Origin of the sequence: Seohaeicola sp. 4SK31 (assembly GCF_028802875.1) — a bacterium.
Classification (GTDB): Bacteria; Pseudomonadota; Alphaproteobacteria; order Rhodobacterales; family Rhodobacteraceae; genus Seohaeicola.
This window is the reverse complement of record NZ_JARAMP010000012.1, coordinates 1-57,671: the sequence shown is the minus strand read 5'-3', so window position 1 is coordinate 57,671 and position 57,671 is coordinate 1. Positions and strand designations below refer to the sequence as shown.

General features: G+C 60.9%; 50 protein-coding genes and 1 pseudogene (1 of these 51 running past the window's edge). 28 read left to right on the top strand and 23 right to left on the bottom strand.

Annotated features, from left to right (window positions below; genetic code table 11):
- The 10 genes in view from PVW27_RS11520 to PVW27_RS11475 are tightly spaced (at most 26 nt apart) and all read right to left on the bottom strand, a layout consistent with a single transcriptional unit that may run on beyond the window.
- Positions 1-615, bottom strand: partial view of an acyl-CoA dehydrogenase family protein gene (locus PVW27_RS11520; RefSeq protein WP_073068775.1) — the 5' portion only. It extends 549 nt beyond the left edge of the window; only the first 615 of its 1,164 coding nucleotides appear in the window; the start codon lies at positions 613-615; its stop codon lies beyond the left edge, outside the window.
- Between the two features lie 3 nt (positions 616-618).
- Positions 619-1,413, bottom strand: coding sequence for a citryl-CoA lyase (locus tag PVW27_RS11515; RefSeq protein ID WP_274557862.1), 795 nt, complete (start codon positions 1,411-1,413; stop codon positions 619-621).
- Positions 1,413-2,327, bottom strand: a complete 915-nt coding sequence (locus tag PVW27_RS11510; protein WP_274557861.1) for an SDR family NAD(P)-dependent oxidoreductase — start codon at positions 2,325-2,327, stop codon at positions 1,413-1,415. Before PVW27_RS11510 ends, PVW27_RS11515 begins: the two co-directional genes overlap by 1 nt.
- 12 nt (positions 2,328-2,339) lie before the next feature.
- Positions 2,340-3,314: a hydroxymethylglutaryl-CoA lyase gene (locus tag PVW27_RS11505; RefSeq protein WP_274557859.1), complete on the bottom strand. Its 975-nt coding sequence runs from the start codon at positions 3,312-3,314 to the stop codon at positions 2,340-2,342.
- Position 3,315: 1 nt separating this feature from the next.
- A complete protein-coding gene (locus tag PVW27_RS11500) occupies positions 3,316-5,325 on the bottom strand; it encodes an acetyl/propionyl/methylcrotonyl-CoA carboxylase subunit alpha (RefSeq protein ID WP_274557858.1) in 2,010 nt (669 codons plus the stop codon).
- Positions 5,326-5,335: 10 nt separating this feature from the next.
- Positions 5,336-6,943 carry an acyl-CoA carboxylase subunit beta gene (locus PVW27_RS11495; protein WP_073068768.1) on the bottom strand — a complete coding sequence of 536 codons (1,608 nt, stop codon included), beginning with the start codon at positions 6,941-6,943 and terminating at the stop codon, positions 5,336-5,338.
- On the bottom strand, positions 6,940-8,331 hold the full coding sequence (locus PVW27_RS11490) for a phenylacetate--CoA ligase family protein (protein ID WP_274557854.1): 1,392 nt from the start codon (positions 8,329-8,331) through the stop codon (positions 6,940-6,942). Before PVW27_RS11490 ends, PVW27_RS11495 begins: the two co-directional genes overlap by 4 nt.
- Positions 8,332-8,357: 26 nt before the next feature.
- The gene (locus PVW27_RS11485; RefSeq protein ID WP_047998038.1) at positions 8,358-9,518 is read right to left on the bottom strand and encodes an acyl-CoA dehydrogenase family protein; all 1,161 of its coding nucleotides are present in this window, start codon (positions 9,516-9,518) and stop codon (positions 8,358-8,360) included.
- A 7-nt stretch (positions 9,519-9,525) separates the two neighbouring features.
- Positions 9,526-10,305 carry an enoyl-CoA hydratase/isomerase family protein gene (locus PVW27_RS11480; RefSeq protein WP_047998037.1) on the bottom strand — a complete coding sequence of 260 codons (780 nt, stop codon included), beginning with the start codon at positions 10,303-10,305 and terminating at the stop codon, positions 9,526-9,528.
- On the bottom strand, positions 10,302-11,483 hold the full coding sequence (locus PVW27_RS11475; protein WP_047998036.1) for an acyl-CoA dehydrogenase family protein: 1,182 nt from the start codon (positions 11,481-11,483) through the stop codon (positions 10,302-10,304). Before PVW27_RS11475 ends, PVW27_RS11480 begins: the two co-directional genes overlap by 4 nt.
- Before the next feature lie 94 nt (positions 11,484-11,577).
- On the opposite strand from PVW27_RS11475, the gene PVW27_RS11470 reads away from it, so the two are divergent.
- Both PVW27_RS11470 and PVW27_RS11465 read left to right on the top strand, forming a co-directional pair.
- A complete protein-coding gene (locus tag PVW27_RS11470) occupies positions 11,578-13,611 on the top strand; it encodes an NADPH-dependent 2,4-dienoyl-CoA reductase (RefSeq protein WP_047998140.1) in 2,034 nt (677 codons plus the stop codon).
- 22 nt (positions 13,612-13,633) lie between these two features.
- The gene (locus tag PVW27_RS11465; protein WP_274557845.1) at positions 13,634-15,154 is read left to right on the top strand and encodes a class I adenylate-forming enzyme family protein; all 1,521 of its coding nucleotides are present in this window, start codon (positions 13,634-13,636) and stop codon (positions 15,152-15,154) included.
- 25 nt (positions 15,155-15,179) lie between these two features.
- Here the strand turns inward: PVW27_RS11465 and PVW27_RS11460 are convergent, their stop codons facing one another.
- The 5 genes from PVW27_RS11460 to PVW27_RS11440 form a co-directional block, all read right to left on the bottom strand.
- Positions 15,180-15,563, bottom strand: a complete 384-nt coding sequence (locus tag PVW27_RS11460; protein WP_274557843.1) for a PaaI family thioesterase — start codon at positions 15,561-15,563, stop codon at positions 15,180-15,182.
- A 93-nt stretch (positions 15,564-15,656) separates the two neighbouring features.
- Complete coding sequence (locus PVW27_RS11455) at positions 15,657-16,382, bottom strand: helix-turn-helix domain-containing protein (RefSeq protein ID WP_047998034.1); 726 nt, start codon at positions 16,380-16,382, stop codon at positions 15,657-15,659.
- Positions 16,366-17,220, bottom strand: a complete 855-nt coding sequence (locus tag PVW27_RS11450; RefSeq protein ID WP_274557842.1) for an SDR family oxidoreductase — start codon at positions 17,218-17,220, stop codon at positions 16,366-16,368. The genes PVW27_RS11455 and PVW27_RS11450 overlap by 17 nt, the downstream gene beginning before the upstream one ends.
- Complete coding sequence (locus tag PVW27_RS11445; protein WP_274557840.1) at positions 17,217-19,154, bottom strand: AMP-binding protein; 1,938 nt, start codon at positions 19,152-19,154, stop codon at positions 17,217-17,219. The genes PVW27_RS11450 and PVW27_RS11445 overlap by 4 nt, the downstream gene beginning before the upstream one ends.
- 112 nt (positions 19,155-19,266) lie before the next feature.
- Entirely contained in the window at positions 19,267-20,028 is a 762-nt protein-coding gene (locus PVW27_RS11440) for a glucose 1-dehydrogenase (protein WP_073068781.1), read from the bottom strand.
- A gap of 103 nt (positions 20,029-20,131) precedes the next feature.
- Here PVW27_RS11440 and PVW27_RS11435 point away from each other — a divergent pair, with 103 nt between their 5' ends.
- Entirely contained in the window at positions 20,132-21,475 is a 1,344-nt protein-coding gene (locus PVW27_RS11435) for a TetR/AcrR family transcriptional regulator (RefSeq protein WP_274557838.1), read from the top strand.
- Positions 21,476-21,493: 18 nt separating this feature from the next.
- Here PVW27_RS11435 and PVW27_RS11430 read toward each other — a convergent pair whose 3' ends face one another.
- The 6 genes from PVW27_RS11430 to PVW27_RS11405 are packed head-to-tail and all read right to left on the bottom strand — an operon-like array spanning position 21,494 to position 26,478.
- A complete protein-coding gene (locus tag PVW27_RS11430) occupies positions 21,494-21,898 on the bottom strand; it encodes a PaaI family thioesterase (protein ID WP_255471308.1) in 405 nt (134 codons plus the stop codon).
- A complete protein-coding gene (locus PVW27_RS11425) occupies positions 21,895-22,377 on the bottom strand; it encodes a PaaI family thioesterase (RefSeq protein ID WP_274557832.1) in 483 nt (160 codons plus the stop codon). The genes PVW27_RS11430 and PVW27_RS11425 overlap by 4 nt, the downstream gene beginning before the upstream one ends.
- An 11-nt stretch (positions 22,378-22,388) precedes the next feature.
- Positions 22,389-23,192 (bottom strand): enoyl-CoA hydratase-related protein, encoded by an 804-nt coding sequence (locus PVW27_RS11420; protein ID WP_274557830.1) that lies wholly within the window; start codon positions 23,190-23,192, stop codon positions 22,389-22,391.
- Positions 23,185-24,039: an SDR family NAD(P)-dependent oxidoreductase gene (locus PVW27_RS11415; protein ID WP_274557828.1), complete on the bottom strand. Its 855-nt coding sequence runs from the start codon at positions 24,037-24,039 to the stop codon at positions 23,185-23,187. Before PVW27_RS11415 ends, PVW27_RS11420 begins: the two co-directional genes overlap by 8 nt.
- Positions 24,040-24,050: 11 nt before the next feature.
- On the bottom strand, positions 24,051-25,250 hold the full coding sequence (locus PVW27_RS11410) for an acyl-CoA dehydrogenase family protein (RefSeq protein WP_274557826.1): 1,200 nt from the start codon (positions 25,248-25,250) through the stop codon (positions 24,051-24,053).
- A 13-nt stretch (positions 25,251-25,263) separates the two neighbouring features.
- Positions 25,264-26,478 (bottom strand): acyl-CoA dehydrogenase family protein, encoded by a 1,215-nt coding sequence (locus PVW27_RS11405; RefSeq protein ID WP_274557824.1) that lies wholly within the window; start codon positions 26,476-26,478, stop codon positions 25,264-25,266.
- 112 nt (positions 26,479-26,590) lie between these two features.
- On the opposite strand from PVW27_RS11405, the gene PVW27_RS11400 reads away from it, so the two are divergent.
- The 11 genes from PVW27_RS11400 (at position 26,591) to PVW27_RS11350 (ending at position 39,473) form a co-directional block, all read left to right on the top strand.
- Entirely contained in the window at positions 26,591-28,396 is a 1,806-nt protein-coding gene (locus PVW27_RS11400; RefSeq protein ID WP_274557822.1) for an acyclic terpene utilization AtuA family protein, read from the top strand.
- Positions 28,396-29,187, top strand: coding sequence for an ABC transporter ATP-binding protein (locus tag PVW27_RS11395; protein WP_274557998.1), 792 nt, complete (start codon positions 28,396-28,398; stop codon positions 29,185-29,187). Before PVW27_RS11400 ends, PVW27_RS11395 begins: the two co-directional genes overlap by 1 nt.
- The gene (locus PVW27_RS11390; protein ID WP_274557821.1) at positions 29,184-29,978 is read left to right on the top strand and encodes an ABC transporter ATP-binding protein; all 795 of its coding nucleotides are present in this window, start codon (positions 29,184-29,186) and stop codon (positions 29,976-29,978) included. The genes PVW27_RS11395 and PVW27_RS11390 overlap by 4 nt, the downstream gene beginning before the upstream one ends.
- Entirely contained in the window at positions 29,968-31,818 is a 1,851-nt protein-coding gene (locus PVW27_RS11385; protein WP_274557819.1) for an AMP-dependent synthetase/ligase, read from the top strand. The genes PVW27_RS11390 and PVW27_RS11385 overlap by 11 nt, the downstream gene beginning before the upstream one ends.
- Before the next feature lie 12 nt (positions 31,819-31,830).
- Entirely contained in the window at positions 31,831-32,703 is an 873-nt protein-coding gene (locus PVW27_RS11380; protein WP_274557817.1) for a branched-chain amino acid ABC transporter permease, read from the top strand.
- A gap of 3 nt (positions 32,704-32,706) precedes the next feature.
- Positions 32,707-33,744 carry a branched-chain amino acid ABC transporter permease gene (locus tag PVW27_RS11375; protein ID WP_274557815.1) on the top strand — a complete coding sequence of 346 codons (1,038 nt, stop codon included), beginning with the start codon at positions 32,707-32,709 and terminating at the stop codon, positions 33,742-33,744.
- Positions 33,745-33,762: 18 nt separating this feature from the next.
- Positions 33,763-34,980, top strand: a complete 1,218-nt coding sequence (locus tag PVW27_RS11370; RefSeq protein WP_338019952.1) for an ABC transporter substrate-binding protein — start codon at positions 33,763-33,765, stop codon at positions 34,978-34,980.
- 76 nt (positions 34,981-35,056) lie between these two features.
- On the top strand, positions 35,057-36,529 hold the full coding sequence (locus tag PVW27_RS11365; protein WP_274557814.1) for an acetyl-CoA carboxylase biotin carboxylase subunit: 1,473 nt from the start codon (positions 35,057-35,059) through the stop codon (positions 36,527-36,529).
- A complete protein-coding gene (locus PVW27_RS11360) occupies positions 36,529-37,038 on the top strand; it encodes a biotin/lipoyl-containing protein (RefSeq protein WP_274557813.1) in 510 nt (169 codons plus the stop codon). Before PVW27_RS11365 ends, PVW27_RS11360 begins: the two co-directional genes overlap by 1 nt.
- Positions 37,038-38,633, top strand: a complete 1,596-nt coding sequence (locus PVW27_RS11355) for an acyl-CoA carboxylase subunit beta (protein ID WP_274557812.1) — start codon at positions 37,038-37,040, stop codon at positions 38,631-38,633. Before PVW27_RS11360 ends, PVW27_RS11355 begins: the two co-directional genes overlap by 1 nt.
- 54 nt (positions 38,634-38,687) lie before the next feature.
- Positions 38,688-39,473, top strand: coding sequence for an enoyl-CoA hydratase-related protein (locus PVW27_RS11350; RefSeq protein WP_274557810.1), 786 nt, complete (start codon positions 38,688-38,690; stop codon positions 39,471-39,473).
- A gap of 34 nt (positions 39,474-39,507) precedes the next feature.
- On the opposite strand, the pseudogene PVW27_RS11345 reads toward PVW27_RS11350, so the two are convergent.
- Positions 39,508-40,650: pseudogene (locus tag PVW27_RS11345) on the bottom strand (IS5 family transposase); the annotation flags it as partial.
- Between the two features lie 913 nt (positions 40,651-41,563).
- Between PVW27_RS11345 and PVW27_RS11340 the strand changes: the two are divergent.
- From PVW27_RS11340 to PVW27_RS11330, 3 genes are read left to right on the top strand one after another with little or no spacing between them, the layout of a single operon-like run.
- A complete protein-coding gene (locus PVW27_RS11340; protein ID WP_274557808.1) occupies positions 41,564-43,033 on the top strand; it encodes an acetyl-CoA carboxylase biotin carboxylase subunit in 1,470 nt (489 codons plus the stop codon).
- Positions 43,033-43,536: a biotin/lipoyl-containing protein gene (locus tag PVW27_RS11335; RefSeq protein ID WP_274557807.1), complete on the top strand. Its 504-nt coding sequence runs from the start codon at positions 43,033-43,035 to the stop codon at positions 43,534-43,536. The genes PVW27_RS11340 and PVW27_RS11335 overlap by 1 nt, the downstream gene beginning before the upstream one ends.
- A gap of 2 nt (positions 43,537-43,538) precedes the next feature.
- Entirely contained in the window at positions 43,539-45,146 is a 1,608-nt protein-coding gene (locus PVW27_RS11330) for an acyl-CoA carboxylase subunit beta (RefSeq protein WP_274557804.1), read from the top strand.
- Between the two features lie 107 nt (positions 45,147-45,253).
- Here the strand turns inward: PVW27_RS11330 and PVW27_RS11325 are convergent, their stop codons facing one another.
- The gene (locus PVW27_RS11325) at positions 45,254-45,874 is read right to left on the bottom strand and encodes an acyltransferase (protein ID WP_274557802.1); all 621 of its coding nucleotides are present in this window, start codon (positions 45,872-45,874) and stop codon (positions 45,254-45,256) included.
- Positions 45,875-46,152: 278 nt separating this feature from the next.
- On the opposite strand from PVW27_RS11325, the gene PVW27_RS11320 reads away from it, so the two are divergent.
- From PVW27_RS11320 to PVW27_RS11270, 11 genes are all read left to right on the top strand, one after another.
- Positions 46,153-47,337 (top strand): lipid-transfer protein, encoded by a 1,185-nt coding sequence (locus tag PVW27_RS11320; RefSeq protein ID WP_274557800.1) that lies wholly within the window; start codon positions 46,153-46,155, stop codon positions 47,335-47,337.
- 24 nt (positions 47,338-47,361) lie between these two features.
- On the top strand, positions 47,362-48,192 hold the full coding sequence (locus PVW27_RS11315) for an SDR family NAD(P)-dependent oxidoreductase (protein WP_274557798.1): 831 nt from the start codon (positions 47,362-47,364) through the stop codon (positions 48,190-48,192).
- A gap of 182 nt (positions 48,193-48,374) precedes the next feature.
- Positions 48,375-49,004, top strand: coding sequence for a TetR/AcrR family transcriptional regulator (locus PVW27_RS11310; protein ID WP_274557796.1), 630 nt, complete (start codon positions 48,375-48,377; stop codon positions 49,002-49,004).
- 3 nt (positions 49,005-49,007) lie between these two features.
- Entirely contained in the window at positions 49,008-50,606 is a 1,599-nt protein-coding gene (locus tag PVW27_RS11305; protein ID WP_274557794.1) for an acyl-CoA carboxylase subunit beta, read from the top strand.
- A gap of 10 nt (positions 50,607-50,616) precedes the next feature.
- The gene (locus tag PVW27_RS11300; protein WP_274557792.1) at positions 50,617-51,411 is read left to right on the top strand and encodes a crotonase/enoyl-CoA hydratase family protein; all 795 of its coding nucleotides are present in this window, start codon (positions 50,617-50,619) and stop codon (positions 51,409-51,411) included.
- Positions 51,408-53,414 (top strand): acetyl/propionyl/methylcrotonyl-CoA carboxylase subunit alpha, encoded by a 2,007-nt coding sequence (locus tag PVW27_RS11295; protein ID WP_274557790.1) that lies wholly within the window; start codon positions 51,408-51,410, stop codon positions 53,412-53,414. Before PVW27_RS11300 ends, PVW27_RS11295 begins: the two co-directional genes overlap by 4 nt.
- Positions 53,411-54,577, top strand: coding sequence for an acyl-CoA dehydrogenase family protein (locus PVW27_RS11290; RefSeq protein WP_274557789.1), 1,167 nt, complete (start codon positions 53,411-53,413; stop codon positions 54,575-54,577). Before PVW27_RS11295 ends, PVW27_RS11290 begins: the two co-directional genes overlap by 4 nt.
- 53 nt (positions 54,578-54,630) lie before the next feature.
- Complete coding sequence (locus PVW27_RS11285) at positions 54,631-55,197, top strand: biotin transporter BioY (protein ID WP_047998012.1); 567 nt, start codon at positions 54,631-54,633, stop codon at positions 55,195-55,197.
- Positions 55,198-55,351: 154 nt separating this feature from the next.
- The gene (locus tag PVW27_RS11280; protein WP_274557753.1) at positions 55,352-56,170 is read left to right on the top strand and encodes an MBL fold metallo-hydrolase; all 819 of its coding nucleotides are present in this window, start codon (positions 55,352-55,354) and stop codon (positions 56,168-56,170) included.
- Positions 56,171-56,268: 98 nt separating this feature from the next.
- The gene (locus PVW27_RS11275; protein ID WP_274557752.1) at positions 56,269-57,261 is read left to right on the top strand and encodes an IS30 family transposase; all 993 of its coding nucleotides are present in this window, start codon (positions 56,269-56,271) and stop codon (positions 57,259-57,261) included.
- Positions 57,262-57,358: 97 nt separating this feature from the next.
- The coding region (locus tag PVW27_RS11270) for a helix-turn-helix domain-containing protein (RefSeq protein WP_274557751.1) at positions 57,359-57,671 on the top strand (313 nt) is incomplete at its 3' end.

Here is a 57,671-nt window from a genome sequence, read left to right as displayed (position 1 = left end):
GGCGATGGGGCGCACCTCCATGCCATTGCCGATGGCCTCTTTCAGATCAACCATGAAGATCGACAGGCCCTGGGACTTCTTCTTGACATCTTTCAACGGTGTGGTGCGGGCCAGCAGGATCATCAGGTCCGAATGTTGAATGCGGCTGATCCAGACCTTCTGGCCGTTGATCACATAGCGGTCGCCCTTCCTGACCGCTGTAGTCTTGAGCTTGGTGGTGTCGGTCCCGGTCGTCGGCTCGGTCACGGCCATGGACTGCAGGCGCAGCGCGCCGCTGGCGATGGCGGGTAGGTATTTCTGCTTCTGCTCGTCCGAGCCGTGCCGCAGAAGCGTGCCCATGTTATACATCTGCCCATGGCAGTGGCCCGCGTTGCCACCGCAGCGGTTCACCTCTTCCATGATGATCGAGGCTTCGGTCAGACCCAGGCCCGATCCGCCGTATTCCTCGGGGATCATCGCGGCGAGCCAGCCCTCGCGGGTCAGCGCATCGACAAATTCCTCGGGGTAGGTTTCGTTCTCGCCGAACTTTCGATGATATTGCGGCGGGAACTGTGCACAAAGCGCGCGCAGGGCATCGCGCAGGTCGCCATGGGTGTCGGGGGCTGATGTCTGCATCGTTTATTTCGCTCCCGGTCCCGAGGTTTCAAGGATTTCCTGCTCGGCACGCTGCCACAGCTCATAGGAAATTGGGTTTTCGCTTTCCTCAAGGATATGGCCGACCAGCCCGATGGCCCGCGCCATCACCCCAAAGCCGCGCACGATCTTCCACGGAAAGCCGAATTCGCAGCAGATCGCGCCGATGGCACCGGTAGCGTTGATCGGCAGCATCTTGCCCGATCTCGCCTCGGCCACGCCCTGAATTTTCTGGATCAACTCGATGTATTGACCGGATTTGCCGTTCTCGGCTGCGATCTGGAACAGGCGCGGTGTGCGCGGATCGACCGGCTTGTGAACCGGGTGGCCCAGCCCCGGCACGATGGCCTTGCGGGCGTGGAACTTCTCAACCGTTTCCAGCGCTATGGCATCCAGATCGGCGCCGATGCCGCGCCTGTCCTGCGGCAGCGCCTCGTAGAGCATTTTTGAGGCGCCCTCCATCGAGCCGACAAAAACCGTGCCCAGCCCGCACAGTCCCGCCGCCACCGCCGCCTGAAGCGATTCCGGTGCGCCCATATAAGTCATGCGCGCGGCCAGCGCCGAGGGCGTGATGCCATGCTCCACCAGGGTGATGATGATGGCGTTGAAGACCCGGCTTTCCTCTGGCGTGGCCTTGCGGCCCGTCAGTTGCAGAAAGGCGAGATCGCCTAGGTTCATGTGGCCCAGAATCTCGTTCGGCAGATCAAGGCCCCGCACGCAGATCTTGTCCGGCGTGCTCCAGGCGATGTTCGAGCTAATCTTTTCCTTGCGTTTTCCCATCAGACCGGATCCCACGAAAAGACGTCCGCCGACACTTCGAGCGGTGTGAACTGCGATCTGAGCGTGGGCATGGCGCGCTCGGCGATTTCATCCGCTGTCCAGCCCTCGCCGGAATGAACCGACCGCACCGGGCGGGGCTGGTTGAACAGGAAGATCTCGTTCTTGCGAACCGCAAAGACTTGTCCGGACACGTCAGCCGCGTGGTCGCTCATCAGGAAACAGGCCATCGGCGCAACTTTTGCAGGGGTCATCTGCTTGATCTTCTCGACCCGCGCCACCTGTTCCGGGGTGTCTGTCTTGATAGACGAGATCATCCGGCTCCAGGCGAAGGGCGCGATGCAGTTCGACCGCACGTTCCACCGCTTCAGGTCGAGCGCAATCGATTTCGACAAGGCGGCGATGCCCAATTTGGCAGACGCATAATTGGCCTGCGCCAGATTGCCGATCAGACCCGAGGTCGAGGTCATGTGAACCAGAGCGCCGCCTTCCTGTTCGCGGAAATAATCGGCGGCAGCGCGGCTGGTATTGAAGGCACCATAAAGATGGACCTTCACCACCGCATCGAAATCCTCGTGTGTCATCTTGTGGAAAAACCCGTCGCGCAGGATGCCTGCGTTGTTGACCACCGCGTCAATGCGACCGAATTCCTTGACACCGGCCTCGATCATCGCACGCGCGGCCTCGGGGTCGGTGACCGAACCGCCATCGGCGATCGCATCACCTCCGGCGGCTTTGATCTCTGCGACGACGGCCTGAGCGGCGCTTTCGGTCTGGCCGGTGCCTTTCAGGGACGCCCCCAGATCATTGACTACCACCGCCGCCCCTTCGGACGCCGCCATCAGCGCGATATCGCGGCCGATACCGCCACCCGCGCCGGTGACCAGAACCACTTTTCCGTCAAGCGCCTTCGCCATCTTCATCCCTCCTCAGTTTGCCTTGCGGTACTTGTCGAGCCCGCCGGTATGCATGACCCGGCCCATGAGAGGCACGCCGATGATCTCTTCCGCCTTGACCGCCGCTGCGATCAGCTTGTCCAGATCAATGCCGGTTTCGATGCCAAGCTCGTGGCACAGGAACACCGCATCCTCAGTGCAGACATTTCCTGCGGCGCGGGCGTGGCCGTGGCCCGCGAAAGGACAGCCGCCAAGACCGGCGACCGAACTTTCGAACATGTCCACGCCCATCGACAGGGCGGCATGGAGATTGGCGATGCCAAGCCCGCGCGTGTCATGAATATGCATCCCGATAATATGCATCCCGATGCGGGCACTGGGTGCCAGTTCCCGCAGCGCGCCGATCATTCGTTTGACAGCCTCGGGGTTGCCCCAGCCCATTGTATCGGCGATCACAAGGATCGGTACGGGGATGTCCTCTTCTTCGCACAGCTGAAGAACGAAGCGGAAATCGTCCAAGATGCGCTCTTGCGGGATGGGGCCTTCGAGATTGCAGCCGAAGGCCGTCATCACATAGGCCGCGTCGATCGTATATCCCTCTTCCTTGTAAAGACGAACCCAGTCGCGTTGTTTTTCCCGCATTTCCGCGGAGGAACAATTGTTGTTCGATTGGGCAAACGCCTCGGAAGGATAAAACAGCAGGCGCGGGTCGATATCGACCTCATGCGCCGTCAGGGCCTTGCGAAACCCTTTGTCGTTCAGCCATAGTGACGTGTAATTCACGCCCGGCTTGCGCTTGATACGCTGGAACAACTCCCCGGTGTCCGCCATCTGCGGCACGTATTTCGGGCTGACAAAGCTGCCAACCTGAATGCGCTTCAGACCGGTGTCGCTGAGCATGTCGATCAGTTCGATCCGCTGTTCGATCGGATAGATCTTCTTTTCGATCTGAAAGCCCTCGCGCGGGCCTTCCTCACGAAATTCGACGAATTTGGGAAAGTCGCTCATCTCATTGCTCCTCGGATGGCAGTATCTCGGCGATGACCTGGCCGCGATTGACCATGTCACCATTCGAGACGGATATCTTGCTGGCGGTACCGGCTGCGGCAGCGCGGATCGAGATTTCAAGTTTCATTGATTCCATGACCGCGATCACGTCGCCTGCGGCGACGGGTTGACCGTCGGTCACCTTGATCTCGACGATCATGCCGGTTAGCGGCGAGACCACGGCGCGATCCGCTGCCGCATCGCCGCCGGCAAAGGCCAGCGGCGTGGCCGGGCGAAAGATCAGCCGACCTTCGGGCGTGTCCATCTCAATCACCCCGGCGTGGAGCCGCGCGTCGATCAAAAGGACGGTATCGCCCTCGCTCAGGCGCCATCGACCCGGCGTGATTTCACGCGCGGTCAACATGGTAGCATCGCCGTTTTCCGAAATAACGGTGTATTTGTCACCCGGTTTGACAGGGCCGACGCGCAATTCCTCCGATGCACCGGCGGAATCGGTGAGCGTCACGCGCTGTTCCGCCTCAACCGCATCTCCACCCAGGCCAAGCCGCCAGCCGGTGAAGGTATCGCGGTTGCTCCAGGGATCCACGTCCGCATCGCGGCGCGACGTTGCCACGAACAGAATCGCGGCTGCCGCCTTCCACCGCTCGGGGCGGGTAAGGGGGGCCGGCTGTGTCAGCGCGTCAAGCCGGCCGTCGATCCAGCGCGTATGAACCTGCATCTGCCCGAATTCGGGGTTTCGCGCTAGCGCCGTCAGAAAGGCACGGTTAGTTTCCACGCCCTCCACCGCGATATGGTCCAGCGCCGTCGCCAGCCGCGCCAAGGCGGTTTCCCGGTCGGGCGCGTGAACGATCAGCTTAGCGATCATCGGGTCGTAATAGGGCGTCACCGCGTCGCCTTCTTCGACACCGCTGTCGATCCGCAGGCCGCCGGGCAGGCTGAGCGTGGTCAGCGTGCCCGTCGAGGGGGCGAATTGCATGGCCGGGTCTTCGGCATAAAGCCGCGCCTCGACGGCGTGGCCGTTGATCCGCAGATCCTCCTGAACAAGCCCCAAGCCCGCGCCCTCCGCAAGGCGCAGGTGCAACGCGACCAGGTCCAGCCCGGTGATCGCCTCTGTGACGGGGTGTTCCACCTGGATGCGCGGGTTCACCTCCAGAAAGAAATACTTGTCCCCCGCGACCAGAAATTCGACCGTGCCCAGGCCGCGATAATTGAGCGTTTCGCCCAGGCGCACCGCGTCATGCGCGATCTCGTCAAGAAGCGCGCGAGGCAAGCCCCAAGCCGGGGCCTCTTCGATGACCTTCTGGTGGCGGCGCTGAAGCGTGCAGTCGCGCTCGAACAGGTGCAGCACATGGCCCTTGCCGTCGCCCGCGATCTGCACCTCGACATGGCGTGCCTCGGGCAGGAAGCGTTCCAGCAGAAGGCCCTCGGAGCCAAAGGTGGACTTTGCTTCGCGCAGCGCGCCCTCGATGTCCTCCACAAGCGTGGCTTCAACCGTCACGAGCCGCTGCCCGCGCCCGCCGCCGCCGCCGACCGCCTTGAGCAGCACCGGTAGGCCCATCTTGCGCACTTCCTGTGCGATTTCCTGCGGGTTGGAGCGCGCGCCCTGGGCGCCCGAGACAACCGGAATGCCGGCAGCAACCGCCGCGTCCTTGGCGCTGGCCTTGTCGCCGAAGCGTTCCAGCGTTTCCGGTGTCGGCCCCATGAAGATCATGCCTGCGGCTTCGACCGCGCGGGCGAAATCTGCGTTCTCTGCCAGAAAGCCGTAACCGGGATGGATCGCATCGGCGCCGACGGATCTGGCGGCGGCGATGACTGCGTCGATCTTCAGATAGCTCTCGGATGCGGGACCGGCGCCGATGCAGACAGATTTGCCGATCTCACGGACGTGAAGGGCGTTGGCGTCGGCCTGCGAATGCACGCCAACAGGGGTGATGCCGCTGGCCCGCGCGGTGCGTGCGATTCGGCAGGCGATTTCGCCGCGATTGGCGATAAGAAGCGTTTTGATTTTCATGGTTTGCGCCTCACATCCTGAACACGCCGAAATGCGTTTCGACCTTGGGCCTGCGCGAAGCGATGTCCAGCATCAGCGCCATGACGTCCCGGGTCTCGGCAGGCTCGATCACGCTGTCGATCCAGAGGTTGGAGGCGAAATTGTAGGCCCCCTGGAAATCTTCGTATTCCTTGCGGATTGGTGCCTTGAAGGTTTCCTCCTCCTCGGGTGTCCATTTCTTGCCTTCGCGTTCGTTGATCTGGGCGCGCACCTGCGCTAGCACGCTGGCGGCCTGTTCCGGCCCCATGATCGCGGACCGGCCCGTGGGCCAGGCGAACATCGCGTCCGGCTGGAACGGGCGGCCAAGCATGGCCAGGTAACCCGCCCCGTAAGAGCCGCCGGTGATGATGGTGAACTTCGGCACCCGCGCCGAAGACATGGCGGTGATCATCTTGGCGCCCGCCTTGGCAATGCCCATCTGCTCGACGTCGCGGCCGACCATGAAGCCGTTCACATCCGCGAGGAACAGCAGCGGGATATCGCGCTGGACGCAGAGATTGATGAAATGCGTAGCCTTCAGCGCGGCCTCGACAAAGAGCACGCCGGTGTTGGCCAGGATGCCGACCTCGTGGCCATGGATTCGGCCCCAGCCGGTCATGAGGGTGTCGCCGAAAAGTGGCTTGAACTCGTGAAAATCGCTGTCATCGACAAGGCGCGCAACAATCTCGCGGTTGTCGGTCGGCACCCTTGGGTCTCGGCTGACGACGCCATAGATCTCCTCGACCGGATAGGCGGGGGGGCGCGGCGACGTCGGCGTCTTGCGCGGCTGCGGTTTTTCGCCCAGGTGGCTGACGATTTCGCGGGTGATGGCCAGCGCGTGCGCGTCATCCTCGGCAAGATGGTCTGTCACGCCGGAAACGGACGAATGCATCTTGCCGCCGCCCAGCGTTTCGGCATCGACCTTTTCGCCGGTCGCAGCAAAGGTCAATTCTGGCCCGCCCAGATACATGAAGCCCTGACCGCGCACGATCACCACCTCGTCGCAAAGCGCCGGGATATAGGCGCCGCCCGCGGTGCAGGGCCCCATGACCACGGCGATCTGCGGTACGCCATCGCCCGACATGCCGATCTGTTGATGGAAGATTGAGCCGAACTGCCCCTCATCGGGAAAGATACTCGCCTGCTCCGGCAGAAACGCCCCGCCGGAATCGACCAGGGTGATCACCGGAAGACGGTTTTTCCAGGCGATTTTCTGCGCCCGGACGTGTTTGCGGCAGGTCATGCCGAAATAGGTGCCGCCCTTCACGGTAGCGTCATTGGCGATTATCATGCACTGACGTCCCTCGATCACGCCGATGCCGGTGATGATCCCTGCACCGGGTGGCACGCCTTCATATTTGTTCAGCCCGGCGAGTTCTCCGATTTCGAGAAAGGGCGTTCCCGGATCGATCAGCCGCTCGACCCGTTCGCGCGGCAGGATCTTGCCTTTGCTGACATGCCGTTCCCGCGCATTTTCCGGGCCGCCGACGCGTTGTAGCAGCCGAAGCGCATGCAGTTCGCCGACCTTTTCCCGGTAAAGCGCATCGTTTTTCCGGAAGTCGTCGGACCCGGTGTCGAGAAGGGATTTCATTTTCGTCATGGCAGGTCCGGGTACTTTCTGAGGACAAAGGCGACCTTAGCTGCGCCGGGTTTTTCAAACGTATCAGGCGCGACCAGGCGAATGTCGGCCCTGAAAACGAGGGCATCGCGCAAGCGCTGCTCAATCTTATTCTTGAGGGCGTTGTCATCAGATGGATCGCGACCGGGACCGCGTTCGACGATCACTTTCAGCGCGCCCTGAGTAGTGTGGCCTTCGAAATCTGCCACGATCCGCATGACACCATTGGTTTCGGGCACCATTTCTGTGATCACGCTGTTGATCGCCGAAGGAAACACATTGGCCCCGCGCACAATCAGCATGTCGTCGGTCCGACCGGTGCAACGGATCTTGGGGCCGGTGCGGCCGCAGGAGCACTCGGTGTCGATGACCTCAATATAATCGCCCGACCGGAACCGCACCAGCGGGCTTGCCCGCCGGCCGATCGCGGTATAGATCATCTCGCCCTCGGCGCCTTTTTTCCAAGGAATGATCTCGCCACTTTCGGGATTGAGCAGTTCGGTGATGATGTAGTCCATGTTGACCATATGCATGCCCGATTGCGCGTCGCATTCGGCCCAATAGGTCACGCCCAGATCGGTGCCCCCCAGCATCTCGGTGCATTTGGCACCCCAGGCCGCTTCGATCTTGGCGCGGATCGCCGGGATGCCGCCGCCCGGTTCGCCGCCCACTATCACCCGCTCGACGCCCAGCTCGCTGGCCTTGCAGCCAAGCACTTCCGGAGCCTTTTCGGCCAGATGCAGAACGAAGTTAGGTGCGCCGACGATACAGCGCGGGCGCGTGTCCGCACAAGCGCGCAGCAACCTTTCCGCGCCGCCATCAGCCCCCACCGGCACGTCGATCGCACCCATGTATTGCAGTCCCTGCATCACCGGGATGCCGCCGACAAAGCCCTTGGCCAGCGAAAACGCATGCAGCACCATGTCGCCGGGCCGCACGCCGTTGGCAAAGAAACAGCGCGCCGTCATCTCGTGCCACATCTCGGCGTCGGATTCGGTCAGGGCCACATATGCGGGGCTGCCGGTTGTCCCCGACGAGGCCTGCATCTGGATGATGTCGGCCATCGGCGCGGCGCGGTGCTTGCCGAAGGGCGGCTCTGCCGCGAGGCTTTCGCGAATCTCGGTCTTGTATGTGTAGGGCAGCTTTTGCAGGTCTTCGATGGTGCGGATATCGCCGAATTCCGCACCGGCGTCGGCGAACTTCTCCTGATAGAAGGTCGAGTTCGCCTTGAGATAGGCCATTTGATCGCGCAGCCGCTCTTCCTGAATGCGGCGCACCTCCTCTAGCGGCGTGCCCTCGACTGGGTGCCAGAAGTGATCGTTTACCTTGTCGGCGGCATCCTCCCGCCGGAAGCGCATTCCAAATTGCATATTATCCTCCATTCCCGGCCCGTCGATCAATAGGACCGCGGCAGACCCATGACCTTTTCGCCGATGAAGCTGAGGCACAGCTCGCGGTTCACGGGTGCCGTACGCAACAGGCGCACCAGCGGATACATCTCGTAGAGTCCGGTATCCTCGGTGAAACCCGATCCGCCATGCGCCTGCAGTGCGGCGTCCACCGCTTCGATCCCGGCTTCGGCGGCGAAGTATTTGGCCATGTTCGACGAGGCCCCCGCCGGCAGCTTGTTGTCGAACTCCCACGCGGCGCGACGGGTCATCAGGCTGGCCATTTCAATGGCGGTGTAGGCCTTGGCCATCGGGTGCTGCACACCCTGGTGCGCCCCGATGGGTTGACCGAAGACATTGCGTTCGGACGCATAGGCCACACCTTTGTTCAGGGCGAAGCGGCCGATGCCGCAGCATAGTGCGGCCAGGATGATGCGCTCGGGGTTGAGGCTGTCGAACAGGATGGAAAACCCTTCGTCCACTTCGCCGACCACGTCCTCGGGACCCAGATCCACCTCGTCGAAAAACAGGGTCCACTGTTCTTCGGGCAAGGGGATCGAGATCTTCACCCGTTGTTGCGCGACGCCCTTCTTTTTCAGGTCCACGGCAAAAAGGGTGAACCCGTCGGTCTTGCGGCTGACCTCGGTGTGCGGCTTGGTCCGCGCCACAACCAGGCAATAGTCGGACACATCGGCCCCGGTGATGAAGGTCTTTTCCCCCGTCAGGCTGAACCGGTTGCCCCGGCGCTTGGCCAGCGTGGTGGACTTCATCGTGTTCGACCCGGCCCCCGGTTCGGTGATCGCGAAACAGAACTGGATTTCGCCCCGGCAGGCGGCTGGAAGCAGCTCTTTCTTGTGGAACTCGGTGCCGTGGCTGGCGATATGGGCCAGCGACATGGTCGGGCCGACCACCATCATCAGCAGCGGAATGCCGTGATTGGCCGTGCCTTCCATGAACAGGGCCATCTCGGTCATGCCAAGCCCGGCACCGCCGTATTCTTCGGGAACCATGATGCCCAGAAAGCCGTCATCGGCAATCTTTTGGAACATGTCCCTGGGAAATTCATGTTTCCGGGCATGCCGCAGCCAATAATCGTTGTCGAATTCTTGCGCCAACTGACCGCCGTATTCGTAGATCTGGCGTTGTTCGTCGTTCAAAGTGAATTCCATGTTTTCCTCAAGTCTTGAATTCGGGGGCGCGCCGGTTCTCGAATGCGTCGAGCCCCTCGGCCACGTCATCACTGGGCAGCGCGCGCACGGCGGCGTCACGCTCCAGCCGCATTTGCTGGTCGATGCCCAGGTCCGCACCTTCCCGTGCCAGCCGCTTCATCTCGGCGATACCGGGACGCGACCGGGTCGCGATCTTTTGGCAGTATTCCAGCGCGGACTTGTGCAGATCCGCTTCCGGCACGATGTAATTGACCAAACCCGCCTCTTTGGCCTCCTCGGCCTTCAGCCAGCGAGCCGAAAACATCAAGTCAAGCGCCCGGCGTTGTCCCATCAGCCGCGTCAGCCGCTGCGAACCGCCCCAACCGGGTATCAGACCAAATTGCGCATGCTGATCGCCGAACTGCGCCGTTTCGGCTCCGAAACACACGTCACATGCTAGCATTAGTTCGACCCCGCCGGCCAAACACAAGCCCTGCACTGCCACTACGACAGGGAGGGAGGAGGATTCGAGTGCGCGCAGGTTGTTCATGCCAAAGGCGATGAAATGGTCCAGCGCGGCGGGATCGTTCAGTTTGCCCTTCACCTCAGTCAGATCGGCTCCGGTGCAAAAATGTTTGCCCTGTGCCCGGATCAGGATCGACCGAACATTCCGTTCGGCCTCGAACCTGGCGCGCGCGTTCGAAATGCATTCATGCACCTTGAGCGACAAGCAATTGAACTTCTCTGGTCGAGCCAGCTCGATGATGCCGACGCTACCTTCGATGGTTACGGCGACGGGAGCGCTCATTTCGCTACTCCCTTCGCCTTCTTGTCATACTGCAGCGCCAGCCGCCCGACCTTCTCGCGGGCAATCACCAGCTTCTGGATCTGCGCGGTGCCGTCGCCAATCTGCAGACCGAGCACGTCGTTGTAACGCTGATGATGGGGCAGGTCGGTGGTGTATCCGTAATGCCCGTGCAGGATCAGACACTGGTGAATGATCTCGCAGGCGGTCTTGGGCAGATACCACTTGCACATCGCCGCCTCGGAGGTATGGGGCAGGCCGCGGTCGCGCAGATCCAGCGTGTAATAACAAAGCTGCCGCATCATGGTAAGTTGCGTCTCGGCCTCTGCCAGCGGGAAGCTGACGCCCTGATATTGCACGATGGGGGCGCCGAACGCCTCGCGTTCCCGGACATAGGCCCAGGTTTCGTCCACCGATGCCTGTGCCGCGCCCAGACATTCCAGTCCTATCAGCGCGCGGGAATAGTCGAACCCCGCCATGATCGTGCCGAAAGCGCGGTCCTGTTCGGCCATCATGCTTTCGGCCGGCACAAACACATCGTCGAAAAACACTGATCCGCGTCCGACCGGCTTGGTGCCGATGTCGTCGAAATGGGTACGCTTGATGCCCTCCTGGTTCAGATCGACAAAAAACGCGCTGACCCCGCGTGAGCCGCCGTCCGGATCGCCGGTACGCGCAAAGACTACCGCCGCATCGGCTTGGGATGCAAAGCTCATCGAGGTCTTCTCGCCGTTCAGCCGCCAGCCGTTGCCGGACTTCGTGGCCTTGAGGATCAGGTTCGCCGCGTCCGAACCGCCGCGCGGTTCGGTCAGGCCCAAGCCAATGACGGCCTCCCCCGAGACTACCTTGGGCACCCATTCCGAAGCGATCTCCTGGGAAGCATGCTTGGCCACCATCCCCCCCATGAGAGAGCCGAGGAGCTGAACATAGCTTGCGTTGAAATCGGCATAGGCGATTTCCTCGACGATCAGCCCGGAAGTAACCGAACTTTCGCCAAGTCCGCCGAATTCCTCCGGCAGATCGGCACCAATTAGCCCAAGCGCGCCCATGTCGCGGATCAGCGCTCGGTCAAATGTGTGGCCGCTTGCGCGCTCCTGATAGCTGGGCGCCAGTTTTTCAGTGGCGAATCGCTTGGCGGTTTCGCGAAACGCCTTTTGATCCTCTGTTGGCTGGAATTGCATCGGCGCTCCTCCCCGTGACCGAAATATACTCTTCCCAAAAATCTAACGAATGTTAGAATATAGTTCAAGCAAAGATTTGAGGAGGATGTTCACAATGGGAAACACGCAAAGGGAAAGCTTCGGAAACCTGCTTTCGCCCATCCGCGCAGGCACACACATGGTGCGAAACCGGATCATCATGGGGTCGATGCACACACGGCTGGAAACCGAGCCCGATGGCATTTCCAAACAGATCGCGTTCTACGCTGAACGGGCCCGGGGGGAGGCGGCGATTCTGGTCACCGGAGGGTTTTCTCCCAATGCCGAGGGGCTGTTCGATCCGGAAGGTCCGCGAATCGACGACCCGGACGAGGCCATGCACCTGCGTCCGATCTGCGAGGCGGTCCAAGCCGAAGGCAGCCTGTTCTGCGCGCAATTGCTTCATGCCGGACGCTACGCAAAGATCGAGGGCTGCGTGGCGCCATCACCGATTCGCGCGCCGATCAACCGTTTCATCCCGCGTGAGATGACCGACGCCGATATTCGCCGCACCATTGCGGATTTCGCCAAAGCCGCAGCCAACGCCCAGGCCGCGGGGTTCGATGGCGTCGAGATCATGGGTTCCGAAGGATACCTCATCAACGAATTCACTGTCACGCATACCAACAAGCGTGAAGACGACTGGGGCGGCAGCGCCGAGAACCGACACCGCTTTCCGGTCGAGATCGTGCGCGCCGTGCGAGACCAATGCGGGCCGGATTTCCTTGTCATCTACCGAATTTCGGCGGCTGATCTGGTCGAGGGCGGCGCGCCCGCCGATGAAATTGCGGCACTGGCGCGCAAGATCGAGGCGGCGGGGGCGGATATTCTGAACACCGGCATCGGTTGGCACGAAGCGCGCGTGCCGACGATTGCTTATCCGGTTCCGCGAGGTGCCTGGCGGCAGGCGGCGGCCAATGTGAAGGCCGCAGTGTCCATTCCTGTGGTCGCCTCGAACCGGATCAACACGCCCGCAATGGCCGAGGACATCCTTGCCTCTGGCGAGGCAGACATGATCTCGATGGCCCGGCCCTTTCTGGCCGACCCGCATTTCGTCAAGAAGGTGCGCGAGGGCCGCGCGGACGAGATCAACACCTGCATCGCCTGCAACCAAGCCTGTCTGGATTTTATCTTTTCCGACCGGCCGGTGAGCTGTCTGGTCAACCCTCGGGCAGGCCGCGAAACCGAATTCCGGGACACGCCGACAGATTCACCCCGGAAGGTGGCGGTTGTCGGCGGCGGCGCCGCGGGCATGGCCACGGCGGCCGAGGCGGCACGGCTGGGCCATGTCGTCACCTTGTTCGAAGCCCATGACAGGCTGGGCGGTCAATTGAACCTGGCGCGTGCGGCGCCGGGCAAGGACGAGTTCGACGAAACCCTGCGCTATTATTCCGGCCAGATGCACAAACACGGCGTCACGCTGCGCCTGGGGCAGCGGGCCGGTCTGGATGATCTGACCGGTTTCGACCATGTAGTGATCGCCACAGGGGTCACGCCGCGCATTCCCGATCTGCCGGGCGTGGACCATCCGAGCGTTGCCACCTATGCCGAGATCCTGTCCGGCGAACGTGCTGCGGGTGACAACGTCGTGGTGATGGGGGCAGGCGGCATCGGCCATGACGTGGCCGAATTCCTCGTGACCGGATCGGCAGAGGTCCACAGCACCAACGCATTCTGCGAGACATGGGGCGTAGACCCGACATTCGCCGCGTCGGGCGGTCTTGCGGGCGATCCGCTGGCACCGAAACCTTCGCGTCGCAAGGTGGTCATGCTTCAGCGAAAAACCTCGAAACCGGGGGCAGGGCTTGGCGTCTCCACGGGCTGGATCCTGCGCAACGCGCTGCGCAAACACGGGGTCGAGGCCATGGGCGGCGTGGTCTATGACCGTATCGACGACGCGGGGCTGCATATCCTCATGGACGGAAAGCCAAAGGTCATCGCCGCCGATACGATCGTGCTGTGCACCGGGCAGGAGCCAGAGCGGGCGCTGGCCGAGGCCCTCGCCGGGCGCGGAGTCACCGTCACGATGATCGGCGGGGCAAAAGAGGCGGCGGAGCTTGACGCGCTGCGCGCCATTGATGAAGGGGTGCGTTTGGCGCAGGGTCTTTGAATTGGCATGAGGGGAGGATGCGATGCAGCCAGAGGTTTTTCGCGCAGGACGCACCGATCTGTATTCGATCTTTCGAAGCCGCGCGCAGAACAGTGCCAGGGTTCTTGCCGCCGAGGACGGTCGCAAACGGCAGACCTACGCCGAGTTGCTGGAGCGGGTTGATCGTCTGGCCGCCGTCTTTCTGGCGAGAGGCGTCACGCCCGGAGACAGGATCGCGATCCTGTCCCACAACCGGGCGGAATATCTTGAAACCGAACTGGCCGCTGCGGGGATCGGCGCAATCGTCGCCTGCCTGAACTGGCGGCTTGCGCCGGATGAACTGCGGCATTGCATCGACCTGGTCGAGCCGGTTCTGGCGCTGGTCGAACCCGGCCTGCGCGGCGCGTATCATGCGGTCTCCGCTACCCGATGCATGGAGATCGGGCCGGATCTGGACGCGGCCATCGCTGGGGCCAAACCAGATCCGCGCACCGGAACCCTGGTGGAGGATCCCGAGGCCGGGCTGACGATCCTTTACACATCGGGGACGACAGGCCGACCCAAGGGGGCGCTGATCAGCCACCGCGCCCATATCGCTAGATCCATGGTCTTCGCGGCGCAACTGGCGCTCGATCCCGGCGACGGCTTCATCGCCTGGGCGCCCATGTTTCACATGGCGTCCACCGATCATGCGCTGGCGACGATCTTGCGCGGCGGCACGGTGGTGATGGTGGACGGGTTGCAACCTGCCGTCATCAATGAGGCGCTGTCACGCCACAGGATCGGCTGGTTCGTGATGATGCCGGGCGCGTTGGATGCCTTCATCGCCGAGCGGCGCGCCAACCCGCTGCCGGTGAAAGGGATCAAGGTCTGCGGCGCGATGGCTGATCTGGTGCCTCCACATCAGATCGCGGAGTTGACCAGCCTTCTGGACACGCCCTTCCTGAATTCCTTCGGGGCGACCGAAACCGGCTTGCCGCCTGGCACCGCGGGTCTGATCGCGCCCGGTGTCATACCCGAAAAACTGTCCAAACGGATCAGCGCATTCTGCGAGGTCCGGCTGGTTGACCCTGAAGACCGCGACGTTCCCGACGGAACGCCCGGTGAAATGGCGATGCGCGGCCCGACGCTGTTCTCTGGCTACTGGAACGCCAACGCCACCAATGCCCGAGACTTTCGCAACGGGTTCTTCCACATGGGCGATCTGTTCCGGCGCAATCCCGATGGCACGATCGACTTTGTGGACAGGGTGAAATACCTGATCAAGACCGGCGGCGAGAACGTCTATCCGGCGGAAATCGAGCGCGTGCTTCTGGCGCATCCGTCTGTTGTCGAAGCGGCGGTGGTGCGGGCGTTCGACGCGAAATGGGGCGAAGCCCCGGTGGCCTTTGTCGCCTGCGGCAATGACCGACCGGATGCGGATGCGCTGATGAATTTGTGCCGCGAAAGTCTGGCAGGCTACAAACGCCCGCGCGAGCTGCATTTCATCGCATTCGACGATTTCCCCAGATCGACCAGCGGAAAGGTCCAGCGGCATGTCCTCGAAGCCCGGTTGAAGGTCTGACCCGCCCGGTGCCCGGCCCCGGTCGTCACCCCGCCACGCCCGTCCGCCCCACCAGCGCCATCAGCGTCGCGGTCATCGTCGCGACCAGCTTTTCCTGTCCTCCCTTGGTGGCATAGGCGCGTGCCTCGCAGATGGTCAGGTTCCTTCCCGGTTTCACCACGTCGGCAACGAAGCGAAACCGTTCGCCGTCCGCCGGGTTGAGCAGGTTGATCTTGAATTCCACCGTCAACACCGCGGCATCGGCGGGCATCAGCGAAAAACCGGCATAGCCGCACGCACTGTCGAGCGCGGTCGAAACGACTCCGGCATGCAGAAACCCATGCTGTTGGGTGAAATCAGCACTGTGGGCCATCTCTAGGACGATATGTCCGGGGGTAAGATCGGCAATCCTGATCCCAAGCGTGCGCATCACATTCTGTCGATTGAAACTGTCGCGTACGCGTGCGTCATAGGCAGGATTTTTCGGTTCGAATGGCGTCATGGCGTGCTGCCCTCCTGAATTTCATTCATTGATGACCAAGATTAGCCGATCCTTGAGGCGCGCATCTTGTAGCGAACGGCCAAAACCGCACTGTGCCGCCTGTAAGCGAAGTGCGCGGGGTGGTTTTCCTGCAAAGGCACGGCAGGCGGCGGACATATGAGGTTGATCGTAATATCCGGCATCCAGCGCCAGATCTGTCAGGGACACGGTCTGCGTCGCGAGTTGTCCAAGCAACCTCCGAAAGCGCCGTGAGGCAGCGAGTCGCCGTCGTGACACGCTGGTTTCCTCTCGGACCTTACGTCGTTCCGTGCGGGCACTGCACAGCCCGGGTGACGCGGCAAAACGCAGACACTTTGCAAGTTCGTCGAGCATAGTGACCAACAACGGCAGCGCCTCGTCGCTCTGCTGAACGCGCGCCAGAGCTGAAGCCAACGGTTTCAGTTCCTCGGCCTCGGGCAAACGCTCCGGTCTTGACGACAGCCGTAGCCCGGCCACGACACCATGGAATGGCATTAGGCGGGGCGTGAAACCCGGGCGCGGTGGTGCCATCGATCCGCGCGCCCCGCCGCTGTCGTCGCACGTTATCGAAAGGGTAAAGAGGTCGGTCGCGAACCGCCCGCTTCCACGTCCGCTCAGTACACCCATATCGCGGAACACAAAAAGATGGTTGATCTGGGACGCTGCGTTCAGGGGCGGCGCCATTTCAAGATAAAGCGGCGCCGCCGCCAGGTCACTGGACGAACGCATCCCGGTTCTCAGCGATGAAATCGGTAAATCGACGGGCCGGGCGGCCCGACACGTCGCTGACCGTTGTCTCGATGCCGGCAAGGTAGCCCTTGGGCGCTATGGAGGCCAGTTCGACCATGGCTCCGGCGACCTCATCCTGCATCCCGCCAGCCACCATGGCCGCTTTCGCATCCTCGGCCGACAGGGGGGCACAGGTGACATTTCGCCCTGTCACTTCGGACAAAAGGGCTGCGATGTCATCACCGGTTAGCGCTTCGGGGCCGGTCACCCCAAGACCCTTGCCCTCAAATCCCGGGGCGGTCAGTGTCTCGGCGGCGACATCCGCGATGTCGCGGGCGTCGATCCAGGCTACAGGGCCGCCCAGATCATCGTGGTACACCCCGTTCTTGGCAATGTTGCTGGCCTGCCAGAGCAGGTTCTGCATGAAATAGGTCGGCTGGACGAACGTCCAGTCAAGCCCGCTCTGCTTCAGCAGCTCCTGGGTTTCGGAGTGCCACTTTCCAAAGGTCAGACCCGCCTTGGGCGACGCGCCCAGCCCGGTGGCCAGAACGACATGGCGCACGCCCGCGGCCTTGGCGGCCTCGATCACGTTCGCCTTCCACTGGCGCATGTCCAGATGGGCAGGCGTGACCAGGTATATCTTTTCTGCTCCGTTACAGGCCCGCGCCAGCGCGGCGGGATCGGTGAAACTCGCGACGACGGCCTCGCATCCCTTGGCCTTCAGAGCGTCCAGACTTGCGGGGTTGCTGGTGACAGCGCGCACGGTCGCGCCCTTGGCCAGAAGCGTGTCGACAAGGGGGGCGCCGGTGGTGCCGGTGGCTCCGAAAACGGTGATCATGTCTTATCCTTTCGCAGGTCTGCAATGGGCTGGATTGTTTTCGGGTTGCTGATCGACGACAGATCGCCCGGATTCTCGCCAAGGAAGGCCGCGCGCACGATCCGGCGCATCGTCTTCATGGTGCGGGTCTTGGGCAATGCCTCGACGAAATGGATCTCGCGCGGGCGGAAGGGTTTCGACACGACCTCGCCCACCCGGTCCTTGAGCCGTTCGACAAGCGTCGCATTGGGCGACACCCCCGGCGCCGCGACGCAAATACAGACCACGGCCACCCCCTTGATATCGTCGGGCGCGGCGATGGCGGCGGCGTCCACCACCTCGCCGGTCCCGGTCAGCGCCGCCTCGATCTCGGGCGGGCCGATGCGTTTACCGGCGATGTTCAGCGTGTCGTCCGAGCGGCCGAGGATATACCAGGTGCCGTCAGGGTCGCGGCGCACCCAGTCGCCGTGCCGCCAGATGCCGGGATAGGTGGACCAGTAGGTTTCGAGATACCGCTCGCGGTCGCCCCAGATCGCCGGGGTCAGCCCCAGAGGCGGCTGGGTCACGACCAGTTCGCCCACCTCGCCCGGCGCGGCCTCGTGGCCATCCTCGCGCAGTACGCGCGCGCCCACACCCAGGGCCTGGGCCGAAAAACCGCCCTGCTTGATTTCGTGCAGCACAGTTGAGGTCAGGATCGCGCCGAACAGTTCGGTTCCACCGGAAATGTTCAGCGGCACAGCGCGGCGTCGGCAAATATGGTCGAGTTGCCAGAGCCAGGCCTCTTCCGTCCAGGGCTCGCCGGTCGAGGCGACGATGCGCAGGCGTGCCAAGTCATAGGCCAAAAGTGGCTCGGGGCTTTGCGTCATGAATTGCCGCACCAGCGTGGGGGCAACGCCGATGTGGGTCACCTGCATCTCGGACGCAATGCGCAACAGCCTGAAGGGATCGCCAGGGATAGAGGGCGCGCCCTCGGCCAGCACCAGCGTGGCGCCGGACAGCAGCACCGATAGCAGGGTGAGCGGCCCCATCACCCAGCCCATGTCGGTCATCCACAGGTGGCGGTCATCGCGTTTCATGTCGAGGCACAGCAGGATATCCGCCGTTGCCTTGGCCTGCACCCCGAGATGGGTATGCACAACGCCCTTGGGCCGGCCTGTCGTGCCCGAGGTATAGGCGATGAGGAAAGGGTCCTCGGCCTTGACGGCAACCGCTGCGAAATCCGGGTCGGCGGCGCCCAAAGCTTCGGTCCAGTCGAGATCGCGGGCCGGATCGGCCACCGCGCCGCCGAACCGCCGCAGGCTGAACACGGTATGAACGGAAGGCACCTCGGTCAGGGCTTCGGCCAGCACCGCCTCCATCCAGACCGGCTTGCCGCGTCTGGGTGAGGCATCCGCCGTCAGCACCGCCACGGCACCCGCATCCTTCAGGCGCGATATGATCGCATGCGGCGCAAAGCCGGAAAACAGCGGCACCGCGACCGCGCCCAGCCGGGCAATACCTAGCAGCGCAGCCTCGATTTCGGGGATCATCGGCATGTAGATGCCCACCGCCTGACCAGGCTGCACCCCGCGCGCGTCAAGGGCCGAGGCGACGCGGGCGACTTCGGCGGAAAGTTCGGAATAGGTCCATTGGCGGCGGCTTCCGTCTTCGCCGACCCAGTCAATCGCAGTCTTTTCGCCAAGACCTTCGTGAATTCGTGCGTCGAGACAGGTTTCCGTCAGATTTAGAGTGGCTCCGACAGCCCATCTGATCGATTCAGGCCCATCGGAAATATCCCGCAGCACCGTGTGCGGCTTGCCGAACCGTATACCGGCATGGTCAATGATCCGGCCCCAGAACCAATCCGGCTCCTCAGTGGCGCGGCGGACAAGATCCTCGTAACTGTCAATGCCGCAGTCTTTCAGAAAAGCGGTCAGCGTGCTTAATCGCTGAATGTCAGAGTCTGGCTGAAACATCCGCCACCTTTCTACAAGGAAAAAGGGCCGCACATTTGGCGCGGCCAGTCGGGGAGGTAACCCTGGACACGGCGTGACGGCAATACCTTGTGACAGGCACTCCCGCCCACGGTCAACCGTGCATCGACAAGCCGCCGGAAACCGAGATCACCTGGCCGGTAATGAAACCGGCGTCGTCGGACGACAGGAAGCAGATGATGCCAGGATAATCCGTCGGCTGCGCCAGACGCTTCATCGGAATCGCCCGCTTGAGACCCTCGGCGATCTTTTGACCGGCCTCGCCCTCGGCAACCTGAGCAAACAGCGGCGTATCGGTCGGGCCGGGGGCGACAGCGTTCAACTGAATGCCCTTGCGCGCCAGTTCCCGCGCCACGGTTTTGGTGAACGAGATGATGCCGCCCTTGCAAGCCGAATAAACGGCTTCGCCCGAAGACCCGACACGGCCGGCGTCGGAGGCGATGTTGACCACGCGGCCCCCGCCGTTATTGACCATGCCGGGCAACACCGCGTGGTGCATGTTCAGCGGACCATAAAGGTTGATGTCGATGACCTTTTTCCACAGATCCGCATCGCTGTCGAGGAACGGTTTTATCACATCCCAGCCGGCGTTGTTCACCAGCACGTCGATCGGACCACCAGCCTCGAACGCGGCCACAGCCTTGTCCACCTCAGCCCGGTCGGTGATGTCCACCTTGTAAGCTTGGGCTTTTCCTCCGCCGCTCTGGATCAGACGGGCCGTTTCCTGCGCGCCGCCTTCATTCATATCGAAGATCGCAACCTCGGCACCTTCTTCGCCGAAACGTTCGCACACCGCGCGCCCGATTCCGCTGCCGCCACCCGTCACGATGACACGTTTTCCATTTAATCCTCGCATATGGATGTCCTCCTCTGCCGCTAACACCTTCGCAAAGAACTTGATTCGAGGCGTCCTTTCGTACATTCTAACGCCTGTTAGATTTATTGCAATGGACATCCTTATGGGCGACAAGTATCGATCGCTGATGATGCGAGGACTCGATGTGGTCGATAAAATCGAAGATGACCTGAGCAAGTCCGAAAGGACGCGGGGGGACGTCCTCGCTACGGCTGCCCGACTTTTTCGGCACGATGGCTTTTACGCGACGACGATGCGCGACATCGCCCATGGATCAGGGATAGAAGCCGGAAGCATCTACTATCATTTCCAATCCAAGGACCAGATTTTGAGCGAGGTTCTCGAACTTGGTGTGCGGCAGCTTTACGAGAAGGTCTGCGAAATCGTCCGCGCGACGAAGCAGCGCCCCGAAGAATTTCGCAAGACCTTCGCTTTGCTTATCGAAACCCACCTGACCTATCTTCTGACCGACAGCGACTTCACTTCCGCCAATATCCGGAACTATCCGATGCTGTCGGATGAAGCGCGCGCACCACACCGTGAGTTGCGTGCCTCCTATGCCGGGGTATGGAGCAGCTTTCTGCAGGATGCCAAAGACTATGGCACCTTGAGAAACGACATTTCCGTTACGGCGATCCGGCAGTTCATATTGAGCGCCATGAACTGGACCGTCGAATGGTATAAAGTGGATCAGTATCCGGTTCATATCCTCGCAGAACGTATGAGCAAACTGATACTTGACGGTATGTGTCCCAGTCACCGGGCTAACGTAGACGGCCAGAAGGCGGGCGACGTAGCCGCTTCTGTTGAAGAGCAAGACACCATCGGCAAGGCCGCAAAAACCCGCGCCGAAATCCTGAGGGCCGCGGCGCGCGTTCTTAGAGACAAAGGGTACAAGGCGACCACGCTAAGACAGATCGCGGATGAAGCGGATATGAAGGCGGGCAGCGTCTATTACCATTTCAAATCCAAAGACGCGATAGTGGACGAGGTTCTGAACGCCGGCTTGAGCGATTTGCTATCTGGGGTCACCGCAGCAGTCCAAGAATTTCATGCGCCAATCGACCATCATGCTAGGATCGCAACTGCGATTTGTACGCATTTACATTTTCTCTTCAAGGCAAGCGAATTCACGTCTGCGAACATCAGAAGCTATGGGATGCTGCCCAATCATTTAAGGAAGAGACACAGGGGTATTCGTCATGAGTATGGGCATCTCTGGGACAGGGTTCTTCGCGAAGCGCAAGAGGCCGATGCCATAAGATCTGACGTCAAGATTGTCCCTCTGCGCCAGGTGATGTTGGGCGCCTTGAACTGGACGGTGGAATGGTTTGATCCCAACAAGGAGGGAAGCTCGGGGTATCTTTCATTGTCTGAGTTCTCTGGCATGCTCATCACGCTGCTTCTTGAAGGGATCTGCGACAGGGAGAACGTCGCGCGAGCCTGATGAGCGCAGCCATTGCGATCAAACCAGAAGGAAGTGGTACAGCCCTTCCGCAACCGTCTTTTCCCGGTCCGTCTGCCATGTGGTCACGCTGACGCTCGCCATCCGCTTGCCCTTGCGGGTAACATTAGCACGGGCATAAAGCGATCCCTTCACGCCAGGTCGGAGGTAATCGACGGTCAGATTGATCGGCTTTGCCGGAACGTCCGCGAAATCGGGATGAACTGCGATAGCGGCGGTCGCTTCCATGAAGCTCGCGATGATCCCGCCATGGTAGTAGTCCATGACTGGGTTTCCGATGTGGCGTTCTACAAAGGTCATCTCGGTTTCGGCGTGGCAGCTGTCCACGCTCTGAACCTCAAAGTTGAGAAAACGGAAGAACGGCACGCGGGATACATTTGCATTGACGGCTTGCAAGTTGATCACGATGGATCTCCTTTTTCCAACGCGTCAAACAGGCTGGAGTCTCCACGGGTCAATGCGAATGATGCGACTCCACGTGCAATTTCCGCATTCTCATGGCCATCAAACCAGATACTGCCCGAATCGAAGGCAATATGGCGGGTTTTTCGAAAACAATGCGCGCGAACGATAACGTCCGCGCGCGATCGAGCGGGCCGCAGGTAATCAACCCTGAGGTCAAGCGTTGCCATCGTGCTGACACCCTCGATGGCCACAAAGTTCGCAAGACCGAACACACTGTCTAGAAGAGCGGTCAGGATACCACCATGAAGTAGTGTTTGTTCCCTATCCACGCAGAACTCGGGGTTGAACGGCATTCGAACTTGCACGCCTTGGGTCGAAACCTCCTCAATCTCGAGCGCCATATGGGTAATCAAACCCTTGCCGCGCTCATTCCACATCTGGGCGATCTGCTCGATTTTTTTCTGAGCTATATCGGACATGCGATCTTCCTTTAGCGACCCGTGAAGCTCGGTTTTCTCTTTTCGATATAGGCAGCAACCGCCTCGTGGTGGTCTTCAGTCTGATGCATGAGCGCCTGATAGGCCGCCGCGGAATTCAGGAAATCTGGTAGATCCATCCGTTCGGCATTGCGCATCAGACGCTTTGCGATCCGCACCGCGCGCGGCGGCTTCGATGCGATGACGGCGGCGCGTTCGCGGGCGCGGTCCATCAACTGGTCATGCGGCACGACCTCCAGCACCATTCCCATTTCCAGGGCCTCGGCGGCATCGATCATGCGGCCCGAGAAGGTCAGATCGGCAGCTTTCTGATGGCCCAGACGGCGCAGCATGAACCAGCTGCCCGCATCGCCCGGGATGATTCCGAGGTTCAAAAAGACTTCGCCGAACCGCGCCTTGTCCGAGGCGACGCGCATATCGCACATCATCGTCAGGTCGCATCCCGCGCCGACCGCCGCGCCGTTGACCGCTGCTATGGTCGGAACGTCGAGGTTGTACAGCGCCAAAGGCAACCGCTGCACCCCATCGACATAGCTCTGCGCTGCCGCAAGCGGTTCCTTGCGAAAGATACTGTCGGGGTCATTCATTTCCTTGATGTCGCCGCCGGCGCAAAAGGCCGGATCCGCGCCGGTCAGGATCATGACGCTAACTTGCGGGTCCGCCTGAACTTTCGCGAATATCTCAAGAAGGGACGCGATCATCTCGTTACCGGTGATCGGATTACGACGTTCTGGATCGTTCAACGTAACCGTGGCGATCCTATCGGAGATATTCAGAAGGACGGGAGGGCTACTCATTTCTTCCATCTCCTCGTTCGCGTTTCTCGAACATATCAGGGTTTATCATGTCACGGGCATCGTGACCCATGTGCAAGGTTTCCCCGCCGTCTACATAGATGTCTTCGCCGGTCATGAAATTCCCCAATCTGGATGCGAGGAAAATGATCGTCCCGGCGATGTCCTCCGCCGCGCCCATCCGGTTCAGGACCGAGCGGTTAAGCTCCTTCCAGCGTTCCGGCGGAATAGGATAGCGGCCAAGCGCCTCTGTCTTGATCGTTCCCGGCGCGACGCAGTTCAGCCGGATCCCGTATTCGCCCCATTCGGCGGCCAACGTTTTCATCATGCCCGTCACGCCCGCGCGGGCGGCGACGGTATGGGTGAAACCGGTGAGCGCGGTGCGCGCTGAAATGGCGGTGACAAAGACGATGGAGCCGCCGTTCTCGTACATGAAATGATCGGCCACGGCGCGTGTCATCTGCCACGATCCGATCAGGTTGTTGCGGATCACGGCCTCGAAGCCCTTGTTGGTGATGTCGCGCGCGGCAGCTATATACTGGCCGCCCGCGTTGTTCACCAGAACATCAAGCCGCCCGTAATGGTCCTTGATGCGCTCCATCGCTATTTCGATACTATTCGCGTCACGGGTGTCGCCGGGCACGACAAGGGCCTCGCCACCCGCCGCGCGGATCATCTCGGCGGTCTCCTGCAGCGGCTCTTCGCGGCGCGCGAACAGTGCCAGCCTGGCCCCGCAGGAAGCCATTTCCAGGGCCGTGGCCCGGCCCATCCCCGAGCCGGATCCGGTGACCAAAGCCACCTGGCCCGCCATGAGATCCGGCGCGTAACGCCGTGCTTCTTCTTCGCTCATGTTCTGCCCCCTCAGTTTTTCAGCAGTTCGCCGGCGATGATCAGCTTGCGCACCTCCTGGGTGCCCGCGCCGACCTCCAGCACACGTCCGGTGCGGTAGAGGCGGTTCACTTCGGTATCACGCATGTAGCCCGAACCCCCGTGGATCTGCACCGCCTTGTCCAGCACGAAGGACGTCGCCGCGGCGGTCTTGAAGATCGCCGCAGCGGTCAGCTTGTGGATCTCGCCGCGTCCGCCTTCGCCCTCTTCCAGCCCCTCGCACATGGCGGCCGTCTTCAGCGACAGGCTGCGCGCCGCCTCGATCTGGGTATACATGTCGGCCAGCATCGCCTGCACCATCTGGAAACTGGCGATCGGCTTGCCGAACTGCTGCCGCGTCTTGGCGTAATCGATGGAAATATCCAGCGCCCGCTGCGCAATCCCCAGGGCATTGAAGCAGACGATGGCGCGCTCCAGGTCCAGCCCCGACATTGTCACCGCAACGCCGCCGTCCAGCTTGCCAACCATGTTCTTCGCAGGCACCCGGCAATCCTCGAACACCAGCTCGCCAGTGGGCGAGCCGCGAAAACCCATCTTGTTGAGCTTCTGCGCCACCTTGAAGCCGGGCGTGTCGGTTTCGACGATGAAGGCGGAAATGCCCTTGGCGCCCTTTTCGGGCGAGGTCTTGGCATAGACCAGCACCAAGTCGGCAATCGGCCCGTTGGTGATGTATATCTTGGTGCCGTTCAGGATATAGTCATCGCCATCCTTCTTCGCCGTGGTCCTCATCGAGCCGAGCGCGTCCGACCCGGCGCCCGGTTCGGTCAGGCCAAGCGCGCCCACCAGGGTGCCGTTGCACAGGCCGGGCAGATACTTGCGGCGCAGATCGTCATTGGCGTTTCGGTAGATGTTGTTGACGCACAGGTTGTCATGCGCGACATGGGTCAACCCGATGGCCGCCGAGGCGCGCGACAGCTGTTCGGTGATGATGCAGGCCGAGGTGAAGTCGAGCCCCGCGCCGCCGAATTCCGGCGGTACGTTGAGACCGAGATAGCCCATCTCGCCCAGCTTGAGAAAGACCGAAGGCGGCAGGTCGTCGGTGTCGTCCATCTCCGCGTTCAGGTGGTGGAACTCGGAAAAGAAGAACTTTCCGGCCTGATCGGCCAATGCCTGCTGTTCGTCTGTCATGAAATGTGTCGGAAGATTGATGTCGTTGCGCAGTTGCTTATTCATGGTCTCGTCCCCCTCAGGCGCGCAAAAGTTCTTCGGCGATGATGATCTTGCGCACTTCGCTGGTGCCCGCGCCGATCTCCAGCAGCTTGTTGGCGCGGAACAGCCGGTTGATCTCGGTGTCCTGCATGTAGCCCGAGCCGCCGTGGATGTGGCAGGCTTCGGTGACGGCCTTGTTGAAGGCCTCTCCCGCGTAAAGGCAGGCGGCCGCGGTCAGCTTGTGGATCTCACCGCGACCCCCTGCACCCTTCGGCAAGCCGACACAGGCCGCCAAGGCCCGATAACTGAAGGCCCGAGCGGTTTCGACCTCGGTGTAGATCTCTGCCAGTTTCGACTGCATCATCTGGAAACTGGCGATCGGCTTGCCGAACTGTTCGCGCATCTTCGCGTATTCCAGACCCAGTTCAAGCGCGCGTTCGGCCATGCCGACGCAGACCGAAGCGACCATCGCTCGTTCTAGATCAAGCCCGCTCATCACCACTGCAACGCCGGAGTTTTCGACCCCCAGCATGGCCGAGGCCGGAACGCGACAGTCCTCGAATACCAGCTCGCCTGTAGGCGAGCCGCGAAAGCCCATCTTGTCCAGTTTCTGCGCCACTTTGAAGCCGGGATTGTCGGTTTCGATGATGAAGGCGGAAATGCCCTTGGCGCCTTTGGATTTGTCGGTCTTGGCATAGAGCAGGATCACATCGGCAATCGGCCCGTTGGTGATGTAGATCTTCGAGCCGTTGATGACATAGTCGTCGCCATCACGGCGAGCGGTGGTGGCCATGGAGCCAAGCGCATCGGATCCCGCGCCGGGCTCGGTCAGCCCCAGCCCCCCGACCAGGTCGCCCGAACACAACCCCGGCACATATTTTTTCACCTGCGCTTCGGAGCCGTTGCGCAGCAGGTTGTTCAGACACAGGTTGTCATGCGCGCCATGCGACAGGCCGACGGCGGGGTTCCACTTCGAAATCACCTCCGACACCAGCGCCTGGGTAAACTCGTTCTGGCCCGATCCGCCCAAAGCCTCCGGGGCCGTAATCCCCAGAAGACCAAGTTCGCCCATCTGCTTGAAAAGATTGTCAGGCCACCAATCTTCTTGGTCCATGCGTGCCTGTAGCGGGTGAAGAACCTCGCGGGACACCCGCGCCACGTGATCGACGATCTGGCGCTGCTCATCGGTCAGCGAATAATTTGCCCTGATGGCCGCCAGATCAGCCGCGATAGCCTCACTCTGAGTTGTCATTTCTTCATCCTCCCAAAATCCTCCCAAAAATAGTTATCTGCAGTGTTGACCAAAATCAAACATATGTTAGAAAATATTTCAAGGCCGCTGATCAAGTGGGAGGAAAACGCACATGTCGGATCGAAAACTGCGCATCGGGTGCGCATCGGGATTCTGGGGCGATACGCCTGAAGCGATCGGTCAACTGGTCTCCAAAGGCGAGATCGACTATCTGGTGTTCGACTATCTGGCCGAAGTGACGATGTCGCTGATGGCGCGAGCCCGCGCCAAGTCGCCCGATGCGGGTTATGCGCCGGATTTCGTCACGGCGCTGGCACCCTGGTTGCCGGAAATCAAGGCCAAGGGGATCAAGGTCGTTGCCAATGCCGGGGGTGTGAACCCACGTGGCTGCCGCGATGCGCTGGCTAAAGTCGCCGCCGAGGCCGGGATAGATGTGTCCATCGGTGTGGTGCTGGGCGATGATTTGTCGGCGCGGGCCGACGATATCCGCGCCGGTGGTCAGACGGAGATGTTCTCGGGCGTCGCGTTTCCCGACGATATCTGGAGCATGAACGCCTATCTGGGCGCCCGCCCCATCGCGGCGGCGCTGGATGCCGGGGCCGACATCGTGATCACCGGGCGCTGCGCCGACAGCGCGGTGGCGCTTGGGCCCCTGATGCATGAATTCGGCTGGGGCGACGATGATTGGGACAAGCTCAGCCAGGGATCGTTGGCGGGCCATTTGATCGAGTGCGGCCCCCAGGGGACCGGCGGCAATTTCACGGACTGGCAGGACGTTTCGGGCTGGGACGACATGGGGATGCCCATCGTCGAGGTCTCCGAGGACGGCAGTTTTGTCATGACCAAAACACCAAACACGGGCGGGCTGGTCGTGCCCGGGTCGGTCGGAGAGCAGATGCTCTATGAAATCGGCGATCCGCGCGCTTACCTGCTGCCCGACGTGATCTGCGACTGGTCGCAGGTCACGCTGGACCAGGTCGGGACGGATCGGGTGTTGGTCAAAGGCGGCAAGGGTCTCGGGCGTACCGGCAGTTACAAGGTCTCGGCGACCCATGCCGATGGCTGGCGCGCTGTCTCCACCCTGACACTAGCCGCGATTGACGCACCCGCCAAGGCCGAACGCGTGGCCGAGGCGATCCTGACCCGCTGCCGCCGGATTTTCCGCGACCGCAATCTGGGCGATTTCCGGCAGGTCAGCGTCGAAGTGCTGGGCGCAGAGGCCGCCTATGGCGCGAACGCCCGCGCACAGACGCGCGAAGTTGTGCTCAAGATCGGCGCGATCCATGACGACCGCGCCGCGCTCAACATCTTCGCTGGCGAGATCGCACCGATGGCTATCTCGACCGCGCAGGGGCTGACCGGGTTCTTTGCCGGGCGGCCCAAGGTGCAGCCGGTGGTGCGGCTGTTCTCGTTCCTGCAGGACAAGGCCGACACCCCCGTCGCAGTCGAGGTCGACGGCAGGGATGTGCCCGTCACCGTGGCCGCCAACCCAGTCTACCTTGATCCGCCGGCCGCACCGCCCGCAGAGAGCCGCAAGCCCGGTCCGGACGCGGTCAAGGTGCGCCTCGTCGATCTGGCCTGGGGACGGTCGGGCGACAAAGGGGATATCGCCAATATCGGTATCCTGGCGCGCAAGCCAGACTACCTGCCTTTTATCCGGTCGGCTCTCAGTGAGGCGGTGGTAAATAACTATTTCGCCCATGTCTGCGAAGGCAAGGTCGAGCGGTTCGACCTGCCGGGAAGCCACTCGCTGAATTTCCTGCTGCATGAATCGCTTGGCGGGGGCGGCATCGCCTCGGTCCGCATCGATCCGCAAGGCAAGGGGTTTGCCCAGATGCTGCTGGATATCGAAATCCCCGTGCCGGCTGACTTGGCCGCGCGCGACGGGCTGAACGCGGTCGGGGAAGTCGCCGCGTGATGTTGAATGTCAATAACGTCCAGATCGTCTACGACAACGTGATCGAAGCGGTGCGCGATGCGTCACTCTCGGTCGAGCAGGGCAAGATCGTCACTTTGCTGGGGTCGAACGGGGCGGGGAAATCGACGATTCTCAAGGGGATATCCGGTGTGCTCTACCCTGAGGAGGGCGAGATCATCGGCGGCACAATCACCTTCGAAGGTGAAGACCTCGTTGGCCGCAAACCCGACGAAATCGTGCGCCGCGGCGTTGTCACGGTTCCTGAGGGGCGGCAGTTGTTCGAGCCGTTGACAGTCGAGGAAAATCTGATGATGGGTGGGATCACCCGCAGCCGTCCGGCGGCGGCGGAGGCGCTGGATTACGTCTTCAGCATCTTTCCACGCGTGAAAGAAAAACGCGGCACGATTGCGGGCTATCTGTCGGGCGGCGAACAGCAGATGGTGGCGATCGGTCGCGCCCTCATGTCCCGACCGCGCCTGCTGATGCTGGACGAACCCAGCCTCGGGCTGGCACCTCAGATCATCACCGAGATATTCGCCGCCGTGACCGAACTGGTGAAACAAGGCAACGTTTCGGTGTTGTTGGTGGAGCAGAATGCCGAGCTGGCACTATCGATCGCAAGCTACGGTTATATCATCGAAAACGGCCGTGTGGTGATGGATGGCACCCCGGCGAAGCTTATGGAGAACGAGGATGTCAAGGAATTCTACCTAGGGTTCTCCGAATCCGGCCACAGACGCAACATGCGCGATGTAAAACACTACAAGAGGCGCAAGAGGTGGCTGTCATGACGGTGCTGTTGCAGGTTGATGATCTGATTAAGAAATTCGGTGGCGTGACGGCGGTCAACAATGTGAGCTTTCCGGTCCTCAAGGGCGAGATTTTCAGCCTGATCGGCCCCAACGGAGCCGGCAAGACCACGATGTTCAACATGATCAGCCGGGTTCTTCCGGTGACATCGGGCACAATCACCCTGGATGGCAAGGACATTACACGCGAAGCACCCCACAAGATTGCGGCGCTTGGCATGGGGCGCACGTTCCAGAACCTGGCGGTCTTCAAACATGCCAGCGTTGTCGATAATCTGCTGGTCGGACGCCACAGCCACATGACGACCAGCGTTCTGGGCGGATTGTTCTTCGGCCCGTCCACGCGGGCGGCGGAACGGGCGCACCGCAAGCGGGTCGAGGAGATCATAGACTTCCTGGAAATCCAGCATGTGCGGGACGTTCCCGTGGGCGCTCTGGCCTACGGATTGCAGAAGCGGGTCGAACTAGGTCGCGCTCTGGCAACCGAACCCAAGCTCTTGCTACTCGACGAGATGGTTTCGGGTATGAACGCGGAGGAGACCGAAGACATCGCGCGCTTCATTCTCGATCTCAAGGAGGAACTCGAGATCACGGTCATGATGATCGAACATGATATGGGCATCGTCACGGACATTTCCGACCACATCGTCGTGATGAACTTCGGCGAGCGGATCGCTTACGGCACGCCGGAGGAGATCCGAGCCAATCAGCATGTGATCGAGGCTTATCTGGGGCACAAGCCAGCGGAACGGGCGGGGGTGAATGATGGATGATCTGAAACTGGCGCTCAAAAACGGCAGTACCACCATGCCGCAACTGTTGATGCACTGGGCCGATACCATCCCCGGCGACCTCGCAATGCGGGAAAAGAATCTCGGGATCTGGAACCGAATCACATGGGGAGAGTATTTCGCTAAGGTACGTGGCTTTGCCCTTGGCCTTCACGCCATGGGCTTCGGGCGCGGCGACCGTCTGGCCATCGCCAGCGAAGACACGCCTGAATGGCTTTATTCCGACGTCGCAACGCAGGCGCTTGGCGGCATGACCGTCGGGGTCTATCCAACCAATCCTTGGCCCGAGATCGACTATATTCTGAGACATTCCAAAAGCAGCATCATTGTCTGCGGCGATCAGGAACAGGTAGATAAGGTTCTGGATGCCGAAGCGAGTAATGGTGCCTTTCCCGATCTGAAACTTATCGTTTGCGTCGATATGAAGGGGATGCGCGGCTATAACCGGACGCGCCTGAAGTCATTTGACGAAGTGGTGCAGGAAGGGTTGGGTCACGCAGCAGGCCAGCCCGTGGATACCGATTTCTTCCGCGATTGCGTAGAGGCCACCAGACCCGACGATCCGGCGATTGTGGTTTATACTTCGGGCACCACAGGTCCGCCGAAAGGTGCGCTGTTGTCACATCGCAACCTGCTTGTGGCATCTTATCCTTTGATCGACCAGTTCAATCTGACGCGCGAGCAGTATTCCGTGGTTTGTTATCTGCCGCTTTGTCATGTGGCAGAACGGATATTCTCTGCCGTTCTCAGCCTGATGGTCGGGGGCGAGGTGAATTTCGCCGAGTCCATCGATACGGTGCAGACCAACCTGCGGGAAGTCGCGCCAAAGGTGTTCCTAGGCGTGCCGCGGATCTGGGAGAAGCTGCAATACAGCGCGGCGATCCGGATTCAGGATGCGCGCCCAATGGCCCAGCGGATCTATCGCTGGGGGCTTGATCTGGGACAGGCGCATTTCCGCAAGACCGAGGCCGGCGGGAAACTGACCCCTGTCGAGCGGGTCAAGTATTTTGCAGCCACGATTCTAGTCTTCAACCCGCTGAAACGGTTCATGGGTATCGACAAGGTGCATTCCGGTTTCGTCGGTGGCGCATCCATTTCGCCCGAGGTCGTCCGGTTCTTCCGGGTTATCGGCGTGCCGCTCTATCAGGTTTACGGCATGACCGAATCGTCTGGCCTTGCGTTCTTTCAGAATGCCGACAAGACTAGGGTCGGGGCTGCGGGTGTTGCTGCGCCGGGCCTTGAATACCGGATAGCCGAGGATGGCGAACTCTTGATCAGACACCCCAGTGTCTTTCTGGGCTACCTCGACAATGAAAAGGCAACGAACGAAACCGTCATTGATGGCTGGCTTCACACCGGCGATGTGATCGAACAACTGGACAACGGCGAAATCGCCATCGTTGACCGGAAAAAGTCCATCATCATCACATCGGGCGGCAAGAACATTACACCGTCTGAAATCGAAAACGCCTTGAAGGATTCGATTTATATCTCCGAGGCGATCGTGGTCGGCGAGGGGCGGAACTTTCTCGGGGCGCTGTTGCAGATCGACTATGACACCGTCGGAAAGTGGGCTCAGGCCCAAGGCCTTGCCTATACCACGTTCAGCCATCTTTCCAGGATGGAACCGGTCAGGGAGCTCATCTCGAAGGAGGTGCAACGGGTGAATGATGCTTTTGCACGGGTCGAGAACATCCGCAAGTTCGTCCTGCTGAAAAAGGAGCTGGACCATGACGACGGAGAAATGACCGCCACGCAGAAAGTGCGGCGCAATATCATCGAGACGAAATTTGCAGCCGAGATGGCGGAAATCTACGGATAAGGGGGGACGAAATTGGACTATTTCATATTGCTCAGCGTTTCGGGCATCGCCATGGGCGTGATCTACGGCCTCATCGGGATGGGCTATGCACTGATCTTCAAGGCCACCAGTGTGGTCAACTTTGCCCAGGGCGAGGTCATGATGCTGATTTCATACATGGCCTTTTCAATCGCGAACTCATGGACCTTGCCGTTCTGGGGGTTGCTGGTGGTCTGCGTCGCGCTTTCGGCCGCGGTCGGCCTAGTGATCGAGCGGATCTTTATCCGCCCTATGCTGGGACAGGACGTGTTTTCAACCGTAATGGTCACCATCGGGCTGGCGGTGATGATACGTGCGGTGGTGGTCATGATTTGGGGGGCCGACCCCATGGTTCTGCCCACCGACATTGGTGACAGTGGCGTCGAGCTTGGCCTGGTTTTCCTTTATACTTCGCAGCTCTATGCCATTGGTCTGCTGGCGCTTTGTGTGATGGGCATGTGGGCTTTCCTGCGGTTTTCGCGCATGGGCGTTGCCATGCGGGCCACGGCGGCGCGTGAAACCACGGCGCTGCTGATGGGGATCAACGTGACGCGGGTCTATGCGCTGGCCTGGGCCATTGCGGCGGTCATCGCCGGGTTGGCCGGGGTTTTGCTGGGCACGATCTATGGCCTGGGGCCAGATATGTGGACGCAGGGCCTGCGTGCCTTTCCGGCAGTTATTCTCGGCGGTCTGGATTCCGTGTTCGGTGCGGCGATTTCAGGCATTCTCATCGGCCTCCTGGAAAACCTGTCCGAAGGCTATATTGGACAGGGGCTGAAAGAGATTTCCGGTTTCCTGGTCATTCTGGTGGTTCTGATGATCCGTCCCTACGGATTGTTTGGGACGCCTGAAATCGAAAGGGTCTGAGCCATGCGCACGGGAGTTATTCAGGAAAGCTATGGCGAACTGATATCGCTGTTCCGCAATCCAACGCAGACCTATTGGACATGGGCGCTCGCGATCATTTCGCTGGCCGCACCACTGGTGCTGACCGGTCATGTGACGTCGCTGGTCAACGGGATGATGATTGCGGCCGTCGGGGTAATCGGTCTGAATCTTCTGACCGGAACCACAGGTCTGATTTCCTTTGGCCACGCCGGGTTTCTGGCTGTCGGCGGCTATACTGCGGCTATCCTCTCGGCTGATTACGGCATGCCTTTATGGCTGTGTCTGCCGGCCGGAGGGCTGATGGCGGCGGCGTTCGGGCTGTTGGTCGGGATACCCTCGTTGCGACTAAAGGGGCTGTACCTTGCGATCACGACGCTGGCCTTCACCATCATCATAACTCACATAATCCTGAGCGCCGAAAGCATCACGCACGGCTCTGCCGGCATATCGACGCCCAGGCCCGCGATCTTCGGGCTGGAACTGGCGACAGACAAATCGTTCTACTATCTGATTCTGGCGATCTTGACCCTGGCCGTTCTGGGATCCGCCAACATCAAACGCAGTCGCATCGGCCGCGCCTTTCTGGCGATCCGCGAACAGGATATCGCCGCCCGTGCGATGGGTATCCCGGTGGCACGTTACAAGCTTTATGCCTTTGTCGTCAGCTCGTTTTATGCGGGCGTGGCGGGCGCGCTGATGGCCTATCATATCCGTTTTGTAAACGTCGACAGCTTTAGCCTGATCCTCTCGATCGAGGCTGTTTCCATGATCATCGTTGGCGGTCTCGGATCCACTGCCGGGGCTGTCATCGGTGTGGTCTTCGTGCTGGGGCTGGCCGAGGTCTTGAACTATGTGATCAGTTTGACGGGCGGGTCGCTGGGATCACTGTCGGCGTTGGAATTGAAAGGGTTCATTTACGGTCTGACCATCGTGCTTTTCCTGCGGTTCGAGCCGGACGGGTTGATGGGGATCTATCGCGAATACAAGAACCGATGGATCAACTGGCCATTCAGATACTGATACGGACGGTCCAGAAGGATGGGCCATAAAAAGGGAGAAGAAACAATGAACTGGCTTTTGAGAGGGACGCTGCCCGCCGCTCTTCTGGCGATTGGAACCGCCGGTGCAATGGCGGAACCCGGCATTACCGACGACAAGATCATTCTGGGCGCCGTGGACCCATTGACCGGCCCGCCCAGCCTTCTGGGCAAGGCGCATTCACTTGCGCTGAAAGTCTGGCAAGAAGATGTGAACGCCCGTGGCGGCATCAACGGCCGCAAGGTGGAGATTGTGTTCGAAGATGACGGATACGTTCCGGCGCGCGCGCTTCAGGCGCTGAAGAAGATGGTTGAGGTCGATGATATCTTCGGGCTAATCGGCACCTCGGGCAGTTCGCAACTGGCAGCCATGATGCCCCTGATCAACGAACTCGGCATCCCGACACTCAACAACATGGCGGTGAATTCGCACCATTTCGATCCGCCGTTGAATCCGCTGTTCGTGGTCGGACCGACCTATTGCCAGGAAATTGGCGCTGGGATGACGTATCTCGTCGAAGAACTCGGCTTGAAAGACGAAAAATACGCGATCGCCTTTCAGGACGACGAGTTCGGCGATGATGTGCGCTGTGGCTATCTCGCGGGCATCGAAAAATACGGTCTGAACAACGTGTTGGAGATTAAATTCAAGCGCGGCCAAAAGGATTTCTCGGCCGAAATGCTGCGGGCACGCGCCGCAGGCGTAAACGTGCTGGTTTCCGGCGGCGTCGTGGCCGAACACTCGACCCTGATGAAGGAAGCCGCCAAGAACCGGATGGATATCACGTTCCTCGGCGCCCATTCCGCTCATCTGACCCCGGTTCAGGCGTTGGCCGAAAGTGCAGGCGACGGTTACTATGCGGCGGATTATGTGCCCCCGCTGACCGCACTTGAGGTTCCTGGTGTGGCGAAATTCATGGGACTGGCCAACACATACCTCAGCGACGCCGAACGGGATTCGCTGAACCGGTACTCGCTGGCGGGCTATGCCGGGGCCCTGATTTTCGAGCACGCTATGGCCGAGTGCGGCACTGACCTGACCCGGGCCTGCGTCATTGACAAACTGGAAGGTCTGGACGGGTTCGAAACCGGTGGCCTGCTGGGGCCGGTCACTTATGGCAAAGGCAATCGTCACGCGCCCACCGCAGTGACCGTTGTGCAATCCAACGCCAAGGACAAATCGTTCTCGATCGTGTCCGAGCGGATGGAAGTCGAATGACCGGCTGACATTTCCTTGAAAACCCTCTCCCTGCGAGCACGCGGGGAGAGACTCAAAATAAGGACGACAGCCGGAAATGAGCATCAATAAACTCCTTGTCGCCAATCGTGGCGAAATCGCCGCCCGCGTGGTGCGCACAGCCCGTGCCATCGGTATTAGGACTGCGGTGCTCCGGCATGCCGCAGAGATCGAAGCCCCGGCCCATCTTATTGCCGACGAGGTCGTGATGATCGAGGGGGTGACCCCGGTCGCTGCTTATCTCGATATTCCGCAGATCGTTGCGGCCGCAAAAAAGATCGGGGCTGATGCGGTGCATCCCGGCTACGGCTTTCTGTCGGAGAATGCCGGTTTCGTCGCGGCGCTGGAAGAGGCCGGTGTGACATTTGTCGGCCCGACCTCCGAGGTCATCGACCTAATGGGCGACAAGGTCCGCGCGCGCGCCTTTGTGGAAAAGCGCGGCTTTCCCGTCGCCCCCTCGGCGATCGAGGATGACGACCCCACGACATTCGTCGAACGCGCCCGCACCCTGGGCTATCCGCTTCTCATCAAACCCTCGGCGGGCGGCGGCGGTAAGGGGATGCGCATCGTGCGCGAGGACAGCACGTTGAAAACCGAGATCGAAACCGCCCGCCGCGAAGGCCAGCGGTACTTCGGCGACGGTCGTCTGTTCGTCGAACGCTATATCGAGCGCCCGCGCCATATCGAGGTGCAGGTGATGGGCGACGGACAGGGCAACGTGGTGCATTTCTGGGAGCGGGAATGCTCGATCCAGCGCCGGTTCCAGAAGATCATCGAGGAAACGCCCTCGCCCGCGCTCTCGCCCGAGCAACGTCTGGAAATCTGCGAAACCGCCGCCGGAATTGCGCGCGCCGTCAACTATCGGGGTGCCGGAACCGTCGAGTTCATCTATGCGCAGGACGGGGCCTTCTACTTTCTCGAAATGAACACCCGCCTCCAGGTCGAACATCCGGTGACCGAGATGGTGACGGGCTTCGATCTGGTCGCCGAACAGTTGCGCATCGCGGCGGGCGAGGGGCTGAGCGCGGCGCAGCCGGATATTCGGCAGACCGGCCATTCGATCGAGCTGCGCATCTGTGCCGAGGACGCGACGGCCGATTTCCGGCCCGCGATTGGGGATATCCTGCTGCTGGACGAACCCCAAGGCGAGGGCGTCCGGGTAGACAGCGGCATTCTGGACGGCGGCAAGGTCACGACCGATTTCGACCCGATGCTGTCCAAACTGATCGTGCATGGGGCAGATCGCGCACAGGCCATCGCCCGTGCGCGGAACGCCGTGCAGAATTACGTCATCCTCGGGGTGACGACCAACACCGGCTATCTGGACGCGATCCTCGCACATCCCGATTTTGCGTCGGGCGATGTTTCAACCGGGTTTCTAGCCGAGGAATCGCAGGCTTTGAAGCAGGATCGCGACGCTGTCAGCACCGACATTCTGGCGGCCGCCACCGTGCTTTCGGATGCGCGCCTGGTGAAAGCGGTGGAAAGCGTGCCGGAAATCTACCGGATGATGGGGAACTGGAGAAACTGATGCGCCGCATTCTAGAGATCAACGAGGTGGACATCCCGGTCTGGCTGGCCGCAACAGCTCGGACCCATGTCCTGCATATGGATGAGCGCGAAATTCCTTGCGCTCTTGAAGAAACGGCTGGGAGGGGTGCCTATACGCTCGTGCTGGGCGGCACCCGCATCCCGATGCGCATCGCCGTTGGCGAAGAGGCAACATTCATCCACGTCAATGGCCGTGCCTATGAAATTGGCCGGATCGATCCGGCCGAATCCCTCGGCAACGTCGGAAGCGGTGCGTCGCAGGACCAGATGATCGCGCCGATGCCCGGTGTAGTGGTGTCGATCTCCGTGGCACCCGGTGACGCGGTGGCGGAAGGTCAGCCGCTGCTGGTGATCGAAAGCATGAAGCTGGAAACCACGATCACGGCCCCGCGCGACGGCATCGTTGCTGAGGTGCCGTTCGCGACGGGGGTCAGTTTCGGCGGCAAGGAGGTCTTGCTGCGTCTGGAACCGCGGGAGGAGACGGTCTAATGAGACGGATGGAAACCCATATCCGCCCGGATTCGGCGGAGTTCAAAATGGCCGCAGCCCGAATGCAGGAGGTCGTGAAGCGGTTTCACGAAATGCAGGACAAGGCGCGTCATGACCGTCCCCAGCGCGATCTCGCCCGGTTGAAGCGGCAGAACAAGCTTCTGGTGCGCCAGCGGCTGGATCTGCTTCTGGACCCCGGCACGCCATTCCTGGAATTTTCCAGCCTGGCCGCGAACGATCTTTATGACGGCCAGGCACCGGGTGCCAACATCATCACCGGGGTCGGCGTGATTTCCGGGCGCGAGGTGGTCATCCACGCCGACGACAGCACCAACAAGGGCGGTGCCTGGTATCCGATGTCGGTACCAAAAATCGTGCGCGCACTGGAATTCGCGTTGGAAAACGAACTGCCCGTCGTGCATCTCTGCGACAGCGCGGGCGGCTATCTCGAAGAAATGTCGGGCGTTTTCGCCCCCGGCGGGCGGGTGTTCCGCAATCAGTGCATCCTGTCAAAAAAAGGCATCCCGCAGGTTGCCATCGTTTGCGGGCATTGCACGGCGGGCGGTGCCTATGTGCCGGCGCTGTGCGAACATACCATCATCGTGCGCGACACTGGCGCGATCTTCCTTGGTGGGCCGCCGCTGGTAAAGGCCGCCACCGGCGAAGAAGTCTCTGTCAACGACCTGGGCGGCGCCGACATGCATACCTCGATTTCGGGTACCGGTGACTATCCGGTCGATTCCGAAGAGGCCGGTATCATCCTGGCGCGCGAGATCGTCGGTACGTTCCCGCGCAAACCTCGCGCCTTCAATTGGGACACCCCCGAACAACCCTACTATGATCCGAGGGAAATCTACGGGATCGTTCCGACGGATTACCGTGTCCGTTTCGACATGCGCGAGGTCATCGCCCGCATTGTCGATGGCTCGCGGTTTCACGAATACCAGCCGAATTACGGCATCACCCTGGTGACCGGCTATGCGCGCATCTGGGGCTGCAAGGTCGGGATTCTGGGCAATAACGGCGTGCTGTTCAACGACAGTTCCCTGAAGGCGGCGCATTTCATCCAGCTCTGCAACCAGACCGGGACACCGCTGATCTTTCTTCAGAATACCACCGGTTACATGATCGGCCGCGAATACGAAGAACGCGGCATCACCAAGGACGGGGCCAAGATGCTGATGGCGCAAGCCGGGTCAGAGGTGCCTAAGCTGACGGTGCTGACATCGGGTGCCTTTGGTGCCGGATATTACGGCATGTGCGGGAGGGCATGGGATCCGCGGCTTATTATGTCGTGGCCAAATGCGCAGATGGGGGTGATGGGGCCGGAACAGGCCGCGCGCACGCTTGGCGATGTCAAGCTGGCACAGATGCGCCGCGCCGATCCCGACCTCGACGGGGGTTCGGTGCAGGAACTGCGCGACCGGGTGCGCGCTAAGGCGGAAAACGAAACCTCGGCCTATTGGTTCACGTCGCGGCTTTATGACGATGGAATCATCGACCCGCTGGATACGCGCAACATGCTCGGGATCGCGTTGACCTGCGCAGCCGGTGTGGCCCCCAACGCGCCGCACTACGGTGTCTTCAGGACGTAAGGGATTCGGCAAGAGAGCGACGCCTGCGAAAGGAAGCTAAGAGTGGAGAAAAATATGCCTGACAAGAACGTCTTGCTGGAAGTCAGCAACGGTGTTGCGAGAATAACCATCGATAATGCGGAAAAACGCAATCCGCTGAACGTGGCAACCGTGACGGAACTGATCGCGGCATTCGAGGAGGCTCAGGCGAATGACGACGTGCTTGTCATCGTGCTGACCGGCGCCGGGGACCGCGCGTTCTGCGCGGGGGGAGACCTCAAGGCAGGCAAGGATGGCGGACCGTTTACCGGCGACATCTCGCAGCCGGGACATTTCGTCGTCCGCCTGTTTACCCTGATGGAAAATTGTAACAAGCCGATCATCGGCCGGATCAATGGTCACGCCATGGGCGGCGGGGCCGGGCTTGTCTGCGCCTGCGACATCGCCATCATGGCCAGCACTGCCAGGATCGCCACCCCAGAGGTCAAGATCGGTCTGTTCCCGATGATGATCATGCCGCAGATGATGCGGGTGATCCCGCGTCGCCGTCTGCTGGAAATGTATATCACAGGCGAACCATGGAGCGCAGAGCAGGCGCTGGAATACGGTATCGTCAACTATGTGACGGAACCGGAAGCGCTCGATACCAAGGTGGATGAACTGACCAGCCAGATCATCGCCCGGTCTCCCTCGGCGGTCCGTTTGGGAAAGTATTCCTATCATGCAATGCAGGACATGACGATCGAGCAACAGTTCCGCTTTGCCGAAACCATGTTGCCCCGCATCGCCACAACCGAGGACGCGCGCGAGGGTTTCTCGGCCTTTCTGGAGAAACGCAAGCCAAATTGGACAGGCAAGTAGATAGAAGGAGCACAATGACCGGCCGTCGGGACGTGTCGCCAGTCGTTCCCTTGAGTGGGCATCGGGTCAGCCGAGCGTCGTTTTTCATGTGGCCGATCATCGGCTTGATGGCGCTTCGTAGTCATAGGAACTTGGCGATGGCTCTGGTGACGCCGCGCCGAGCACCGCTGATGAAGACCTTCACATTCTCCACGCCGTGGCCACGGTACTCGCGATCGACGAAGGCCATCTGCGGGCGCTGATCCGTCAGGATTTCCACCTGCTCCAGCGCCTCGTGCAGGGTGTGGCCGTCATAAGGGTTGCTTGGAAGCGACCGCATGGCGACGACAAAACCGCCTTAGGTGGTGGTGACGACGCAGACCTTCGTGCCGAACTCATAGCGCTTGTGCTCCTTTCCTTTTGAGATGCAGCTCACCGCCGGTTCGTGCAGGCTGTAGAGCTTTCGGTGGTCCTTCGGCTTCTGCGCCAGCAACCTGTTCACCAGCACCATCAGATCTTGCAGGCGCGATTTCAGTGGCCCGTCAACCACCTTGTCCATCTGCAGTTCTATGTCCCGCATAGCACGGCCAGTAAAGCCTTTGAGCCGACGCAGCGCCCTGCGCATCCGCTTGAATTGCCGGGCGTGAGCATAGCGACCGACCTGTCCGCAAAGCCGGGGGCCGAGGCGGTTGTAGTTCTGCCGCAGGCGGATGCCAGCCTCACGGGCCAACCCGGCCAACTTGCGCCGCGATGTTTTCGTAAAGTCGGGCATCGGTGGGGTGTGCGATATTCTTTTCCATCACCGTGGTGTCGACGGTGATCTTCTTCAGATGATCGTCCTGCACCGTCCCGGCGCGCTGTCCTGCCTTGATCGTCTCGGTCAGCAGCCACTCCACACCTTCCTCGCCAATGCGGTTGCGCCAGCGCGTCATGGATGAAGGATCAGTGGACGATGCTGACAGTACGTCTCGCCGCAGAAATGCTGCCAGTATGGGTTCTCCGCCCACCTCGCCACGACGGCTTCATCGGATAGTCGGAACGCGTGCTGGAGATAGAAGAGCCCGGCCTATTCCCGCTCGAAGACCTCCCAGTCGATCAGGGCGGCGAGCTTCACAAGTTCGTGGCGCATGTCGATCATCTCGACCAATCGTGTCCGAAGCAGATCATCCTGTTCCGGGGACGGCTTTCTGGACTTCATATCGCAGCTCGAAATTGCAGGGCTCCGGCCGCAATAATATCAAACGCTACATCCTAAACCTGAGGAAATCCACGCCCTATCTCGCAAGAACAGTGGAATAAGAGTTGTTCAGGGTGAACCACATTAGCCGCCGGCGCAGAACACGAGCGCTGGCTCCACTAACGTTTCTGCCTTTGATTTGCGGGTCTGCGGGACTGATTTCTTCCCAGGGCGGTCGAAGCGCTGGACGAAGCTATCTATCCCAGTATCCCGGACATCGAAGCCCCCGCCCGAAAACTGGACAATGTCCTCGTGCTACTCGTGGTCAGGATCGGATCGGACTTCAAGAACTGCCTTCTAACCCCGGGCGGCACAGGCGTCCACGGGCGGGCAGGCCGCAGTCACTGTCAGGTGCCGCGGATCGGGGATGCAGCGTCCTGCATGACACCCAATCCACGTGATAGACGATCTGACGTCGTTCATCGGTAAAATAGTGCGCCCTGATGGCTTCGAGATCAGCTGCCACAGCCTCAACCTGATTTGCCATTTCTTCATCCTCCAAGTATTAATAGTCTGGAGTGTTGACCATAATCAAACATCTGTTAGAAAATAGATCGAACCACGCCTTTCACGACCTGACGTTGATAAGCATGGTGGACGAACAATGCGGGGGCGTTTCGAAAATGGGTGAAGGCATAGTCCGGTCGCAGGGACGCGGCGATGAAACCGCTAATACGACGTCCCTACAACCGAAATGCTCTCAGCCTAGAGATGAAAGACGGGATCATGGCCACCATGCGTGCTGCCTAAGGCCACAGCGCATGTCGGGTGATCGTTCTGACCAGAGAGCGCGAGCGTGCCTTATTCCCGTGCCGGCCGACCTGGCCGCGCGCGACGGGCTGAACGCCTCGGACCCGAACAAGAGGAAAATACCATGACTATTTCAAAACTCCTGGTCGCCAATCGGGGTGAAATCGCGGCGCGCGTGTTGCGCACCGCCAAGGCCCGCGGCCTTGCAACGGCTGTGTTGCGCCACGTCGCCGAACAAGAGGGGCCGGCCCATCTGATCGCGGATGAGGTTGTGATGATCGACGGCCCAACGCCTGTAGCGGCTTATCTCGATATTTCGCAGATCGTTGCGGCCGCAAGAAAGATCGGAGCTAATGCGGTGCATCCCGGCTACGGCTTTCTGTCGGAGAATGCCGGTTTCGTCGCGGCGCTGGAAGAGGCCGGTGTGACATTTGTCGGCCCGACCTCCGAGGTCATCGACCTAATGGGCGACAAGGTCCGCGCGCGCGCCTTTGTGGAAAAGCGCGGCTTTCCCGTCGCCCCCTCGGCGATCGAGGATGACGACCCCACGACATTCGTCGAACGCGCCCGCACCCTGGGCTATCCGCTTCTCATCAAACCCTCGGCGGGCGGCGGCGGTAAGGGGATGCGCATCGTGCGCGAGGACAGCACGTTGAAAACCGAGATCGAAACCGCCCGCCGCGAAGGCCAGCGGTACTTCGGCGACGGTCGTCTGTTCGTCGAACGCTATATCGAGCGCCCGCGCCATATCGAGGTGCAGGTGATGGGCGACGGACAGGGCAACGTGGTGCATTTCTGGGAGCGGGAATGCTCGATCCAGCGCCGGTTCCAGAAGATCATCGAGGAAACGCCCTCGCCCGCGCTCTCGCCCGAGCAACGTCTGGAAATCTGCGAAACCGCCGCCGGAATTGCGCGCGCCGTCAACTATCGGGGTGCCGGAACCGTCGAGTTCATCTATGCGCAGGACGGGGCCTTCTACTTTCTCGAAATGAACACCCGCCTCCAGGTCGAACATCCGGTGACCGAGATGGTGACGGGCTTCGATCTGGTCGCCGAACAGTTGCGCATCGCGGCGGGCGAGGGGCTGAGCGCGGCGCAGCCGGATATTCGGCAGACCGGCCATTCGATCGAGCTGCGCATCTGTGCCGAGGACGCGACGGCCGATTTCCGGCCCGCGATTGGGGATATCCTGCTGCTGGACGAACCCCAAGGCGAGGGCGTCCGGGTAGACAGCGGCATTCTGGACGGCGGCAAGGTCACGACCGATTTCGACCCGATGCTGTCCAAACTGATCGTGCATGGGGCAGATCGCGCACAGGCCATCGCCCGTGCGCGGAACGCCGTGCAGAATTACGTCATCCTCGGGGTGACGACCAACACCGGCTATCTGGACGCGATCCTTGCACATCCCGATTTTGCGTCGGGCGATGTTTCAACCGGGTTTCTAGCCGAACAGGCGGATGTGCTGACCGCGCCGGGCGAGGATGTATCCACCCTGCTTATGGCGGCGGCGGCCCTGTCTGATCAACGTCTGGTGACCGACGTGATGCAGATACCCGAAATGCACCGCAAGATGGGCGGGTGGAGAAACTGATGCGCAGAATATTCATGATCGCCGGCCATGAGGCCGAATGCTGGCTAACCCATGATGGCAGCCGCTTTGTCCTGAACATGCCAGATGGCGCAGTTCCCTGCCAACTGGACCCGACCGGGGCGCCGGGCGCACATGTGCTGCGGACCGGGGGGCGGGCGCATGAGTTGCGGCTGGCGGTCGGATCGGAATCTACCTTCATACATTTGAACGGGCGCACCTTCGAGGTTGGGAGGGTCGATCCCGACGACCGGCTTGCCGGCAGGGAGGGCGCTGCAGGGGGTGATCGACTGTTGGCGCCGATGCCGGGGGTCGTCGTTTCGGTGGCGGTTAAGCCCGGAGACACCGTTACAGAAGGCCAGCCGCTTCTGGTCATCGAAAGCATGAAGCTTGAAACCACCCTGACCGCGCCGCGCGACGGTGTGGTTGCCGAAATGCCTTTTACCGCGGGTGACAGTTTCGGCCTGAAGGCCGTCCTTGCCCAACTGACCCCGCAGGAGGACTGACAATGCGCCGGATCGAAAGCCATATCGACACCAATGCCGCCGACTACAAGGCCAATTTCGCCGCCATGTCCGAACGGCTGAAGGAGTTTCACGCCCGCCAGCATGCGGCGCGTTTCGAGCGGCCCCAACGGGACATCGACCGCTTGGCACGCCAGAACAAACTGGGCGTGCGCGAGCGGTTGAAGCTGCTGCTCGATCCGGGCACGCCGTTTCTTGAATTCTCGACGCTGGCCGCCTGCCGCGAATATGATGGCGCCGTGCCCGGTGCCGCCGTGGTGACGGGCATCGGCATCGTGCAGGGCCGCGAGGTGGCCATCCACGCCAACGATGCCAGCGTCAAGGGTGGTGCCTGGTATCCGCATACCGTCAAAAAGATCGTGCGGCTTCTGGATGTCGCATTGGAAAACCGTTTGCCGGTCGTCCATATCTGCGATAGCGCCGGGGGCTTCCTGCCGCTGCAACACGGCGTGTTTCCCGACCGCTATCTGGGCGGCCGGGTGTTTCGCAACCAGGTCAAGCTGAGCCAGGCCAATATACCGCAAATTGCCATCGTTGGCGGGCATTGCACCGCGGGCGGCGCCTATGTGCCGACGCTGAGCGATTACAACATCATCATCGAGGGCACCGGGGCGATCTTTCTGGGCGGTCCGCCGCTGGTCAAGGCGGCCACCGGCGAAGAGGTCGGCGTGCAGGAGCTTGGCGGAGCGGTGATGCACACCTCTGTCTCGGGGACGGGAGATTATCGCGCCGCCACAGAACAGCATGCCTTTGCACTGGCGCGCGAGATTGTCAGTCAGTGGAAGCGTATGCCAAAAACCATCATAGAAACGGCGGCGCATGAGGAGCCCTATTACGATCCCAAGGAACTTTACGGGATCATCCCCAAGGACCGGAAGACCCAGTTCGACATGCGCGAGGTTCTTGCCCGAATCGTGGACGGTTCGCGGTTTCACGAATACCAGCCGGATTACGGAACCACGATGATTTGCGGTTTTGCCCACATCTGGGGCTACAAAGTGGGCATCCTCGCCAACAACGGGGTGCTGTTCAACGACAGCTCGCTTAAAGCGGCGCATTTCATGCAGCTATGCAACCAGAACCGTACGCCACTGGTCTTTTTTCAGAACATCACCGGCTACATGGTCGGCCGCGAATACGAGGAACGTGGCATCGCCAAGGACGGCGCCAAGATGCTGATGGCGCAGGGCGGCTCGGTCGTGCCCAAGTTCACCGTGATTGCCAATGCGTCCTACGGGGCCGGTAATTACGGCATGTGCGGGCGGGCCTGGGATGCGCGGACGCTGTTCATGTGGCCGCAGGCGGAAATCGGCGTCATGGGGGCGGATCAGGCCGCCAACACCATGGCCGACGTCAAGATCCGGCAGCTTGAACGCGAAGGCAAGCAACTGACCGAAGCGGAAATCGCTGCAATCCGCGACCCGGTGCTGGAGAAGTTCAGGCGCGACGTCGAGGCCTATACCTCGACCTCGGAGTTGTGGGATGACGGTATCCTCGACCCGGCGGACACGCGCAACGCGCTCGGCATGTCGATCTCCGCCTCGCTGAACGCACCTATTGACGATCCGCATTACGGGATATTCCGGCTGTGACGGCCTGAAGGGCAGGGCGGCGCACCGCGTTACTTAGGTGCCGTTCCGCACCAACGCGATACCATCTGGCGCTTTCGAGGCGCGAGAAAACCCGCCCCTTTCCGGTTTTAGACAAATGAGGATGGCTTCTGCCGCGCCTCTTGAATGGAAACGACGTCGGAGGTAGTCATCTCCGGCCTGTCGGTCTCGACCGCCTTAAGCGGCTCGACGGGCTTCAATTCGGCCAGACAGTCGCGGGCGAGTTGCTGATACTCGGCAGTTCCGCGTGTTTTCCAAGCGACTTCCTTCTCGGTGACGTCGCGGATCACCCTTGCCGGCGATCCGACCACCATCGAGCGCGGTGGAACTATCGTTTCGCCCCGCACGAACGCCTGCGCGCCAACGATTGATTCCGCACCAAGCTGCACGCCATCCATGATGACGGCATTCATCCCGACCAAGGCGTTCCGCCCCACTGTGCAACCGTGCAGGATAGCGCCGTGGCCGATATGACCGTCGGTGTCCACCACTGCGTCGCGGCCGGGAAAAGAATGGATGATGCAGTTGTCCTGCACATTGGCGCCATCCCCGATCACGATCCTGCCGAAATCGCCCCGCAGGCTTGCTCCGGGTCCGATATAGCACCCATGACCCAGGATGACATTTCCGATCAGAACCGCCTGAGGATGGACATATGTATCCTCGGGCACAACGGGAACGAACCCTTTGAATTCATAACAATACGCCATTATCTCTCCTTTTTGTGGGTTGGGAACCACTGGTTACCGGAACCAGACGTCAAACGCTCATCGACCGTCCAGTCGGGACCCGAAAGCCTGACAGGTGTTGGCTTCCGGAACGCGCGATCACGAAAATCAGTCATGTGTTAGCAAATGACGCAAGCGCCCTAAATCACGGTTTAGCTATGTTGACAGTTATCTAGGCTAAGCGCTAAAATCAAACATATGTTAGAAATTGAGATGGCTTCCCGTTCACAATAGCCAGACCAAGCATGGGAGAGAGAGAAATGAAAGACAAAGCCTATGTCGTCGGCGTCGGGATGGTCCCATTTCAGAAGCCGGGAAAATCTGATAGCTATGACGTGATGGCGACCGCAGCCACCCGTTCTGCCCTGGCCGATGCGGGTCTGGATTATGACAAGGTTCAGCAGGCCTATGTTGGCTATGTCTACGGCGACAGCACCTGTGGCCAGCGGGCCTTGTATCAAGTCGGCATGACCGGCATCCCGGTTCTGAATGTGAACAACAACTGCTCGACCGGTTCGTCTGCCCTGTTCCTGGCCCGCCAGGCCGTTGAAAGCGGCGCAGTGGAATGTGCTCTGGCACTAGGGTTCGAGCAGATGCAGCCCGGCGCAATCGGCGCGATGTTCCACGATCGGGTCAGCCCGTTTGCAGCGTTCGACGAAGAAACAGACGCTCTGATCAGCAATCCCGATATTCCGCTGGCGCTGCGCTATTTCGGCGGCGCGGGCAAAGCGCATATGGAAGAGTTCGGCACTACGCTGGAAACCTTCGCGAAAATCCGCGCCAAGGCCAGTCGGCATGCGGCCAAGAACCCGGTGGCGCTGTTCCGGCAGGAAGTGACGCCAGAAGACGTGTTGGCGGCGCAGGTCGTCTGGCCCGGCGTCATGACCAAGCTGATGGCGTGCCCGCCGACCTGTGGCGCCGCTGCGGCAATCGTGTGCTCCAAGGCCTTCGCCGACAAGCACGGTCTGGACAGCTCGGTCCGCATTGCCGCTCAGGCCATGACGACGGACGGCCCGGAAACTTTCGGCGCGCATGACATGCGCGAGGTCGTCGGCTATTCGATGGCTAAACGTGCCGCGGATAAGGTCTATGAGGCGGCGGGCATCGGGCCTCAGGATGTGGACGTGGTAGAACTGCATGACTGTTTCGCCCATAACGAGCTGATCACCTATGAGGCGCTTGGCCTTTGCCGTCGCGGTGATGCGGCGAAATTCGTCGACGATGGCGACAACACATATGGCGGCAAATACGTGACTAATCCGTCGGGCGGGCTGTTGTCCAAGGGGCATCCGCTCGGGGCGACCGGCCTTGCCCAATGCACCGAGCTAGTCCAGCAGCTGCGCGGGCAGGCCGACGCCCGGCAGGTCGATGGCGCGCGGCTGGCGCTCCAGCATAATCTGGGTCTCGGCGGAGCTTGTGTGACCACGCTTTATGAAAAAGCGTGACAGCACCAATCGGGAGGAGAAAACATGACTGGAAAACTTGACGGGCGCGTTGCGCTGGTTTCCGGTTCGGGCCGGGGTATCGGTCGCGAGATCGCGCTCAAGCTGGCCTCGGAAGGGGCGCGCGTTGTGGTCAACGATCTGGATGCCGACCCGGCCAATGACACCGCCGAGGCCATTCGTGCGGCGGGTGGCGAGGCCGTAGTTTGCGCCGGCAGCGTGACAGCAGACGGTTTTGCCGAGCGTTTCATCAAAACGGGCGTGGAGAGCTTTGGCGGACTGGACATCATCGTGAACAATGCCGGCTACACTTGGGACAGCGTCGTTCAGAAGATGACCGATGAACAGTGGCAGGCGATCATCGACGTTCACCTGACCGCGCCCTTCAGGATTCTGCGCGCCGCCCAGCCGGTGATCAGCGCCAAGGCCAAAGAAGAGGCTGCTGCAGGGCAGGAAGTGTTCCGCAAGGTGGTGAATATCTCATCCATCGCGGGGACCGGCGGCAATGCCGGGCAGATAAACTATGCCGCCGCAAAGGCCGGTATCTTGGGGGTCACCCGGACGATGGCCAAGGAATGGGGGCGCTACAAGGTCAATGTCAACGCGGTGGCCTTTGGCCCGATCCGCACGCGGCTGACCGAAGGCAGCGCCGCGGGCGACAGCACAATCAAGGTGGAAGACCGCGAAATCAAGGTCGGCGTGAACCCCGATCTTCTGTCCCAGATGGAACGTATGATCCCGCTGGGCCGGGTCGGCACCCCGCAAGAGGCGGCCGGCGCGGTCTATTTGTTCTGTACGCCCGAATCGAACTTCATTTCGGGTCAGCATATCATTTGCGGCGGCGGCTTCACGATCTGACCCAAGCCCGCCAAGCCACGTTTTCGGGCCTTGGCGGGCGACTGACATTTCCGGGCGGCCGTATGACGATTACCCGGACGGAATTTGCCACAAGTTCCAATCCAACACGTTCGGGGCGATTGACTCATTGGCACCAATTGCCTAACAGTTGTTAGTTAGGCAATATACCGTAAAGAGACCCCATGGCGAATACCACAGCTAGTAAGCTCAACGAAATCCCCCGTGGGGCGGTCGGGCGTGGTGGCGTCCTGGATGTTGCGGCGCGGCTGTTTCGCGAGCAGGGCTATGGGTCGGTGTCACTCAGAAAAATCGCCGCAGCCGCAGGGATCAAGGCGGGCAGCATATATTACCATTTCGGCTCAAAGGATGAGATCGTCGCCGCCGTTCTGGATGCAGGTATTCAGGTCGTTCATGAGAGCATGCGCCAAGCCCTTTCCGCCTTGCCCGAGAGCGCCGGCGCCGAGGCGATCCTGCGGGCAGCGATCAGGGCGCATCTGCGCGCGCTTCTGGACGTCAGCGATTATTCCTCGGCCAATGTGCGCATTTTCGGGCAGGTGCCGCAATCCGTCCGCGATGCCAATCTGCACACGCGCCGGGCCTATGAGGCCGAATGGGACAACCTGTTGTCCCGGCTTCAGGCAGACGGCGCGCTGAAACGCGAAGTGGACATCCGCCGCCTGCGCCTGATGTTGATCGGTGCGCTGAACGCCACGCTTGAATGGTTCGATCCGCACCGCGGCAGCGCAGAGGCGCTGTCACGCACCTATGCCGATGTGTTTCTCAACGGAATACTTGAAAGACAGGAGACCTGAGCCATGGCGCGCCTTGAAACAGCAGTGCTGACCGCATCAGAGATCTATGCGCGGAATCACCAGGCGCAAAGCGCGCGGGTCGGGACCTTGCGCGCGCGGATGGCCGTGGCCACCTCGGGCGGGCGCCTCGACATGGTCGAGCGCCACCGCAAGCGCGGCAAGCTGCTGGTACGCGAGAGGATCGACTTGCTGGTGGATCCGGGCACGGCGTTTCTGGAACTGTCGTCGCTCGCGGCCTACGGGCAATACGGCGGCGAGGTGCCAGGTGCGGGAATCGTGACAGGCATCGGCATCGTTCATGGGCTGCCCTGCATGGTGATCGCCAATGACGCGACGGTGAAGGGCGGGTCATTTTACCACGAGACGGTGCAAAAGCACATCCGCGCCCAGGAAATCGCGGCGGAAAACCGGTTGCCCTGCCTTTATCTGGTGGATTGCGGCGGGGCCTATCTGCCTGAGCAGGACCGGGTCTTTCCCGACGCCCGCCATTTCGGCAATTCCTTCTATCGCCAGACCAACATGTCGGCCAGCGGCTTGCCGCAGATCTCGGCCGTGTTCGGCGGCTGCACGGCAGGCGGGGCCTATATTCCCGCGCTGTCGGACGAGGTCATCATGGTGCGCGGCAACGCGCGCATCCATCTGGGCGGGCCCTCTATCGTCAAGGTGGCGATCAACGAAGTGGCCGATGGCGAAACGCTGGGTGGTGCCGAGATGCATTCGCGCGTCTCGGGCGTGTCCGACCATCTGGCCGAGGACGAATACCATGCGCTGGCGCTGATGCGCGACATCGTGGCCGAGTTGGGCCAGTCGCGCCCGATGCCGCCCGACGCAGCCCCCGCGCCGCCCGCGCATGATCCGTCAGAATTGCTCGGCATCATCAGCGCCGACCGCAAGCAGCCCTACGACATGCGCGAGGTTCTGCTGCGCATGATCGACGCGGGCGAGTTCCGCGAATTCAAGCCCGGCTGGGGTGAGACGCTGGTTTGCGGCACCGGGCGGATCCACGGCTATCGGGTCGGTATCCTGGCCAACAACGGCGCGCTGATGTCGGACAGTTCGCTGAAGGGGGCGCAGTTCGTCTCGATGTGCGACCAGCGCAATATCCCGCTACTGTTCTTGCACAACATCGCGGGTTTCATGGTCGGGACCGAGGCGGAGCGTGGCGGCATCGCCAAGAACAGCGCCAAGCTGGTCTATGCCATGTCGGTTGCCAAGGTGCCGCGATTGTCAGTCCTGCTTGGCGGATCCTATGGAGCGGGCAATTACGGCATGTGCGGACGCGGATTTGCACCGAATTTCCTCTTTGCCTGGCCGATGGCGGAGTTGGCCACCATGTCCGCGGACATCGCGACCAACGTGATGCAGGAGCTGCGCCGCCAGAAAGCCGGCGAACCTGAAAAGATAGAGACCGATCTTGCTGAGATCGAGACGCAGGTACGTGCCCAATATGGCGAACAGTCCGATCCGTATTACGCCACTTCGCGTCTATGGGATGACGGGTTGATCGAGCCCGGGCAAACCCGTGACATTCTAGGCCTGTGCCTGGCCGTCGTTTCATCTGTCCCCAAGGTCGAGCGCCACACGCCCGTATTCAGAATGTGAGGTCGGTGAAATGACGACAACTTATGAAACCATCCGGCTTGAGACCGATGCGCGTGGCGTCGCCACCCTGACCTTGAACCGGCCGGACAAGCACAATGCCCTGAACGGCACGCTGATCACCGAACTTTGCGACGCGGCCGGGCGACTGGTATCCGATAAAAACGTCCGTATCGTGGTTCTGACCGGTGCCGGCACTAGCTTTTGCGCTGGAGGGGATTTCAATTGGTTCGCCTCCAACGTCGAAAAATCCCGCGCCGAGCGGGTCAAACAAAGCGCCACGCTCGCGCATCTGTTGCGCCGACTGGACACGCTGCAAAAGCCGCTGATCGGGCGGATCAACGGCCCGGCATATGGCGGTGGCGTCGGCATGATTTCGGTCTGCGACTATACCATCGGCGCAGAAGGCGCACGCTATGGCTTGACCGAAGTGAAACTGGGTCTGCTGCCCGCCAATATCTCGCCCTACGTGGTGGCCCGCATCGGCAAGGTGCACGCGCGTGAAACCATGCTGTCGGGCGCGCTCTTCGACAGCGCGCGCGCCGAAAGGATCGGGCTACTTTCCGAGGTCGTCGCCGCCGACGCGTTGGATGCCGCCGTTGAACGGGTGGTGCACGATCACCTTCAGGCAGCGCCCGGCGCGGTGGCGGATACCAAGGCACTGATCGCTTATGTCGCCAGTCACGATCTGGAAACCAACATGATCTACACTGCCGACCGTCTGGCCGACGCCTGGGAAACCGGGGAAGGCATTGAAGGCATCAACAGCTTTCTCAACAAGAGCGTGCCTTCGTGGAGAGTGAAATGAGTTTCACCCGCGTCCTGATTACCAACCGGGGCGAGATCGCCCGGCGCATCCAGCGCGGGTGCCGCAAGCTGGGGCTGGAAACGGTTGCGGTCTTTTCCGAGGCCGACCGCGACGCGCCCTTCGTAGCCGAGGCGGATCACGCTGTCTGTATCGGCCCGGCGGCTGCGTCTGAAAGCTACCTCAACGTCCCGGCCATCCTGGGGGCAGCGCGCGCCACGGGCGCGGGTGCGGTGCATCCCGGTTATGGCTTTCTGTCCGAGAACGCGGATTTCGCGGCAGCGGTCGAGGCCGCAGGGCTAGTCTTTATCGGACCGGAACCCGATGCCATCGCTCAAATGGGGTCCAAGATCGCGGCGAAGGCTGCGGCCGAGGCCGCAGGGGTGCCGGTGCTGCCCGGGTACCGCGGTGCCGATCAATCGGATTCACGCCTGCTGCAAGAGGCGGGCGCGCTTGGGGTGCCATTCCTGGTCAAGGCCAGCGCCGGCGGTGGCGGACGCGGGATGCGTCTCGTCACCGACATGGCCGACGCGCCCAAGGCCATCGCCTCTGCCCGGGCAGAGGCGCAGGGTGCGTTCGGCGATCCGGCGGTATTTTTGGAACGCTATGCGCTCCGCTCCCGCCATGTCGAGGTGCAGGTGCTGGGCGACACGCATGGCAACCTGGTGCATCTCGGCGACCGGGACTGTTCGCTGCAACGCAATCACCAGAAGCTTATCGAAGAGGCCCCCGCGCCGAATCTGCCAGACGATCTGCGCGAGCATATGCGCGCTGCCGCCGTGCGCCTTGCACAGGCGATCGGATACCGCTCTGCCGGAACGGTTGAATACCTATATGACCCCGAGCGCCGCGCCTATTACTTCCTTGAGATGAATACCCGCCTTCAGGTCGAACATCCCGTCACCGAGGCGATCACCGGAATCGACTTGGTCGAATGGCAGTTGCGCATCGCGCGGGGCGAGCGGCTGACTTTCCAGCAACCCGACGTACACTTCGAAGGCCACGCCATCGAAGTGCGCGTTGCCGCCGAAAACCCGGCCGAGAATTACCGCCCCGAAACCGGCAGGATCACGCTGTGGGTGCCGCCTTCGGGCGTGCGGCTGGATACGGGCGTCGGGGAAGGTTCAACTGTCGGCCATCACTACGATTCCATGTTGGCCAAGCTGATCATCCATGCGCCGGACCGGGCGCAGGCCATCCGCAAGAGCGTGGCCGCAATCGACGGCTTTGCCGTGGGCGGGCTGGGGCTGAACCTGGCGTTTCAGCGCGCCTTGTTAATTCATCCCGACTTTGCCGCGATCCGGCATCACACCGCCGGGCTTGGCGAGATGTTTGTGAACGGGTGGGCACCCCCCGCACCCGATGCGCAAAGCCGCGCGCTAGCCACACTGGCCCTGCATTTGCATCTGGTCCCGACGGCCGGGAACACCCCTTGGCAAGGTCTAGGTGCGTGGCGTCTGACCGCGCCCGCAGGCCGGCCCGGCGCTGCCTTCTATTGGGCCTTGGGCGACGAAGACCCGACCAGCGCGGCGGGCGATAAAAGGCATCTGACGATCAGATTGCCGGACGGCACCCCTGTTACCGTCGAAGCGCCCGGCCTGACCGCCGACCGCCTGACAGGGCGCGTTGGCGGCGTGCCCTTTACCCGCGCCGCGCACCTGCGCCGCACGAAAAAACACTGGCAGGTGTTTCTGTCAACGCCGGATGGTATGGCCGGGTTTGCCATTGAAACGCTGGAGGACAGACACCTGCAACGCGCTTCGGGAAAGGTCGGCGGGGCAGACTTGCTTGTCACGCCGATGCCCGGTGCAGTGGTCGAACTGCGGGTCGCGCCCGGCGATCGGGTCGCGGCGGGCGATACACTGGTGGTGCTTGAGGCGATGAAACTGCTGCAAAGCCTGGTCGCCCCGTTTGCGGGCATCGTAGCCGAAATCTACTGCGCCGCCGGCGACACCGTCGCCGGGCAAGCGCCCCTTGTAAAACTCGATCCAGAGGAAACCCAATGACCAAGCATGACATGATTGATGCGGCCACAGGCCCGTTCAGTGAGGACCTTAACATGATCCGCGCGCAGCTGCGCCGCTTCATCGAAACCGAAGTGACGGCCAAGGCCGACGCTTGGGAAAGGGATGGCATGGTGCCGCGTGACGTGCTGCGCCGAATGGGCGATCTGGGCGTGCTGGGCATGCGCTATGACGAGCAATATGGCGGCGCAGGGCTAAATGTGATGTCCAGCGTCGTGCTGGCCGAGGAAGCGGGGCGCTCCACCTTCGGCGGGTTTTCGGCCACGGTTCTGGTCCATACCGACATGGCCTCGCCGCATCTTGAAAACGCCGGTACGCCCGAACAAAAGGCGCGCTGGATGCCCTCGATCACCTCGGGCGAAAAGATTGCCGCAGTGGCCGTGACCGAACCGGGCGCCGGGTCTGACGTGGCGGGGATGCGCACGCGCGCGGTGCAGGACGGATCGGACTGGGTGATCAACGGCACCAAGATGTTCATCACCAACGGCGTGCATGGCGACATCTATTTCGTCGGCGCCAAGACCGACCCGGACGCCAAGGGCTCGCGCGGGATCACCATGTTCACGGTCGAAAAGGGCACACCGGGGTTCTCTGTCGGCCGGGCGCTGAACAAGACCGGCTGGCTGTGCTCGGACACCGCCGAACTGATCTTCGAGGATGTGCGCATCCCGGCAGAGAACGTGCTGGGGGAGGTGAACCGGGGCTTCTACTCGGTGATGAAGAACTTCCAGAACGAACGGATCGTGCTGGGTGCAATGGCCTGCGCCGAGGCGCAATCCGCACTGGAAATGACTGTGGATTACGTCAAGCAGCGCAAGGCTTTCGGTGGTGTGCTGTGGGACAAGCAGGCAGTGCGCCAGCGATTGGCCGATTGCCAGACCCGGATTGAAGCGGGACGTCAGCTTACCTATCACGCTGCGTCACTAGATGCCGCGGGCCGCGATTGCGTCAAAGAAGTATCGATGGTCAAGGCCTATTGTGGCGAGCTGGTAAACAGCGTGCTTTACGACTGTGTCCAGTTCCATGGCGGTATGGGCTATATGCGGGAAACACCCGTGGAACGCATGTCGCGCGATGCCCGTGTCCAGGCCATCGGCGGCGGTGCCACCGAGGTCATGCTCGAAGAGGTCGCCAAGCGGATGTGAACTCACCATTACAAAAACCATATCAACGACCAACTGACACAAGGACTAACAAAATGAATTTGGAATCTACTCAACGCCAACCACTCGCAAGTCTGTCCCGAGAGTTCGCAACTATACTCATCGGCACCATTCTTCTGACACTCTCCGCGAAAATCGTGGTTCCTTTCTACCCGGTTCCGATGTCGACCCAATCCCTAGCAGTCCTGGGCCTTGGACTTTTTCTGGGTCCAGTTCGCGGTGGACTTGTTGTAGTAATCTACCTTCTGGAAGGCGCGCTTGGCCTTCCGGTTTTCGCTGGCACGCCTCCCGCGCCGGCCGGATTGGTCTATATTGCCGGCCCCACAGGCGGATACTTGATTGGGTTCGCACTCGCAGCGGCTGCCGCTGGATGGATGGTTCAAAAGTTGAGAGGGTTTCAGCCTGCATTCAGAGCAACTGTCGCTGTACTTTTCGGTTCCATGCTTATGTACTGCGCAGGGCTCTTCTGGCTGGGCGGCTTTATCGGCTATGGAGAAAAATTGATGAACGCCGGGCTTTACCCGTTCCTGCTTGGAGATCTGGCCAAGGCGGCAATTGCTGTGGTGCTGTATACAGGGTTCCAAAATCGGGGCCGTGTTTGAACGCTGGGCTTCGTTGCTTTGTTCCAGTGCCGGGTTCGACCGGCGCTGAAAACCAGCTTGAGGCTTCCGAAACTGTGCAAGAGCAAGAGGCGGAGCTGCATGATACGGATTGTTCGCAATCAATACATGGTCGTAAAGAATGACAAGAAACAACATGTTTTACGGTGAGCCTGACCCTCCTCGTGCGCAGGGCGTAGAGGTGGCCGAGGGAATCCTAAGGATCGTTGCCAACAATCCCGGGAAGATGACCTATCACGGGACGAATAGCTATATCATTGATACTCCTGACGGTCGGTTCATTATCGACCCCGGTCCAGCAGAAGACAGTGCACATTTCGAAGCAATCGTCGAGAATTTGGGAGCCAACCCTGCCGGAATTCTCCTGACACATCACCATTCCGATCATTTCGGGGCCGTGCCGGCATTGCGCGAACGTACAGGTTTGCCGGTTTATGTTTCGCGCGCATTTCCTGACGATGCGTTTCAACCTGACGGCTTTTTGAAAGACGGGCAGGTGATCGCTGGTCTTACTGTCCTGCACACACCTGGTCATGCGAGCGATCACCTCTGCTTCGCGAGGCCGGATGGAGTACTTTTCACAGGCGATCACGTGATGAGTTGGAACAGTTCTATAGTCAGCCCCCCTGACGGCAACATGCGCGATTACTGCACCCAGCTTCAGCGGCTAATCGATCGCAACGATAAGGTCAGCCTGCCGGGTCACGGACCTGTACTCCGGGACCCGGGACCGTACGTCAAACGGTTGCTCGCCAACCGGATGCGTCGTGAGTCGGAGATTCTCGCGCACCTCTCAAGTACCTCCGACTCGCTCCAGAATATCGCCACTTCTGTTTACAAAAAATCTGACCCGCATATTGCAATGGCCGCCGAACGAAATGCCGCGGCGCATCTGGAGAAGCTTCTTTCAGAATCCCGGGTGGTTCAGGACGAAGGGATCTGGAGATTGCCTTAACATAAAACGAATTATCCGTATTCTTAATTGTAGCCGGGCACATTCTAACTTGGGTTGCGACAAATCCCCTATCTTGCTGGAAAGCAGGAGAATGAAAGATGGCCCACACAGAGCTGAACCTACGCGAGAGGCGTGCGATTGAAGATATGTTGAACGCCAAAATGTCCGTCGACAAGATCGCCGCTGAGGTCGGCAGGCATCGCTCGACTGTGTATCGCGAGATCAAGCGGAATCGATTTGTCGACGACGACCTGCCAAACCTGAATGGCTATTATGGGATGAATGCCCAGAGGTCTGCTGTCGAGCGTCGCGCTCGGCGTCGCAAGCTGGTGCGGTTCGTGGATCTTCGAGTTCATGTTATCAAGCAGTTGGAGGAAGGATGGTCACCGGAACAGATCGCGGGGCGCTTGCGGTATGAGGGTCAAGATTTGCGCGTCAGCCATGAGACGATCTATGCCTATATTTACGGGCCCGACGGCCAGTCTGAACAATTGGCCCGTTATCTGCCGCATCGACGTAAGAAGCGGCATCCGCGAGGTCGACGCACGCCGCGTGGCCTTGTTTTTCCGCCGGATCGGTCGATCCATGAGCGGCCCGCCTACGTCAGATCGCGTGAGACATTTGGCGAATGGGAGGGCGATCTCATGATCTTTGAACGTGCACAGGGCAAAATGAATGTAGCTTCACTGGTCGAGCGCAAGACGCGCTTCGCCGTCCTGTTCCGGAACAATGATCGCAGCACGACGCACCTGATGAACCGCCTGATGGGCGTTATGGAACCCCTGCCCCAACCTGCACGCAAATCAATCACGTTCGATCGCGGGATTGAGTTCCGCGACTGGCGCAAACTCAAGCCAGGGATCGGCACTGAGGCGTGGTTCTGTGATCCGCAGGCTCCGTGGCAGAAGGGCTCTGTCGAGAACCTGAACAAGCGGGCGCGTCGGTTTCTGCCACGAGATGCGCCCGTGGCCGCTCTCTCAAATCGCGATATGAAGGCGATTTGCGACCGCTTGAACAACACACCCAGAAAATGCCTCGGATGGCGCACACCGACTGAAGCATTCAGGGAAGAACTGATGAAACTGAGATAGCGGAACCTGTCGCAACGTACCTTGAGATTTCACGGGTGGATTCACATCCGAAGTGCAAATTCTGTATCAAAACAGAATGTTGCATGGAGGATGTCGAATGGGACGCTGCTACCCTCACCTGAGTTTGGAAGAGCGCCGGAAGCTTGCCAAGTGGCGTGAAGCCAAAATGCCGGTTCCAAAGATGGCGGATCGGCTGGGTCGTGCTCCGTCCACGATCTATCGCGAACTGAAGCGCAATTACTATCACGACAAGGAATTGCCGGAGCTGAACGGTTATCACGCGTTAGTACTACAGTTGCGTATTTTGAAGATCTCTGATTCAATTCTTTCCGAGAGAATGGGAGCGTTGGGTCATGACTGTATCGGATTGGGCTGGGTCGGCTTCAGATTGGCGCGAGGCGCTTGCAGGC

Excerpts from the sequence above, each read along its gene's own strand:
- PVW27_RS11305 (WP_274557794.1), top strand. The coding sequence starts at position 49,008 with ATGGCGCGCCTTGAAACAGCAGTGCTGACCGCATCAGAGATCTATGCG.
- PVW27_RS11490 (WP_274557854.1), bottom strand. The coding sequence starts at position 8,331 with ATGCAATTTGGAATGCGCTTCCGGCGGGAGGATGCCGCCGACAAGGTA.
- PVW27_RS11320 (WP_274557800.1), top strand. The coding sequence starts at position 46,153 with ATGAAAGACAAAGCCTATGTCGTCGGCGTCGGGATGGTCCCATTTCAG.
- PVW27_RS11395 (WP_274557998.1), top strand. The coding sequence starts at position 28,396 with ATGTTGAATGTCAATAACGTCCAGATCGTCTACGACAACGTGATCGAA.
- PVW27_RS11365 (WP_274557814.1), top strand. The coding sequence starts at position 35,057 with ATGAGCATCAATAAACTCCTTGTCGCCAATCGTGGCGAAATCGCCGCC.
- PVW27_RS11450 (WP_274557842.1), bottom strand. The coding sequence starts at position 17,220 with ATGATCACCGTTTTCGGAGCCACCGGCACCACCGGCGCCCCCCTTGTC.
- PVW27_RS11285 (WP_047998012.1), top strand. The coding sequence starts at position 54,631 with ATGAATTTGGAATCTACTCAACGCCAACCACTCGCAAGTCTGTCCCGA.
- PVW27_RS11390 (WP_274557821.1), top strand. The coding sequence starts at position 29,184 with ATGACGGTGCTGTTGCAGGTTGATGATCTGATTAAGAAATTCGGTGGC.
- PVW27_RS11505 (WP_274557859.1), bottom strand. The coding sequence starts at position 3,314 with ATGAGCGACTTTCCCAAATTCGTCGAATTTCGTGAGGAAGGCCCGCGC.
- PVW27_RS11475 (WP_047998036.1), bottom strand. The coding sequence starts at position 11,483 with ATGCAATTCCAGCCAACAGAGGATCAAAAGGCGTTTCGCGAAACCGCC.
- PVW27_RS11275 (WP_274557752.1), top strand. The coding sequence starts at position 56,269 with ATGGCCCACACAGAGCTGAACCTACGCGAGAGGCGTGCGATTGAAGAT.
- PVW27_RS11360 (WP_274557813.1), top strand. The coding sequence starts at position 36,529 with ATGCGCCGCATTCTAGAGATCAACGAGGTGGACATCCCGGTCTGGCTG.
- PVW27_RS11470 (WP_047998140.1), top strand. The coding sequence starts at position 11,578 with ATGGGAAACACGCAAAGGGAAAGCTTCGGAAACCTGCTTTCGCCCATC.
- PVW27_RS11500 (WP_274557858.1), bottom strand. The coding sequence starts at position 5,325 with ATGAAAATCAAAACGCTTCTTATCGCCAATCGCGGCGAAATCGCCTGC.
- PVW27_RS11290 (WP_274557789.1), top strand. The coding sequence starts at position 53,411 with ATGACCAAGCATGACATGATTGATGCGGCCACAGGCCCGTTCAGTGAG.
- PVW27_RS11415 (WP_274557828.1), bottom strand. The coding sequence starts at position 24,039 with ATGAGCGAAGAAGAAGCACGGCGTTACGCGCCGGATCTCATGGCGGGC.
- PVW27_RS11315 (WP_274557798.1), top strand. The coding sequence starts at position 47,362 with ATGACTGGAAAACTTGACGGGCGCGTTGCGCTGGTTTCCGGTTCGGGC.
- PVW27_RS11405 (WP_274557824.1), bottom strand. The coding sequence starts at position 26,478 with ATGACAACTCAGAGTGAGGCTATCGCGGCTGATCTGGCGGCCATCAGG.
- PVW27_RS11300 (WP_274557792.1), top strand. The coding sequence starts at position 50,617 with ATGACGACAACTTATGAAACCATCCGGCTTGAGACCGATGCGCGTGGC.
- PVW27_RS11455 (WP_047998034.1), bottom strand. The coding sequence starts at position 16,382 with ATGCGTTCGTCCAGTGACCTGGCGGCGGCGCCGCTTTATCTTGAAATG.
- PVW27_RS11340 (WP_274557808.1), top strand. The coding sequence starts at position 41,564 with ATGACTATTTCAAAACTCCTGGTCGCCAATCGGGGTGAAATCGCGGCG.
- PVW27_RS11325 (WP_274557802.1), bottom strand. The coding sequence starts at position 45,874 with ATGGCGTATTGTTATGAATTCAAAGGGTTCGTTCCCGTTGTGCCCGAG.
- PVW27_RS11335 (WP_274557807.1), top strand. The coding sequence starts at position 43,033 with ATGCGCAGAATATTCATGATCGCCGGCCATGAGGCCGAATGCTGGCTA.
- PVW27_RS11385 (WP_274557819.1), top strand. The coding sequence starts at position 29,968 with ATGATGGATGATCTGAAACTGGCGCTCAAAAACGGCAGTACCACCATG.
- PVW27_RS11480 (WP_047998037.1), bottom strand. The coding sequence starts at position 10,305 with ATGAGCGCTCCCGTCGCCGTAACCATCGAAGGTAGCGTCGGCATCATC.
- PVW27_RS11485 (WP_047998038.1), bottom strand. The coding sequence starts at position 9,518 with ATGGAATTCACTTTGAACGACGAACAACGCCAGATCTACGAATACGGC.
- PVW27_RS11440 (WP_073068781.1), bottom strand. The coding sequence starts at position 20,028 with ATGCGAGGATTAAATGGAAAACGTGTCATCGTGACGGGTGGCGGCAGC.
- PVW27_RS11295 (WP_274557790.1), top strand. The coding sequence starts at position 51,408 with ATGAGTTTCACCCGCGTCCTGATTACCAACCGGGGCGAGATCGCCCGG.
- PVW27_RS11410 (WP_274557826.1), bottom strand. The coding sequence starts at position 25,250 with ATGAATAAGCAACTGCGCAACGACATCAATCTTCCGACACATTTCATG.
- PVW27_RS11445 (WP_274557840.1), bottom strand. The coding sequence starts at position 19,154 with ATGTTTCAGCCAGACTCTGACATTCAGCGATTAAGCACGCTGACCGCT.
- PVW27_RS11400 (WP_274557822.1), top strand. The coding sequence starts at position 26,591 with ATGTCGGATCGAAAACTGCGCATCGGGTGCGCATCGGGATTCTGGGGC.
- PVW27_RS11515 (WP_274557862.1), bottom strand. The coding sequence starts at position 1,413 with ATGGGAAAACGCAAGGAAAAGATTAGCTCGAACATCGCCTGGAGCACG.
- PVW27_RS11355 (WP_274557812.1), top strand. The coding sequence starts at position 37,038 with ATGAGACGGATGGAAACCCATATCCGCCCGGATTCGGCGGAGTTCAAA.
- PVW27_RS11495 (WP_073068768.1), bottom strand. The coding sequence starts at position 6,943 with ATGACGAAAATGAAATCCCTTCTCGACACCGGGTCCGACGACTTCCGG.
- PVW27_RS11330 (WP_274557804.1), top strand. The coding sequence starts at position 43,539 with ATGCGCCGGATCGAAAGCCATATCGACACCAATGCCGCCGACTACAAG.
- PVW27_RS11425 (WP_274557832.1), bottom strand. The coding sequence starts at position 22,377 with ATGTCCGATATAGCTCAGAAAAAAATCGAGCAGATCGCCCAGATGTGG.
- PVW27_RS11370 (WP_338019952.1), top strand. The coding sequence starts at position 33,763 with ATGGGCCATAAAAAGGGAGAAGAAACAATGAACTGGCTTTTGAGAGGG.
- PVW27_RS11460 (WP_274557843.1), bottom strand. The coding sequence starts at position 15,563 with ATGCGCACGCTTGGGATCAGGATTGCCGATCTTACCCCCGGACATATC.
- PVW27_RS11280 (WP_274557753.1), top strand. The coding sequence starts at position 55,352 with ATGTTTTACGGTGAGCCTGACCCTCCTCGTGCGCAGGGCGTAGAGGTG.
- PVW27_RS11375 (WP_274557815.1), top strand. The coding sequence starts at position 32,707 with ATGCGCACGGGAGTTATTCAGGAAAGCTATGGCGAACTGATATCGCTG.
- PVW27_RS11350 (WP_274557810.1), top strand. The coding sequence starts at position 38,688 with ATGCCTGACAAGAACGTCTTGCTGGAAGTCAGCAACGGTGTTGCGAGA.
- PVW27_RS11310 (WP_274557796.1), top strand. The coding sequence starts at position 48,375 with ATGGCGAATACCACAGCTAGTAAGCTCAACGAAATCCCCCGTGGGGCG.
- PVW27_RS11510 (WP_274557861.1), bottom strand. The coding sequence starts at position 2,327 with ATGGCGAAGGCGCTTGACGGAAAAGTGGTTCTGGTCACCGGCGCGGGT.
- PVW27_RS11465 (WP_274557845.1), top strand. The coding sequence starts at position 13,634 with ATGCAGCCAGAGGTTTTTCGCGCAGGACGCACCGATCTGTATTCGATC.
- PVW27_RS11435 (WP_274557838.1), top strand. The coding sequence starts at position 20,132 with ATGGGCGACAAGTATCGATCGCTGATGATGCGAGGACTCGATGTGGTC.
- PVW27_RS11420 (WP_274557830.1), bottom strand. The coding sequence starts at position 23,192 with ATGAGTAGCCCTCCCGTCCTTCTGAATATCTCCGATAGGATCGCCACG.